General features: G+C 66.6%; 49 protein-coding genes (1 of these 49 cut by a window edge). 21 read left to right on the forward strand and 28 right to left on the reverse strand.

Features of this window, described 5'->3' with window-relative positions:
* Together A9Z05_RS20520 and A9Z05_RS20525 are read right to left on the reverse strand one after the other, a co-directional pair.
* Positions 1 to 389 (reverse strand): biotin/lipoyl-binding protein (locus A9Z05_RS20520; RefSeq protein ID WP_141723468.1); only part of this gene is annotated, 389 nt, incomplete at its 3' end.
* 224 nt (positions 390 to 613) lie between these two features.
* Positions 614 to 1495, reverse strand: coding sequence for a LysR family transcriptional regulator (locus A9Z05_RS20525; protein WP_069619685.1), 882 nt, complete (start codon positions 1493 to 1495; stop codon positions 614 to 616).
* Positions 1496 to 2088: 593 nt separating this feature from the next.
* Here A9Z05_RS20525 and A9Z05_RS20530 point away from each other — a divergent pair.
* Positions 2089 to 3069, forward strand: a complete 981-nt coding sequence (locus tag A9Z05_RS20530; protein WP_069619686.1) for an AraC family transcriptional regulator — start codon at positions 2089 to 2091, stop codon at positions 3067 to 3069.
* A gap of 226 nt (positions 3070 to 3295) precedes the next feature.
* Here the strand turns inward: A9Z05_RS20530 and A9Z05_RS20535 are convergent, their stop codons facing one another.
* Together A9Z05_RS20535 and A9Z05_RS20540 are read right to left on the reverse strand one after the other, a co-directional pair.
* Entirely contained in the window at positions 3296 to 4246 is a 951-nt protein-coding gene (locus tag A9Z05_RS20535; RefSeq protein WP_069619687.1) for a LysR family transcriptional regulator, read from the reverse strand.
* Positions 4247 to 4555: 309 nt separating this feature from the next.
* Positions 4556 to 5854 (reverse strand): adenylosuccinate synthase, encoded by a 1299-nt coding sequence (locus tag A9Z05_RS20540; protein WP_069619688.1) that lies wholly within the window; start codon positions 5852 to 5854, stop codon positions 4556 to 4558.
* A 140-nt stretch (positions 5855 to 5994) separates the two neighbouring features.
* Here A9Z05_RS20540 and gcvA point away from each other — a divergent pair, with 140 nt between their 5' ends.
* Positions 5995 to 6900 (forward strand): transcriptional regulator GcvA, encoded by a 906-nt coding sequence (gene gcvA, locus A9Z05_RS20545; protein WP_069619689.1) that lies wholly within the window; start codon positions 5995 to 5997, stop codon positions 6898 to 6900.
* Between the two features lie 153 nt (positions 6901 to 7053).
* On the opposite strand, the gene A9Z05_RS20550 is transcribed toward gcvA, so the two are convergent.
* A complete protein-coding gene (locus A9Z05_RS20550; RefSeq protein ID WP_069619690.1) occupies positions 7054 to 7362 on the reverse strand; it encodes a hypothetical protein in 309 nt (102 codons plus the stop codon).
* Between the two features lie 2345 nt (positions 7363 to 9707).
* Between A9Z05_RS20550 and A9Z05_RS20555 the strand changes: the two genes are divergently transcribed.
* Entirely contained in the window at positions 9708 to 11024 is a 1317-nt protein-coding gene (locus A9Z05_RS20555) for a replication initiation protein (protein ID WP_069619691.1), read from the forward strand.
* 86 nt (positions 11025 to 11110) lie between these two features.
* On the opposite strand, the gene A9Z05_RS20560 is transcribed toward A9Z05_RS20555, so the two are convergent.
* The 4 genes from A9Z05_RS20560 to A9Z05_RS20575 all read right to left on the reverse strand — a co-directional run bounded on the left by A9Z05_RS20560 (position 11111) and on the right by A9Z05_RS20575 (position 16742).
* Entirely contained in the window at positions 11111 to 12142 is a 1032-nt protein-coding gene (locus A9Z05_RS20560) for a ParB/RepB/Spo0J family partition protein (RefSeq protein ID WP_069619692.1), read from the reverse strand.
* A complete protein-coding gene (locus tag A9Z05_RS20565; RefSeq protein ID WP_069619693.1) occupies positions 12135 to 12830 on the reverse strand; it encodes a ParA family protein in 696 nt (231 codons plus the stop codon). Before A9Z05_RS20565 ends, A9Z05_RS20560 begins: the two co-directional genes overlap by 8 nt.
* A gap of 1642 nt (positions 12831 to 14472) precedes the next feature.
* A complete protein-coding gene (locus A9Z05_RS20570; RefSeq protein WP_069619694.1) occupies positions 14473 to 15489 on the reverse strand; it encodes an AraC family transcriptional regulator in 1017 nt (338 codons plus the stop codon).
* Positions 15490 to 15617: 128 nt separating this feature from the next.
* Positions 15618 to 16742 (reverse strand): MBL fold metallo-hydrolase, encoded by a 1125-nt coding sequence (locus A9Z05_RS20575; RefSeq protein ID WP_069619695.1) that lies wholly within the window; start codon positions 16740 to 16742, stop codon positions 15618 to 15620.
* Between the two features lie 83 nt (positions 16743 to 16825).
* Between A9Z05_RS20575 and A9Z05_RS20580 the strand changes: the two genes are divergently transcribed.
* Positions 16826 to 17479 (forward strand): TetR/AcrR family transcriptional regulator, encoded by a 654-nt coding sequence (locus A9Z05_RS20580; protein WP_069619696.1) that lies wholly within the window; start codon positions 16826 to 16828, stop codon positions 17477 to 17479.
* Positions 17480 to 17645: 166 nt separating this feature from the next.
* Positions 17646 to 18137: a flavodoxin family protein gene (locus tag A9Z05_RS20585; RefSeq protein ID WP_069619697.1), complete on the forward strand. Its 492-nt coding sequence runs from the start codon at positions 17646 to 17648 to the stop codon at positions 18135 to 18137.
* Positions 18138 to 18244: 107 nt separating this feature from the next.
* Here the strand turns inward: A9Z05_RS20585 and A9Z05_RS20590 are convergent, their stop codons facing one another.
* Positions 18245 to 18829, reverse strand: a complete 585-nt coding sequence (locus tag A9Z05_RS20590) for a DUF2889 domain-containing protein (RefSeq protein ID WP_069619698.1) — start codon at positions 18827 to 18829, stop codon at positions 18245 to 18247.
* Positions 18830 to 19469: 640 nt separating this feature from the next.
* Between A9Z05_RS20590 and A9Z05_RS20595 the strand changes: the two genes are divergently transcribed.
* The gene (locus tag A9Z05_RS20595; RefSeq protein ID WP_069619699.1) at positions 19470 to 20144 is read left to right on the forward strand and encodes a ProQ/FinO family protein; all 675 of its coding nucleotides are present in this window, start codon (positions 19470 to 19472) and stop codon (positions 20142 to 20144) included.
* Between the two features lie 473 nt (positions 20145 to 20617).
* The gene (locus tag A9Z05_RS20600; RefSeq protein WP_069619700.1) at positions 20618 to 21679 is read left to right on the forward strand and encodes a DMT family transporter; all 1062 of its coding nucleotides are present in this window, start codon (positions 20618 to 20620) and stop codon (positions 21677 to 21679) included.
* 182 nt (positions 21680 to 21861) lie between these two features.
* Here the strand turns inward: A9Z05_RS20600 and A9Z05_RS37925 are convergent, their stop codons facing one another.
* The 8 genes from A9Z05_RS37925 to A9Z05_RS20635 form a co-directional block, all read right to left on the reverse strand.
* Positions 21862 to 22020, reverse strand: a complete 159-nt coding sequence (locus A9Z05_RS37925) for a hypothetical protein (RefSeq protein WP_256122046.1) — start codon at positions 22018 to 22020, stop codon at positions 21862 to 21864.
* A gap of 5 nt (positions 22021 to 22025) precedes the next feature.
* Positions 22026 to 22616, reverse strand: coding sequence for a nitrogen fixation protein NifQ (locus tag A9Z05_RS20605; protein WP_069619701.1), 591 nt, complete (start codon positions 22614 to 22616; stop codon positions 22026 to 22028).
* Between the two features lie 75 nt (positions 22617 to 22691).
* Positions 22692 to 23117, reverse strand: coding sequence for a molybdopterin-binding protein (locus A9Z05_RS20610; protein WP_069619702.1), 426 nt, complete (start codon positions 23115 to 23117; stop codon positions 22692 to 22694).
* Positions 23118 to 23284: 167 nt separating this feature from the next.
* A complete protein-coding gene (locus A9Z05_RS20615) occupies positions 23285 to 24781 on the reverse strand; it encodes an efflux transporter outer membrane subunit (RefSeq protein WP_069619703.1) in 1497 nt (498 codons plus the stop codon).
* Positions 24778 to 25755: an HlyD family secretion protein gene (locus A9Z05_RS20620; RefSeq protein WP_069619704.1), complete on the reverse strand. Its 978-nt coding sequence runs from the start codon at positions 25753 to 25755 to the stop codon at positions 24778 to 24780. Before A9Z05_RS20620 ends, A9Z05_RS20615 begins: the two co-directional genes overlap by 4 nt.
* Before the next feature lies 1 nt (position 25756).
* Entirely contained in the window at positions 25757 to 25969 is a 213-nt protein-coding gene (locus A9Z05_RS20625) for a DUF1656 domain-containing protein (RefSeq protein ID WP_006481008.1), read from the reverse strand.
* A 34-nt stretch (positions 25970 to 26003) separates the two neighbouring features.
* Entirely contained in the window at positions 26004 to 28127 is a 2124-nt protein-coding gene (locus A9Z05_RS20630; protein WP_069619705.1) for an FUSC family protein, read from the reverse strand.
* Positions 28124 to 28603, reverse strand: a complete 480-nt coding sequence (locus A9Z05_RS20635; protein ID WP_069619706.1) for a MarR family winged helix-turn-helix transcriptional regulator — start codon at positions 28601 to 28603, stop codon at positions 28124 to 28126. Before A9Z05_RS20635 ends, A9Z05_RS20630 begins: the two co-directional genes overlap by 4 nt.
* Before the next feature lie 357 nt (positions 28604 to 28960).
* Here A9Z05_RS20635 and A9Z05_RS20640 point away from each other — a divergent pair, with 357 nt between their 5' ends.
* The 8 genes from A9Z05_RS20640 (at position 28961) to A9Z05_RS20675 (ending at position 38206) form a co-directional block, all read left to right on the forward strand.
* A complete protein-coding gene (locus A9Z05_RS20640) occupies positions 28961 to 30373 on the forward strand; it encodes a PLP-dependent aminotransferase family protein (protein WP_069619707.1) in 1413 nt (470 codons plus the stop codon).
* A 107-nt stretch (positions 30374 to 30480) separates the two neighbouring features.
* Positions 30481 to 31452 carry a hydroxyectoine utilization dehydratase EutB gene (gene eutB / locus A9Z05_RS20645; RefSeq protein WP_069619708.1) on the forward strand — a complete coding sequence of 324 codons (972 nt, stop codon included), beginning with the start codon at positions 30481 to 30483 and terminating at the stop codon, positions 31450 to 31452.
* A gap of 1 nt (position 31453) precedes the next feature.
* Complete coding sequence (locus tag A9Z05_RS20650) at positions 31454 to 32458, forward strand: cyclodeaminase (RefSeq protein ID WP_069619709.1); 1005 nt, start codon at positions 31454 to 31456, stop codon at positions 32456 to 32458.
* Between the two features lie 10 nt (positions 32459 to 32468).
* Positions 32469 to 33677 (forward strand): ectoine hydrolase DoeA, encoded by a 1209-nt coding sequence (doeA, locus tag A9Z05_RS20655; protein ID WP_069619710.1) that lies wholly within the window; start codon positions 32469 to 32471, stop codon positions 33675 to 33677.
* 4 nt (positions 33678 to 33681) lie between these two features.
* Complete coding sequence (gene doeB, locus A9Z05_RS20660; RefSeq protein WP_069619711.1) at positions 33682 to 34707, forward strand: N(2)-acetyl-L-2,4-diaminobutanoate deacetylase DoeB; 1026 nt, start codon at positions 33682 to 33684, stop codon at positions 34705 to 34707.
* 13 nt (positions 34708 to 34720) lie between these two features.
* Positions 34721 to 35191, forward strand: a complete 471-nt coding sequence (locus A9Z05_RS20665) for an Lrp/AsnC family transcriptional regulator (protein ID WP_006489640.1) — start codon at positions 34721 to 34723, stop codon at positions 35189 to 35191.
* Positions 35192 to 35312: 121 nt separating this feature from the next.
* Positions 35313 to 36791 (forward strand): NAD-dependent succinate-semialdehyde dehydrogenase, encoded by a 1479-nt coding sequence (locus tag A9Z05_RS20670; RefSeq protein ID WP_069619712.1) that lies wholly within the window; start codon positions 35313 to 35315, stop codon positions 36789 to 36791.
* Between the two features lie 20 nt (positions 36792 to 36811).
* Complete coding sequence (locus A9Z05_RS20675; protein ID WP_069619713.1) at positions 36812 to 38206, forward strand: aspartate aminotransferase family protein; 1395 nt, start codon at positions 36812 to 36814, stop codon at positions 38204 to 38206.
* Positions 38207 to 38345: 139 nt separating this feature from the next.
* On the opposite strand, the gene A9Z05_RS20680 is transcribed toward A9Z05_RS20675, so the two are convergent.
* Together A9Z05_RS20680 and A9Z05_RS20685 are read right to left on the reverse strand one after the other, a co-directional pair.
* Positions 38346 to 39278 carry an MBL fold metallo-hydrolase gene (locus A9Z05_RS20680; protein ID WP_069619714.1) on the reverse strand — a complete coding sequence of 311 codons (933 nt, stop codon included), beginning with the start codon at positions 39276 to 39278 and terminating at the stop codon, positions 38346 to 38348.
* 304 nt (positions 39279 to 39582) lie between these two features.
* Entirely contained in the window at positions 39583 to 40965 is a 1383-nt protein-coding gene (locus tag A9Z05_RS20685) for an MFS transporter (protein ID WP_069619715.1), read from the reverse strand.
* 263 nt (positions 40966 to 41228) lie between these two features.
* Between A9Z05_RS20685 and A9Z05_RS20690 the strand changes: the two genes are divergently transcribed.
* Entirely contained in the window at positions 41229 to 41516 is a 288-nt protein-coding gene (locus A9Z05_RS20690) for a DUF1330 domain-containing protein (protein WP_069619716.1), read from the forward strand.
* A gap of 19 nt (positions 41517 to 41535) precedes the next feature.
* On the opposite strand, the gene dhaL is transcribed toward A9Z05_RS20690, so the two are convergent.
* From dhaL to A9Z05_RS37000, 3 genes are all read right to left on the reverse strand, one after another.
* Positions 41536 to 43236, reverse strand: a complete 1701-nt coding sequence (dhaL, locus tag A9Z05_RS20695; RefSeq protein ID WP_069619717.1) for a dihydroxyacetone kinase subunit DhaL — start codon at positions 43234 to 43236, stop codon at positions 41536 to 41538.
* A 249-nt stretch (positions 43237 to 43485) separates the two neighbouring features.
* Positions 43486 to 44613, reverse strand: coding sequence for a sigma-54-dependent Fis family transcriptional regulator (locus A9Z05_RS20700; RefSeq protein ID WP_084044365.1), 1128 nt, complete (start codon positions 44611 to 44613; stop codon positions 43486 to 43488).
* Entirely contained in the window at positions 44610 to 44828 is a 219-nt protein-coding gene (locus tag A9Z05_RS37000; protein WP_069619718.1) for a hypothetical protein, read from the reverse strand. Before A9Z05_RS37000 ends, A9Z05_RS20700 begins: the two co-directional genes overlap by 4 nt.
* 238 nt (positions 44829 to 45066) lie before the next feature.
* On the opposite strand from A9Z05_RS37000, the gene msuE reads away from it, so the two are divergent.
* Entirely contained in the window at positions 45067 to 45627 is a 561-nt protein-coding gene (gene msuE / locus A9Z05_RS20710; RefSeq protein WP_069619719.1) for an FMN reductase, read from the forward strand.
* Between the two features lie 37 nt (positions 45628 to 45664).
* Positions 45665 to 46768, forward strand: a complete 1104-nt coding sequence (sfnG, locus tag A9Z05_RS20715; protein WP_069619720.1) for a dimethylsulfone monooxygenase SfnG — start codon at positions 45665 to 45667, stop codon at positions 46766 to 46768.
* Positions 46769 to 46828: 60 nt separating this feature from the next.
* On the opposite strand, the gene A9Z05_RS20720 is transcribed toward sfnG, so the two are convergent.
* A complete protein-coding gene (locus tag A9Z05_RS20720) occupies positions 46829 to 47476 on the reverse strand; it encodes a LysE family translocator (protein WP_069620095.1) in 648 nt (215 codons plus the stop codon).
* A 111-nt stretch (positions 47477 to 47587) separates the two neighbouring features.
* Between A9Z05_RS20720 and A9Z05_RS20725 the strand changes: the two genes are divergently transcribed.
* Positions 47588 to 48436 carry a LysR substrate-binding domain-containing protein gene (locus A9Z05_RS20725; protein ID WP_069619721.1) on the forward strand — a complete coding sequence of 283 codons (849 nt, stop codon included), beginning with the start codon at positions 47588 to 47590 and terminating at the stop codon, positions 48434 to 48436.
* Between the two features lie 21 nt (positions 48437 to 48457).
* On the opposite strand, the gene A9Z05_RS20730 is transcribed toward A9Z05_RS20725, so the two are convergent.
* Entirely contained in the window at positions 48458 to 49348 is an 891-nt protein-coding gene (locus A9Z05_RS20730; protein ID WP_069619722.1) for a LysR substrate-binding domain-containing protein, read from the reverse strand.
* A gap of 153 nt (positions 49349 to 49501) precedes the next feature.
* Here A9Z05_RS20730 and A9Z05_RS20735 point away from each other — a divergent pair, with 153 nt between their 5' ends.
* The gene (locus A9Z05_RS20735; protein ID WP_069619723.1) at positions 49502 to 52549 is read left to right on the forward strand and encodes an FAD-binding and (Fe-S)-binding domain-containing protein; all 3048 of its coding nucleotides are present in this window, start codon (positions 49502 to 49504) and stop codon (positions 52547 to 52549) included.
* Positions 52550 to 52643: 94 nt separating this feature from the next.
* Here A9Z05_RS20735 and A9Z05_RS20740 read toward each other — a convergent pair whose 3' ends face one another.
* From A9Z05_RS20740 to A9Z05_RS20750, 3 genes are all read right to left on the reverse strand, one after another.
* Entirely contained in the window at positions 52644 to 52946 is a 303-nt protein-coding gene (locus A9Z05_RS20740) for a DNA-binding protein (protein WP_069619724.1), read from the reverse strand.
* A gap of 87 nt (positions 52947 to 53033) precedes the next feature.
* Positions 53034 to 54188 carry a branched-chain amino acid ABC transporter substrate-binding protein gene (locus A9Z05_RS20745; RefSeq protein ID WP_069619725.1) on the reverse strand — a complete coding sequence of 385 codons (1155 nt, stop codon included), beginning with the start codon at positions 54186 to 54188 and terminating at the stop codon, positions 53034 to 53036.
* 565 nt (positions 54189 to 54753) lie between these two features.
* On the reverse strand, positions 54754 to 55653 hold the full coding sequence (locus A9Z05_RS20750) for a DMT family transporter (RefSeq protein ID WP_069619726.1): 900 nt from the start codon (positions 55651 to 55653) through the stop codon (positions 54754 to 54756).
* Positions 55654 to 55710: 57 nt separating this feature from the next.
* Here A9Z05_RS20750 and A9Z05_RS20755 point away from each other — a divergent pair, with 57 nt between their 5' ends.
* Positions 55711 to 56572 carry the 5' portion of a LysR substrate-binding domain-containing protein gene (locus tag A9Z05_RS20755; RefSeq protein ID WP_069619727.1) on the forward strand. Its footprint extends 101 nt past the window's final position, so 862 of the gene's 963 nt are visible here — the first part of the coding sequence; the start codon lies at positions 55711 to 55713; its stop codon lies off the right edge, out of view.

Here is a 56572-nt window from a genome sequence, read left to right on the forward strand (position 1 = left end):
ACCAGCACCTTGTAGCGCGCGACCAGTGCGTTCTGCGTGACGAGGTTCGCCTGCGCCCTCGCGAGCGTCGCCTTCGCACTGTTCAGGGCCGCGACGTACGGCGCCGGATCGATCTTGTAGAGGCGCTGACCGGCCTTGACGTCGGTGCCTTCGGTGAATTCACGGCGCAGCACGATGCCGTCGACCCGCGCGCGCACTTGGGCGACCAGGAACGCGCTGGTGCGGCCCGGCAGTTCGGTCACCGCCGGCACGGCTTGCGGCTGCACGGTGACGACGCCGACTTCCGGCGTTTGCGGCGGCGGCGCCGATTCTTTCTTCCCGCACGCGGCCAGGAAAACGGCAGCCGTTGCGGCAGTGATTAAGCGGTATGGAACCCGTTCGACGCGCATGGAGCGACCTCTCACAATTAGACGACCTTCAATGGGAATCACCAGATCTCCTCATGGCCCTGACGCGCGGCGGACCTGCAGCTTCCTGTCCGCCGCGGATGCGGACACGTGTTGCGGGTGTGCGTTGCACCCGGCGGAGCGTTCGTTCGCCGAACTGCTTCCGAACAAGAATGGCGAGCCCGCTGCCTCGGCGGGATCGCGTTGCCGTGCGTTCTGCCAGACTGCTAGCGCGCGGGCCGGAATGCGGCGCCGGCGAATTCGATGAACGCGCGCGCGGCGGCCGGCAGACGGGCGGCACGCGCATGCGCGAGCTTCAGCGTGACGGGCGCGAGCGGGTGGAGCGGCGCCACGCGCACGAGCGTGCCGGCCGCCAGATCGGCGTCGACGAGATACGCGGGCAACACCGCCGCGCCCATGCCGGCCACGGCCAGCCGTCGCGCCATCTCGAGATGGCCGACGCCCGTATTGCCGGGCGCGACGCCGGATCGAATCCCGGCCGCGTGGTCGTCGTCGGCCGCCGGCAACTCGAGCCGCACGGTCGCGATGTCCGGCCAGTCGCCGGACGCAGCCGCGCCGCCGTGCGCGGCAACATAATCGGGTGCCGCGACGCGCACGGATTCGTACGCGGCCAGCGTATGCAATGCGTGCGCGCCGGACACCGGCATGCCGTCGGTCAGGAACGCGACGTCGATGTCCTCGGTAGTCAGGTCGACGTGGGCATCGGTCAGCGTCACGGTCGGCCGCACGTCCGGAAACCGGTGCACGAAACGATCGAGCAGTGCGCTCAACTGGCTGAGCCCGAACGCCACCGGCGCGGCCACGCGCAATACGCCTTCCGGCTTGCTGCCCATCGCGACGAAACGGCCGTCGATCTCGTCGATCGCACCGAGAATCCGCTCGACGCGCGCGAGATACAGCTCGCCGATTTCCGTCAGCGACTGGTGGCTCGTGCTGCGTTGAAGCAGGCGCGCGCCGAGGCGCGTCTCGAGCGCATCGACCAGCCGGCTCGCCATCGCCGTCGACACGCGCAACCGCGTCGCCGCCCGGCGAAACCCACCTTCCCTTGCCACCGTCACGAATGCCCGAATCGATTGAAGTTGGTCCATTTGTCCGGATTTCCCTGCACGGACGACTGCCCGTCTATCTGCACCCGACGCCGCGCCATAGCCCGCCCGCATCGGCCCGGCCAATGCGGCGGCCCCGACACCGGCTCACCGGGTCGGTCGACACGTTCGCGACGGGGATGCGTCGGCTTGCAACGGACGCAAGCCGGCCTCGGCAAGCCCGATGCATGATCGTTTAATCGCAGTCCTGATTCTTTCCCGGCGATTCGCGGCGGCGACACGCGGGCAAGGCCGGCGGTGTCCGCGCATCACGCGGACGGTGTTGCCCGTATCGTCCGGGCGCGCTGAATCGCATTTCCTTCAGCAGGTGCAATGGTAGGGAAACCGCCGGAAAATGGCTTGCCCGATCCTGCGATTGTTTTGCCTTAATTTCCGAATTTGTGCGCCGCACACCCCGCCACGACAGGCGACGCGGCCGCCGACCATGCAGGTCCGGATGATCGGGCTAATTTCGGACAGGTTTAGGCAATCCCGCGCACGCAACTGGCCGTACGATGTGACCGCCGTGCCTGCGCCCCGGCAGCGGATCGCAACGCGCGCATCACACCGCCCACTCCGCCAACCGCTCACGTAACATGGAAATCGACGCCCGAACGCCGCCGCAACCGCGCCACCCACCGGATCACGATGCTCGGTCGCCAGCCCGATCGCCCGCGGCCCGGCTCGCGGCGCTGATCGCCGCGTACGCGCCGCACGACGGCATGTTCGACCTTCCGTTGCGCGGCATGCGCGTCGCGCGCGCCTCCGCGCCGCCACCGCAGTGGAACCACGGCGTGCACCACGCGTGCCTGAGCATCGTCGGGCAGGGCGCGAAGTCGATGCGGGTCGGCGACGATACCTACACGATCGACGAGTCGCGGATGCAGGTCGCCACCGCCGACCTGCCAGCGACCGGACGCGTGACGCGCGCGAACCCGGCCGAGCCGTTCCTTTACGTGCAACTCGAACTCGATCCACGCCGCATCGCGGCGCTCACGCCCGTCGTCTTTCCGCGCGGGTTGCCGAAAGCCGTCGACTATCGCGCACTCGACACGCTCGACGCGACGCCCGAAATCGTCGACGCCGTCGCGCGGCTGATGCAACTGATCGCACAACCGGACGACCTCGACCTCCTCGCACCGCTGATCGTCGACGAAATCCTCATCCGGCTGCTGCGCGGCCCGTCGGGCGCGCGCGTCGCGCAGATCGGCGACGCCGATTCGACGACCCAGCGCATCTCGCGCGCCGTCGCATGGATTCGCGATCACTATCTCGATCCAATGGCGGTCGACGCGCTCGCGCGACAGGTGGAGATGAGCCCGTCGACCTTCCACCATCACTTCCGTGCGGTCACGTCGATGAGTCCGTTGCAATGCCAGAAGGTGCTGCGGCTGCAGGAGGCCCGCCGCCTGATGTGCCTGTCGGCGATGGATGCGCGGCAGGCATGCCGCAGTGTCGGCTATGTGAGCGCGTCGCAGTTCAGCCGCGAATACGCACGGCTGTTCGGCGACGCGCCGGGCCGCGACGTCGCGCGGCTGCGCGGCGAAGCGGTGCCGCTGTCGCGCGTCGCACCATGAACGCGTATCGCATGCGGTTCGCTGCTCACCGCGAACCCGATCGTCGGGCCGGCTACTCGCTCACGGGAGCGAAGGCGCCGCCGCCAGGCTGACGTCGACGCGTTTCGGCAGGATGCCGGCTTGATAGAACACATCCGCGATGCGCTGCTCTTTAACGCAGGACTCCACATTATTTATATTGAACCGAAAGACAGTGCGCGGTACTCACGTACCGATCATGCATGAATCAGGCATGACGGGACACGCAGCAAGCGTTCAACGCAGCCTCGTCGGCGGACAGCATCTCCGGCACGCATTCCCGCAGGAAATCGACGAACGTGCGGATCTTCGCATCGAGATACTGACGCGACGCATACAGCGTATAGACCGTCAGCTTCTGCAACCGGTAATCGGGCAGCACGCGCACCAACGCGCCGCTCGCGAGCGCGGGCAGCGCAGCCGACATCGGCAGCGGGCCGATCCCGAGCCCCGCGCGTAACGCGGCCCCGAGCGCATCGGCGATATTCACCTGGAAATCGGGCACCGCCAGTTCGAACGTTTCGCGTCCGTTCGGGCCGTCGAGATGCCAGCGGTCGCGCGGAAAGAGCGACGTGACGAGCCGCAGGCACGCATGCCCGGCGAGATCGCTCACCGTGCGCGGCGTGCCGCGTGCCTTCAGGTAGGCAGGCGACGCGCACAACACGCTGCCCACGTCGCCGAGCCGCTGCGATACCAGCCCGGAATCGGGCAGCTCCGTCGTGCTCAACTGCAGCGACACGTCGTAGCCTTCGTCGATGATGTCGGGCACGTGCTGCGACAGCGTCAGCTCGACCGCGACCGACGGATAGCGTTCGCGGTAGCGCACGACCGCGGGCACCACGTAGGACTGGCCGAAACTCGTCGTCGCGTGGACGTGCAGCCGTCCGGACGGCTTCACCTGTGCATCGGCCGCCTCGGCTTCCGCTTCGTCGATATAGCCGAGGATACGCTGGCAGCGATCGAGATAGCGCTGCCCGGCGTCGGTCAGCGCGATGCGGCGCGTGCTGCGGTTGAGCAGGCGCGTGCGCAGATGCGTTTCGAGTTGCGCGACCGAACGCGACGCGTAGGCCGTCGTGATGTCCAGGCGCTGGGCCGCGCTCGTGAAGCTGCCCTCTTCCGCGACCCGGACAAAAATGCGCATCATCTGTAACGTGTCCATCGACCTGTCCCCGGGGATTGTCACGTCGCGCCGCCGTGCGGCCAGGGTGCCGGCAGCGCGGGCACACGCCGGTCTGGCGCGAATTGTGCGGAACAGTACAGCAGCGTTGCAGGCGTGTCCAGTTCACCGTTGGCGGTGTGATCCGGAGGCCGAATCGTGCTGCGGAGCCGCTCGCCGCGCGGCATCCTGGCCGGGCGGGCATGCGTATCGGAGGGACCTGCAGGCCCACCGCTGCGGTCGGCAAAAACTACCCGCCGGCCATGATCCCGCTCTCGATCGACGCCCTGCGCATCTAGCGCATCTCACGCATTACGCGGCCGCGGCAGCATCGAACGGATTGCGCAACACGATCGTGTCGTCACGCTCCGCGCCGGTCGTGATCATCGAAACCGGCGCGCCCGCCACGGCCTCGATGCGCGAGATGAACGCCTGCGCGGCCCGCGGCAGCGCCGTACGTTCGCGTACGCCCTTCACGGAACCTTGCCAGCCTTCGAACCGTTCGTAGAGCGGCTTCGCGCGCGATTGCGCATCGAGGCTCGCGGGCAAATGATCGACGCGCGCGCCGTCGAATTCGTAACCGACGCACAGCTCGATCGACTCGAAACCATCGAGCACGTCGAGCTTGGTCAGCGCCAGCGAATCGATGCCCGAGATCCTGACGGCCTGACGCAGTTGCGCGGCGTCGAGCCATCCGCAGCGTCGCGGCCGGCCGGTGTTGACGCCGAATTCCTGTCCGCGCGCACGCAGCGTTTCGCCAGTCGCGCCAGTCAGCTCGGTGAGGAACGGTCCGCCGCCGACCCGCGTAGCATACGCCTTCGTCACACCCAGCACGTGGCCGAGCTTCGACGCACCAAGCCCGGTGCCGGCCGCCGCGGCCGATGCCACGGTGCCCGACGACGTCACGAACGGATAGGTGCCCCAGTCGATGTCCAGCATCACGGCCTGAGAGCCCTCGAACAGGATGCGCTCGCCGCGATCGGTCGCGTCGTTGAGATCGGCCCAGACCGGACGCACGAACGGCAGGATCTTCGGTGCAAGCGCGACCAGCACCGCCAGCATCGCGTCGCGATCGTATTCGTCGAGCCCCAGGCCGCGAAACCACGCGTTGTGATGGTCGACGAGCACGTCGAGTTTGGCCGCGAGCCCGCCCGGTTCCGCGAGATCGCCGACACGCAGCCCGCGACGCCCGACCTTGTCCTCGTAGGCCGGCCCGATCCCGCGCAGCGTGGTGCCGATGGGTTCGCGGCGCACACGCTCCTGCGCCTGGTCGATTGCACGATGGATCGGCAGCACCAGCGTCGCGTTCTCGGCGATCGACAGGTTGCCCGGCGTCACCGACAGCCCGAGTTCGGCCATCCGCCCGATTTCCGCGAGCAGCGCTTCCGGGTCGAGCGCCACGCCGTTGCCGATCACGCCGCGCTTGCCGCGCACGATGCCGCTGGGCAGCAGCGCGAGCTTGTACGTGTTGCCGCCGACGACCAGCGTGTGGCCCGCGTTGTGGCCGCCGTTGTAGCGTGCGACGAGATCGGCCTGCGCCGCCAGCCAGTCCACGACGCGCCCCTTGCCCTCATCGCCCCATTGGGCGCCCACCACCACCACGTTCGGCATGCTCCGTACTCCATGTGAGAAATTCAGACATTCGCTCGGCCAGGTCGGCCGTTTGTGTGCCATATTGGCGGAGCCGGATCACTCGATCAAACGATTAAACCTGAAACCTCGCGTGAGTAAATATCACGCGAAACGATGCAATGGCCCGACGACTCCCTCCGTTGAATTCGCTGCGCGCGTTCGAAGCCGCCGCGCGGCTCGGCAGTTTCACGCTGGCCGCCGACGAGCTGTGCGTCACGCACGGCGCGATCAGCCGGCACGTGCAACAACTGGAAGCGTGGCTCGGGCGACCGCTGTTCGAACGCCACAACCGGCGCGTCGAACTGACCGCGGCCGGCCGCGCGTACCTCGCCGAGGTCGGTGCTTCGTTCGACCGGATCGCTCTTGCCACCGCGCAGCATTTCGGCCACGCGCAGCAGCGCGTGCTGCGCGTCGCCGCGCCCGCGACGTTCTCGCTGCGCTGGCTCGTCCCGAAACTGTCGTCGTTCCAGGTCGCGCATCCGGCCATCGAAGTGCGGCTGTCGACGTCGAACGAGCCGATCGACAAGCTGCGCGACAAGGTCGACCTGATCGTTCGCGGCGGCCCGCAGGCCATCGACGGGTACGTTGCGGAAGAATTCCTTTCCGAGGTCCGGCTGCCGGTGTGCGCGCCGAAGTTGCTGGAGGGCCGGTCGCTCGAGACGCCTGCCGATCTCGCCGGCTTCACGCTGCTGCACGCGGCGACCTATCCGGGCATGTGGCCGGAGTGGCTCGCGGCGGCCGGGCACCCGAATCTCGTACCGCGGCACTCGCTCACGCTCGAGCATTTCTACCTGACGCTGCAAGGCGCGCTCGACGGGCTCGGCGTCGCGATGGGGCCGATCGCGCTCGTCGCCGACGACATCGCCGAAGGCCGGCTCGTGCAGCCGTTCAGCGAACCGGCGCTGCCGCCGTGGCGCTACTTTACGTATGTGGCGTTAGCGCGGGCCGACGACGACGCCGTACGCGCGTTCAAGGACTGGCTGAAGGCAACGGGAAGCGCGACTGCGTCGGGCGGGCGGCGCTGAGCGCCCGTGCCTGTGTGTCGTGCATCTTCACGACGTGCAGGATTCCGAATCGAATTGAATAAATGTGCGGAACGTGTTTGCCTTCGTGCATCGCGCAATCGCGACACACGCGGCAAGCCGCGGATCGAACCGTGGCTTGCCGCCGGACGACGCTTACTGGCTTGCAGCGCCGGCCTTCTTCTCCGCGTTCTGCAGGTTCTGCGGATAGTTCGGATCATTGGCCGCGGGCTTGTACCCAGCGTCTTCGAGTTTCTTCAGCTCGGCGGTGTTCTTCGCACGCGCAGCCTTGCGCTCGGCTTTGCGTTTGGCCCTGGCCGCCTTGCGCGCTTCGCTCTTCGCGGCCTTGGCGTCCTGTGCAACCGGCGCGCTTGCGGTTTCCTGCGCAAAGGCCGGAACGGCCGAGCCGAACAGGAAAGCGGCTGCGGTAGCAGCCAGCGTGAGTTTTCTGATCTGGATTCGCATCGCTGAACTCTCTTTTTTGATGACCATCACGGTTTGAAAAACCATCGAGATACCGCCCCTGTCCTGACCAGTCGTCATGTCGCGGTCAGGACTTGAGCATCATAACCGTGTCGCAAAAATTGTGGCGTCAACGTGCTGGCGGAATTGGGGATACACGTATGGGAGACAACGCGGTTGGTGCGCTCGATGACCGCAACCGCAGGACTCGACCGGGCGTGAGACGCCGACGGGTGTTTCACTGGTGGAGATATCGATACGCTCATGCGCGACGTGAGGATCGTTGTGCTTGCCCGATCACTGCAGCAGCAGTCGATCCGTCCGTCACGTTATCGTTCGAAGCGGCTTGAGCGACGGTTCCTCCCATAAACGACCACGATTCGTTTCGTCGGCGGTTCAGACGGTTACGTTGCATCGTTGCGGCGTGCGGTGATCTATCCGATACCGCCTGCCGCACCGTGATGCAGAAGGTTGCCTGTGTATGGAGACAAAGCGGGTTGTCGACCCGCACGTCTGACGAAAAAGGCGAGGGCTGCGCGAGCGGTGAAGAAGCAGGCCCGACGGGCTGCACGGATGCGCCTGACACCCATCATGAGCGAGCAGCGTTCGCCGGGTGGATATGCCTGTGGCCCGTGAGGTTGTCCGTCTGTGCAATCGTGCTCGCCGACTCTCAGGCGTCACACAGGGAGGTCGATCCTTTTCTGTTTGCTCCCCATCGATGGTTCCTTATGTGGATGAGGGCTGCGATCTACACGGCTTGCTTATACCGGTGCCACCGCCTATCGGTGAGCTTTTACGGGACTCCGGTTTTTTGGCAGGTGAGCATGTTCGGGAGCATCGGGGAATTCGATTGCGGTGAGCTTCGGTACCGCCGGCGCCCTCACGTTGATTCGAAACGATGTCGACGGACACGGCAATGACTTCCCGGGTGGAGCTCGAAAGGTAGAAAAACGGACGGGACGCTGGACGGAAAACAACCAGGGATCGGATCCTCCGGGCACAGTCCACGGGCTAAATTTGACGAGTAGCACCACAGGCGAGCGACAAAAACTTGTCCCTAGGCGAGGCAGCGCGAGCACAAAAAACCATTCGCGGGCAGTCCAAGATGATTTCGAACTGCTGCGGGGGAAAGCGACGGGATCCGCTGCGCTCGTCAGTCGATGGTGCGGAAGGTGCCACGGGACATATTTTTGGGTCCCATAAACGGGAACCTCTACGTCGAATCTGCGGATTTCCTCCCATAAGTTTCTACGTTTCGGCGCTTGTGAGTGGGTACTTACCTCTTTGGGAGGCCTTGTCAGGCCTGGAGCTTTCCGGGAACAGCGTGTCAAAGAGGGCCGAGTCGGTCTGTATTGAGGCCCCTGGCGATGGATGTCCCATAGACGACTCCCATTGGTAGCGGTTTATGGGGTTCGTCTTTCTGTGCAAGCACACGTGTGTTTACATCTTTGGTAAACCACGTTTACTTCTTTAACTACTTTTAGACGGCTCAGAGCCTTGTCTGGCGAGGGTTTGAGGGGTGTTCGGTACCCATTTATGGGAGCACAGGTGGAAGGGTTTGGGGTTTCAGGTCTGTGGATTTGGGGGTTGGGGTACCGTGTTGTGGGGAATCCGGGTTGTGGATATGGGGCGAACGTATCCGGTTATGGGAAATCGACCGTAAATCGTGCTGGGTAGTCGTCTATGGGAACACATGAAGGTAGCTCTTTATGGGGTGCTTTTCCGGGTGGGGTAATCGGAGGTAGGCACAGCGATTTTCTTTGGGTAGCCGGTTATGGGGGATCTCGAAGGTAGCTGTTTATGGGCGATTGTCTTAGTCGATTCGCTACTCGTCGCTCGAGGGCTCAATGAAGCCTTCCCATAGATAGGGCCGAGGCCACGGACAGGTTACCGTCTATGGGGAAAACGAATGGTTGCCGTTTATGGGAGCGATTTCCACCTTCAAGCCGGAAAGCAGCTGTGCCGACCCCGCTGACAGGTACCCTCCTATGGGAAATGACAAAGGTAGCCAGTTATGGGAGAAAAAGGCGACCGTGTTGCGGGGCACCACGAATCTTCCCGGCGATCTCGATTCCGCTCGTTTGCCCCCATGGATGGGTACCTTCGTGTGGCAAATCTTGTGCCGGGTTGCGCTGTCGAGCCAGGAAAGGTAGCGGCTTTTGGGAAGTATTTTGATCAAAAGGTAGACGGATATGGGGCTCTGAAAAAATCGCGAAACACGGATTTCCCATTACATATCTGATAGTTAGCTCAGATAGTGAAAGTGATGCTGGAGCAAGGGCGTTGCTCCGTCGCACGAAAAGGTATAAAGTCCGCTCTCAATAAGGCAACCTTACCCGGACACCACGATGCCGCGCAAGCCCGCAAGCAAAGGCTCAGACAAACAGGTTTCGCTGTTTCAGACACCCGAGCCGCCCGACTTGCTGCGCAAGGCGGTCCAGGCGATTCATATCGCACCGAAGTCGGGAAAGATCGGTCTGCAGCAGCGCAAGATGTTCAGCTCGTTGATCAAGAACGCGCTTCGACAGGAGGCGTTCGAACCGGGCCGGACGAGCTTCTCGATCTCGATCGCGTCGCTGTCGCACGAGAGCGGGCTGAACAGCAACAATACGAAGTACGTGAAGGATACGGTCAACTCGTTGATCAGTACCGTCGTCAACTGGGACTACCTGGCCGCCGACCGTTCGACGGTCTGGAAAGCGTCGGGCCTGCTCGCCGGCGCGGAACTCGAGCAATCGGTGCTGAAGTACAGCTTCTCCGACCAGATTCGCAGCGAACTGCTCAATCCCGAAATCTATGCGTTGATCGATATGCGGATCGCCCGCGAGTTCCGGCGATCGCACTCGCTCGCGCTGTGGGAAAACACGGTGCGCTACGAAGGGATCGGCATCACCGCGAAGATTCCGCTGCCGAAATTCCGCGACCTCATTCTCGGCCAGGACAAGGCATCGCAGTCGTACAAGGAATACAAGCTGTTCAAGAGCAAGGTCCTGGTGCCATGCATTCAGGAGGTGAACGAAGTATCGGACCACACGCTCGAGTTGATCGAACACAAGTCCGGCCGCAGCGTGGAAGCCGTGCAGTTCAAGGTGACGCGCAAGCAGAGCACCGATACGGTCGAAGACGGCGACGTCAAGAACGAAGCGTTGGTCGAGGAGGTGGCGAAGTTCGGCATTCCGCGTTCGGAGGCGCGCCGGCTGATCACGCAATACGGCGTGCAGCGTATCAAGGCGGCGATCGCCTATACGCTCAATCGGACGACGAAGAAAAATGCGGCGCCGGTCGACAACGTTGCCGCGTACTTCCGCAAGGCGCTGACGCACGGTTACACGCTGGCCGACGGGCAGGGAACCGAAGCGGCCGCGCCGGCGAAGGAATCCGCGCAGAGCAAGCAGGAACAGATTCGCGACAAATATCTGGCGGCGAAGGTCGAGGAAGCCGGCGCGTATTTCCGCGAACTGGAGATCGACGACCAGACCAAGCTGATCGAGCGTTACAACGAGACGGTGGCGGGTTCGAAGGACCTGACGCTGTCACCGAAGAAGAAGGCGAGCAAGCTCGCGCAGACCAGCTTCTTCCGATGGCTGGCGCTTGATACGTGGGGCGAGCCAACCTCGGACGACCTGCTGGAATTCCTGCTGAAAAGCAGTCTCGCAGGCAACTGAACGCAGCCTCGCCGTCGTGCGGCGGACGGTGTTGCAGTCCGCCTTCGCGACGCAGCGCGAAGGCGAGGCCTTTTGCCCGTGGCGCGTTACTTTGGCGTGGCCGCCGCCAGATCGGCGACGTACGCGTCGATGACGGTCTTGAGCTTGTCGGCAAGCGCTTCCTGGTGGGATGCGTCGACGCCCTTGAGCTGCAGATCCAGACGTCCGTCCGGATAAGTCTTCAACTGGCCGATCGCGCGCGATTCGAGCGCGAAGTCATGACGGACGCTATAGCGCGTGCGTCCGGCCTTCTTGGCGCCGTCGCTTTGTGCTCGCAGGAAATTCTCGAGATCGCGGACGGATTTTTTCCGGTCGATCACGGCCGTCAGCAGCCGGTCGGCCGTCGGCTCGCCCAGGCGTTCGAAGATCAGCTTCAGGAAGTACGCGGCCTGCAGACCGACCACGTCGTTCGCACTCGCCATCCGCTCCAGCAACGTGTTCGGCAGCGCGTTCAGCGACAGCGTCTTGCTGATCGATGCCTTGTCCTTGCCGATTTTCTCCGCCAGCGTGTTCTGGTCGGCAAAGACTTTCTCGTCGAGGAGACGTTTCCACGCGACCGCATCGTCGAAGATCGTCTGGCGTTCGTGATCGTGGTTCGCCCGATACGCGATCGTATAGAGCTGCTCGGGCGTGTGATCGGTGCGGAACGTCGCATTGATCGTCTCGTCACCGTTGATGCTCGTTGCACGCAGCCGGCGTTGCCCGTCGATCACGACGAGCTTGCCGGGAAATTCTGGGAGCCGCGTGACCTTGATCGGCTCGATCTGCCCTTCCCGTTTCAGCGTCAGTGCGAGTTCGTGCAGGCTCGACTCCGAGTAGAACACGCGCGGATTGAACGGGTTCGGGATGCAGTCCTTGACCAGCACTTTCTGCGGCGCGCCCAGATCGGGCGTACCGGCGGGCGCGGTTGCGGCCGGCGCACTGGCGGGCGCCGCTTCGACGACGGCAGCCGGTGCGGCCGCCGGCTCGGGCAGCCGTGTTTCGAGCGCCGCGTTTTCCTGCGCGAGTCCGCGCAGCAGGCCGGCTGCCAGATGCAGGTTGCCGGTCGGTTTCTTGTCTTTCGAGGTGTCCTTAGCCATGGGCGGCTCCGGTAGCGCGCGTCGACGCGATGTATTGGGCCATTTCCGTGACCAGCTTTTCGATTTCCGCCCGGGCTTCCTTCAGCCCCTTCAGGTATCGATTGTGGTGATGGATCGTGGTGCCGAGCGCGAACGTCTGACGATAGACCTCGCGTTGCGCGATCTGGCTATCGAGCAGATGCTCCCCTATTTCTTCAGCCCGTAAAATTTTTAAAATTTCTTCACGCATTTTAGTTTTTCCATTGACGCTATTCAGCATTAATGCGGAAGAAAGTTGAGGATTTCGAACGGCACGCATCGATTCGATCATGCGGATCATCGCAACCGTGCTGTACAAATCGGCGGGCGACGGCGAAAGCGGCACCAGGCAGAAGTCCGCCACTTCGAGGACGGAGGCAATACGTGGATCTTCCAGGTTGCCGGGGCAGTCGACGACGATCACGTCGTAGTTCGCGTCCTGCTTCTTGATCTCACCGCCGATACCGCGGCCGGCCGGCGCGAGCGACAGGACAGTCATCGGGAGTGTGTTCTCGCCGCTTGTGACCCACCGGACGGAAGTGCCTTGAGGGTCGGCATCGATCAGCGCGACCTTGTTGCCGCCGGCTTCGAACGCAGCTGCGATGTTGACGGAGATGGTTGTCTTTCCAGTCCCACCTTTTTGATTACTGACGGCGATCTTGAAAGCCATTAAATTCCTCCAAGGAGTTTTGCGTAATATATGCAGTTATTCAAGAAATGTCCAGAAAGGCGTTCCATGACGTGGATTTTTTATTGATTGTTGTGGTTGTTACGTGACAAATAGGCCGAATGGCCGAGCGGTGGTCGAACGTAGCGACGCGATAAAAAATCACCGATACGGTTGCAAAGAACTAACGAAAGGTTGCAAAGAACTAACGAAAAAATGGAAGTAACCCGACCGCCTTTGGTTTCCATAACGAGATCTTTAGCAGAGACTTGGCGTTTCGTCGTGCGCACACCTCATCCGAAATCCGGTACGAATCCATGGCGGTGATGGTGTCGGTCGCCTGAAGCAGACGGTTGTCACGTGACAAAATCGTTGGATTCCCGATTTCTCCCGGGCCGACGCCCGCAGGAAATCTTCGATTCGCTTGCGACTGGGGCTCAGGAGAAATCTCTTCGCTTCAATTCCCTAGGTCGCACCGCCCATGACCATGTACGCCTATTCGGCAATGAGGTGGAGTTGTCACGTGACAAATGGATTCAAGCATGAGTAGTAACAGCGACTTCGCGATCGTCAAGGGACGTCGTGGTGGGCCGGCGCTCGCGGCGTAGGTGGCATGTTGCTCGGAAGAAAAGGTATCACCGATACCGAGAGCGTTGGTCCACCCGGCTCCTCGGTGATCGACAGGCGAGTTGTCACGTGACAACAGGAAGCCGATGTCTGGAAGCTCGGCAGCGCGAGGCTATATAAAAAATGGAACGTCCCACGGGGTGTTGCCGCGGAACGCCGGGTAGTGAGGTCCGGACATCGTCGGGAGTGTTCCCCCATCGTTGCGCGTACGCTCACGCGCTGAGGCTATGCTGCTGAGCGCTTGCGGAGACATGCCCCAAATGCGATATCGTGAGATCATTGATATGTCCCCATTTAATGAGGGTGAAGTCGGGTGTTCCCACTCGTTTCAGTTAGCAGGGGCAGGGCGGCCCTCTAGCGGCACATATCAACTCTCCCGAACTGGAAAAGGCTCGACATGCGCGGGAACCCCGCATATTGACGGCAATGGGCGGGGATTCCGCATGCCAGCGGCATGTGACAACCAAAAACGGGCGGGTCGTGAAACATTCGCCCAAAATCGAAGCTTGCCGGAAATCCTTGTCTGGCAATGGGTTGCGCCATATTCTTCATCCTGTTTCACGCAAAATGCGCCCGATCAGGCTCAGAAATGGGGGCGTATACTATTTCAGTTCACCGACGGTGCGGAATGCGGCAATCCCAGAGGGAATTGTCTCAATTGATACGTAATTTGTAGTTTATGAAATGATTTCGGTGGGCGCTCCCGGAGGTCGTCGACGTGTCGGAGGGACAGTCCATCGCTGAGTCACCTCGAGCCACCAATTCAGCACAAGCTAGGCCGATATTGAGCGCCAGTTGTCACGTGACAACGCATGCGCCACGCCTCCGATTCGTGAAATCGCGGAGTATGGACAGAAGAAGGCTGCCGGGAATGGGCGGGAAGGCCTCTGGAGCACGGCCGGTACAATGTTGTCTTCGGGAGGGAACGCGAATCCCCTTGACCTGCCTGCGAAAATCCAGCCCCGCACTTTGCGGATCCCGTCAAAGCCTGTACAGCGTCACTGTCCGTCGATCGCGATCAATAACTCGCCACGATCGACAGAGCGACGTCCGCGCCACCCCGCAGGCTATCGATATCCCTTCGCGGAGAATTACCGAACAGCCGACTATATTCCCGGTTGAACTGGGTCGGGCTCGCATACCCGACCCTGAACGCCGCCGACGCAGCGTCGAGGCGCTCCGTCAGCATCAGGCGCCGCGCCTCGTTGAGCCGTATCCATTTCTGATATTGCAACGGACTCATGCCGGTGAGCTGACGGAAGTGGTGATGGAAGGTTGAACTGCTCATCTGAACCTGCGCCGCGAGATCATCGACGCGCAACGACTCGTCGTAGTGGGCGCGCAACCACCGGATCGCGCGCGACACGCGGTTGCACTGACTGCCGGTAGACGCAATCTGGCGCAGGCGGGCGCCCTGGTCGCTCGTCAGCAGCCGATAGTAGATTTCCCGCTCGATGTACGGGGCGAGAACGGCAATCGCGTTCGGGTCGTCCAGCAGCGCGAGTAACCGGTTCAGCGCGTCGTACAGCGGTTCCGTCATGTCGCCGACGACGAGTCCGCGGCCTGCCGGCGCCTCGTCGTGATCCGGCGCGACTTGCACCATCAGTTCGGCCATGACGCGGAAATCGAGCTTGAGGCCGAGCCCGAGAAACGGTTTGTCGGGACTTGCCTCGATGATCTGCGTCGAACCGGGCAGATCGAGCGACGTAATCAGAAAGCGGTCGACGTCGTAGATGTAAGCATCCCCGCTCTGCATGACCCGCTTCGCGCCCTGAACGACGAGACCGAAGCTCGGCTCGACCATGCATTCCATCGGTAGCGTGGGCGCTTCCCGTCGATGAAAGCTCAGGTTGGGAATGGCCGTATTGAGGTGATCGATGCCTTCGGTCCATCTCGCGACGCGCTCCACGAGTGTCTGTCGCAATTCATTCTCGCGGCTGCGGCGGGTCGAACGGTGGCCTGCCTGGTCGAATGCCGCGATGGCGACGTCATCGTCTCGTCGGCCGGGTATGTATCGGACGGGTACCGGATGCATGACTTCTCTACTCAGGTAATCGGATCGACAGGCAGGCCGTCGACGTGCAGGGGACGCCGGCAATACGCTCACTATCCGGAATCGCGGGACGGCCATCTTCCGGGAAGGCGCATGCAGCGACTGGCGGACTACTTCGTCGCCTGCGATGCGCAAAGCTGCCAGCGCCGCGATTTCGCCGCCGGCGCTGCCGCGCGCTCGTCGACCGCGTGCCACCAGCGCTCGCCACGATGCGGCGCGTCGAGATCGAGGCGTTCGCCCATCCTCGGTGTCGAGAGCTCGATGCCGCGTACGAGCGCCAATGCCGTGACACGCTCGAACGGCTCCTGCCAGCGATGCATGGCGAGGTCGAACGTGCCGTTGTGAATCGGGACCAGCCAGCGCCCACGCAAATCGATGTGCGCCTGAACGGTTTCTTCCGGTTGCATGTGCACGTACGGCCATTGAGCATCATAGGCGCCAGTTTCGATCAGCGTGACGTCGAACGGCCCGAGGCGCTCGCCAATCTCCCGGAAGCCGTCGAAATAGCCCGTATCGCCACTGAAGAACAGGCGCAGGTCGTCGTCGACGATCACCCACGATGCCCACAGCGTACTGTTGCCGTCGAACAGGCTACGCCCTGAGAAGTGTTGTGCGGGCGTCGCCGTCAGCGTCAGCCCGGCCAAGTCCACGCTTTGCCACCAGTCGAGCTGGCGGACCTTGTCCGCATCGATCCCCCATTCGATCAGCCGATCGCCGACGCCCAGCGTCGTCACGAACACGCCGGTGGTGGCGGCCAGCGCGAGCACCGTGTCGCGATCGAGGTGATCGTAATGATCGTGCGACAGGATTACGCCGCGCAGCGGCGGAAGATCTTTCAGCGCAATCGGCGGAGCATGAAAGCGCTTGGGGCCGATGCGCCGGAACGGCGACGCGCGCTCGGCAAACACCGGATCGGTCAACCAGAATTCGCCGCGCAGCTTCAGCAACAGCGTCGAATGCCCGAGCCGGTACAGGCTGCGATCGGGCGCCGCGTCGAGTTCATCGCGGGTCAGCGATTCGACGGGAAGCGCGCCGGCCGGCACGGTATGACGCGGCTTGTTGACCAGCATGTTCCAAGCAATGCCCAGCGTCTTGCCCAATCCTTCGGCGGGCCGCGGCGCGACATTGGCAAAGCGCTCGCCATTGTGCTGCGGCGAACTGCCGGACAGCGTCCGGCCGCGACGGGCGGCCGCAAAGCCAAGAATGCGATGAATCAAAACGAGAGGCGATGCCATGTCGGTTCGTCCGAAAAATAAAGTACACTAAACAGTGTAGTTTATTTTTGGGATAAGTAAACTGCCCGGTGTAAAATTTCTGAATGGATACCAGCACTCCTCCTCAGCGCCTCACTGACCGAAAGCGCGCGGCCATCGTCGATGCGGCAATCGAGGAATTTCTCGCGGCCGGCTACGATGCGACGAGCATGGATCGCATCGCCGCGCGGGCGGGCGTGTCGAAGCGAACCGTCTACAACCATTTCCCGGGGAAGGAGACGCTGTTCGCCGCGATCCTGAACAAGCTGTGGGATGCGACCCGAACCGGCAACTCGCCGACCTATCGCGCCGAGGTGCCGCTGCGCGAGCAACTGCTCGCGCTGCTCGACCGCAAATTGCGATTGATGAACGACGACGCGTTTCTCGCACTGGCGCGCGTCGCGATCGGCGCGGCCATCCACTCGCCGGAACGAGCGCGCGACATGGTCGAACGTCTCGGCGAGCGTGAGGAAGACGTCACGGTCTGGGTGCGTGCGGCTGCGGCGGCCGGCCGTCTGGCGGTTACCGATCCGGTGTTCGCCGCGCACCAGTTGCATGGCGCCGTGAAGGCATTCGCATTCTGGCCGCAGATCACGATGGGCCAGCCGCCGCTGACGGCGCAGGAGCAGCAAAAAGTGGCGGAATCGGCCGCCGACATGTTCCTCGCGTACTACGCGCGACCGGACGACGGCGCCGCGTCGCATCGCACGCAGGACTGACCGCGCATCCGCAAGCGTGGGCCGATCGAAATCGTTGCGATGCGCGCAACCTACCGATCCGGAGAAAACGAACGCACAATCGCACCTACCCGCGTCGACCGGCCCGCCGGCCCAAACCCGGCGATACCGTCCGCGCACCCCCGAAGCCGACTGCGAGCAACGACCCATGAAGACGCTGTTGATCGTCTATCACACGATGACCGGAGGCACGCAGCAGATGGCCGAAGCGGCTGCCGGTGCGGCTCGCGAGCAGCCCGGCGTCGAGGTCAGGTTGCAGCGCGCGGACGCGACGAGCGCCGACGACGTGCTGGCAGCCGACGCGTACCTGTTCGCGACGCCGGAGAATCTTGCGGCGATGTCCGGGTTGATGAAGGATTTCTTCGATCGCTGCTACTACGCGGCGCTCGATCGCGTGAACGGCCGTCCGTATGCGGCGATGGTCTGCGCGGGCAGCGACGGACAGAACGCATTGCGGCAGATCGACCGGATCGCGACCGGATGGCGGCTGAAGAACGTCGCGCCCGGGTTGATCGTCTGCACGCATGCGCAGACTCAGGAACGTATTCTCGCGGCGAAGACGATCGACGGTGACGCGCTCGCGCGCTGCGCCGAACTGGGTGCGGGGCTTGCCGCGGGGCTGGCACTGGGCGTGTTCTGAGGACGGAGCCGGGGGCGCCGATCTGACGAAGCGATACAGGCGGGATCTGCGGCCGTTCGCGCAATACCGATTTCGCAAACAACGCCGAACCGCCGAGGGCCGGGGCTTCAGTTGCCCTTTGCAGTGCCCGACGGCCGGTAGTATTCGGGCCAAAGACGTTTCACGAGATCGCGCGATGCGCCGTATGCATAGCAACTGTCGATCTTGAGCGGCTTGCCTTCACTGTCTCGGTAATCGAGCGACGATCGCCGCATGCCGACCATCGTCTGATAGGCCGTCGTGGCGATCGGGCCGAGCAATTCCTTCAGGTGCGTGCACGTATCGCAAGACGGCAGGCGCTTGCGCACCTCGCTGTTCCAGCCCGTGCCGATATTCAACCCGACGAGCGCCTGCAGCGAGTCGCCGCCGCCCGGACATTGCGCATACGGATGCGAACGGATGAACGTGGATACGGCGCGCACGACCATGTCGACGTCGAAGACTAGCGTCACGCCGAGATCGTGGAGCGGGGTCAGCGCCGCGACCGTCCGTGCACCGCCGGGCGGCGTGAAATCGGTGGTCTTGCGGTCCGCGAGGCAGGCCGTTACTTCGAACAGGCCATCGCTGCGCCGATAGCCGCGCATGTCGATCTGCCGATGGTGGATCTCCTCGCGCGTAATGCCGTCGTGCGGGGTGTCGTCTTGGGAAACCATGCATCCGCTCCATCTCGTGTAACCGGGTCTTTTCGCAGGCAACGGGATCGCGCGCGCCGATCGGGCGTGCGGTGAAAAGCCGACGGGACGTGCTGCCAACGAAGTCGATTCGGCCATACTACGCACTTTCCGATATTTTCGTCCGCGACGCGATCGATGCGGACGCAACGAATCGGACGCCGATGCCGGCGCAAGCGAGGGTCGGGCGGGCGTGTCGTGCGACGTCGGGGGCACGCAACGCATCGCGGATGCGACACGACACTGTTCAACGGCTGTCGCGCGGAAGATGCGTATTCAGTTGAGCGTCCGCACAGCCGATTTCCGGCCGGGCCGCGAATGGCGTGACATCCGGAAACGTATCCATATAATGCGCAACACGACCACGCGGACGCATTTTCGGCGCCGCGGCTCGGGCAAATGCAGACCGGCGAGTCAACCGGCCGTCCCGCGTACCGGTATACTTCCACTCCTGTCTTGTCCGGCATCGAGGCCGGGTGCCTGAAAACAGAGTGGCGTGCGCGATGCGGCCCCGTCGTGTTCCGCACCGGCGGCAGGCCGGCCCCACGCATGGCGGCGATGCTTTTGTGCCGCGCGGCATGGCCGCACGAACCACACCTTATATTCCTGGTGGATTGAATTTATGGGTTTTGAACAACTTGCCGAATTGCGGGCGCAGCTCGCAGCGAAGGCCAAGCAGGAGCGCAACGCGAAGCGGCCGGCGGCGCCGACGGACGCCGGCGCGAAGCCGAAGTCCGGCGACCAGCCGTCCCGCGGCGCCAAGCCGGGCGCCGGCGCGAAGGCGCAGCATCGGGCGAAGCCTGCTTCGGCGAAGCCGTCGGCGCCGGTCGATCCGGTCATCGTCGCAATCGGCAAACTGCAGCGAAAGTTTCCGCGCGCGTTCCCGAAGAATCCGGCCCCTAAAGTGCCGCTCAAGGTTGGCATCTGGGACGATCTCGCACGCGAAGCGCAGGCCGTGGGCCTCAACGAAGCGGAACTGCGCGAAGCAATGTCGACGTGGTGCCGCGGCAATCGCTACTGGTCCTGCCTCGTCGAAGACGCGGTGCGCGTCGATCTGCAGGGCAACGAAGCCGGGCGCGTGACGCACGACGACGCGGCGCGTGCGCGCCGTCTGAAGGCTCGCCGCCCTGGCGGCAAGGGCGCGGCACAATCGGCCAAGGGTGCGCAGCAGCAGCCGAAGGCCGAGCAGCCGGCCGAGGCCGCTGCCGCACAGCAACCGGCGCAAGCCGAAGCGGAAGCGAAGGTGCAGACCGACGCCGCGCAGCAGGTCGAACAGCAAGCAGCCGGCAACGAGTGATCCGCACCGCGCGCCGCGCACCCGCTGCAAGCCGCGGCGACGCATGACACGACAGACCGACCTGCCTCGACAGAGGCAGGTCGGGACTGCCTCCACCGGCGCTGAATCGGCCGGTACATCTTCTCCCTGTCGAACAGACACAGCGACCGGACGACTCACATTCGTCGATCAGCCTCGGCATGCATGATGTTTCGACGGCTTCGTTTTCGTTCCAATGCTTCGTATTGCAGAATAATGAAGAGGCCCGCCCCGATAATTCGCGTTCCGAAATGACGAAGCGAAACGCGTCGACCGACACGCGAGCGATCCCGCTTGCTCGTCGCGACAAAAATGGCGAGCGATAATCACGACTGGATCATCAGCCCGCGGGCAAGCCGATTGTCGCGATACAACCAGTCTTTCGAAAAGTAAGGCAAGCCCCGGTTCGATCCAAAGCCACGCCCAGCGTCGTCAACGTCAATTCAACCCGGACCATGAACCCGAGACATTCCGCGATTTTCGTCGCGCTCGCCGCTGCCGCGCTGTTTGGCGCCGCGACACCGCTCGCCAAGGCGCTGATCGGCGCGATGTCGCCGTTCATGGTCGCCGGCCTTTTCTATCTCGGCAGTGGCATCGGGCTAGGCATCGGGATGCTGCTGCGCGGCTGGCACGGCCGTCGTGCACCGGCCGCGGACGCCGCGCCGTTGCAGCGCGCCGATCTGCCGTGGCTGGCCGGGACGATCGCGGCGGGCGGCGTGGCCGGCCCGGCTCTGTTGATGCTCGGGCTGTCGAGCACGCCGGCGGCCACGAGCGCGTTGCTCCTCAATCTCGAGGGCGTGCTGACGGCCGTGATCGCGTGGGTCGTGTTTCGCGAGAACGTGGATACGCAGGTATTTGTCGGCATGATGGCGATCGTCGCCGGCGGCGCGCTGTTGTCGTGGACACCGGGCCGGGCCGGCGTGCCGGTCGGTGCGCTGCTGATCGTCGGCGCATGCCTGTGCTGGGCGATCGACAACAACCTGACCCGCAAGGTGGCCGCCAACGACGCGATGGTGATCGCGTGCGTGAAAGGGCTGATCGCGGGGCCGGTGAACATCGGCATCGCGCTGGCGACCGGCGCGACGCCGCCTGCGATACCGGTCACGGCTGCGGCAATGCTGACGGGGCTCGGCGGCTACGGGATCAGCCTCGTGCTGTTCGTCGTCGCGCTGCGTCATCTCGGCAGCGCGCGCACCGGTGCGTACTTTTCGATTGCCCCGCTGTTCGGGGTCGTGCTGTCGCTGCTGATCTGGCCCGCGCTGCCGCCCGCGACGTTCTGGATCGCGACCGCGCTGATGGCGCTCGGCATCTGGCTGCACGTGCGCGAACGGCACGAACACACACATGCGCACGAGCGGCTCGAGCATACGCATCGGCATCGGCACGAGGACCATCACCAGCATGCGCACGACTTCCCGTATGACGGCGATGAACCGCACACGCATCCGCACGTGCATCTGCCGATCACGCATAGTCACGCGCATTTTCCGGATATTCATCACCGGCATCGACACTGACCGTGTCGTGAGCGACGGGCGCTGCGGATCGCGAGGTTCCCATTTATGGGAAGCGCGAGCGGCCGTTCATCGGTCCGCCGCCGCCGGTTGCCGGCATTCGCGTGCCGGAAGCCGCGCGTTGCCGCCTCGGGGTGTGACGCGCGGAACACGCGCGGGCAACCGGTCAGCGATTTGACGATCATTCAGCTGTTGCCGCGTGAGATGCGGGCTATCCGCGCTCTTTCGTCGAAGTGGGATGCGGCGTCGAAGTTGCGTAACGGCAGGTTCGCGCTTGCCATGCCGGTCAACGCGGCTTTTCCGGCTGACGATGCGACGAAACAGGCGGCGTCACGCGTCGCCATGGCAACTATCGCGCTCGAGGAAAGCAGAAACCGAAATCCTCGCAACCGGGGCATCCGGGCGCGGGCCCGGGCGGTACGCCGCGCGATGCGGCCACTTCCTGCGCGAGGAATTTCTTCCAGCGCAGATGAGCGATGTTGCGCGCGGCGAGCGCGGGGAAAAAGCGCTCGAGCATCGCGGATACCGCATCGCGCCCGTCGAGCCCGAGGTCGCGCCACAGATGGTCGGGGCGCAGGCACGCATGCGCGATGATCGACGCAAGGCAGTCGGCATCGTCGCGGGCGACGTCGGGATTCGCGTCGTCCATCAGCCGTGCATGCAGCGTCGCAACGAATGCCGAGTGAGTGGCGGACAACGGCGACGGCGCGGCCGTCGGCACGAGTGCGGCGGCATCGACTGATCGCAGGTGCGGAAACTGCCGGGCCAGCAGGCCGGCGAACTGGCCGGGCAACAAGCCGAGCAGCGACAGTTCGTTGCGGCACGCGCGTGCCGTCACGAGCGCACCGAACAGCCGTGCATCGGGCGCGTCGGCGTGGGCCGCAGCGGCTTGCAGCGACTGCAACGCCCGTTCATGCGTGCGATCGGCCGGAGCGATCATCGCGTCGCTCCTGACGAGAACCGGGTCGCACGCATGCGCGGCGTCCAATGAATCGCCGTCGCGATCGTCACGCGATCACTCGACGCCGACGATCACGCTCGATGCCTTGAAGATCGCGGCTGCGGCGGTGCCGCTCGCGAGCCCGAGACGATCGACGCTGTCGTTGGTGACGATCGCGATGATTTCGGCACCGCCCGCGGCCTTGATCACGACCTCCGAATTGACCGCGCCCTTCGCGACCGACACGACGGTGCCCGCGACGCAGTTGCGGGCCGATACCTTGCTGCTGTCGACGTCGACCATCACGATCACCGACGACGCCTTGACGAGCGCGAATGCCTTCGTGCCGGCCGCGAGGCCGAGCGACGCTGCGCTGCCGTGGGTGATCACGGCGACGATCTCGAGGCCGTCCTGCGTGCGCAGCGTGATTTCGTCGTTGACGGCACCGGGCTTGACGGCGCTGATCTCGCCGGCAAATTGGTTGCGGGCGCTCGTTCGCATGATGACTCTCCGGGTAGGTGCCGCGGCCGGGCCGGCCGCGGTAGCGGGTGACTGGAAATGCATCGGCCAGTGTACCGTCAACTCCGCCCCTGCGAATGCTGCGCGTGAATCAGTAAAACCGGTCGCCGCGGGGTGTTTCGTCACGCAGGCGACATATGCCGATGTCGCTACGGCGCCGACGGGCCGGCCGCAGGTGCGGTGGCCGCAGAGCCGGCGTCCACGGCGGCCGTTGCGCCGTCGCCGTCCCATCCGCCGCCGAGCGCGAGGAAGAGCCGCACCTGGTCGGCCGCGACCTGACCCTCGGCCGCCGCGACCTGCGCCCGCACGCTCGTCAATGTGCGCGTCGCATCGAGATCGGCGATGAACGATTCCCGGCCGGCCGCATAGAGACGATGCGTTTCGGCGGCGGAGTTGCGGGCCGATTCGTACGCGGTGCGCAGCGCATCCGTGCGCTGCACGTCGGCCGCGTAGGTCGCGAGGCTCGACTGCGTTTCGCGCAGCGCATTCAGCACGACGCCGTCGAAGTGCGCGAGCGCGCCGCCGGTTGCGGCTTCGGCTTCGCGTACGCGCGCACGCTGGCCGTTGACGGGGAACGACCAGCTGATCAGCGGGCCGAACGACCAGCGATTCGTGGTGGACGAGAACAGGTCGGCGGCGACGCCGACCGAGCCGGCCGACGCACCGATGCTGACCGACGGGTACAGCGCGGCGGTCGCCACACCGATCCGCGCGGTCGCGGCGGCGAGCTGCCGCTCGGCTTCGCGCACGTCGGGCCGGCGGCGCAGCAGCGCGGCGCCGTCGCCGATCGGAATCGGTTGACGCAGCTTCGGCAGGCGTTCGCATTCGGCGGCGGCTTTCGGCAGGTCGGCCGGGGCGCGCGCGAGCAGCGCGGCGAGCTGGTACTGCGCGATCTTGCGGCGGCCTTCGAAGCGCGGAATGTCGGCGGAGAGCGTGCGCACCTGCGTTACGCCGCGCGTCACGTCGGTCTGGTTGCCGCGCCCGGCATCGCGCAGCCGCTGCGACAACGCGACGCGCTGCTGCTGCAGCGCGAGCGACTGCTTCGCGATCGCCAGTTCGTCGCCGGCCGAGCACGCTTCGACGTATGCACGCACGACGTCGGCCACGACCGTGATGCGCGCGAGATCGCCGGCCGCCTTGACGGCCTCGCTGTCCGCGCGCGCGGCTTCGACGCCGCGCCGCAGCTTGCCGAACAGATCGAGTTCGTACGACACGTTGATGCCGACCGCCCCTTCGTTGACGACCGGCAGCTTGTTTTCGAGCAGGTATTGCTCGGCGGATTCCTGCGCGCGCTGCACGGCCGCTTCCGCTTTGCCCGAAAAGCCACCCTGTTCGTTCGCGACCACCAGCGCCGCGCGCGAGCGCGCGAGGTTCGCCGCGGCGACGCGCAGGTCGGTGTTCGACTTCAGCGCATCGCGCACGAGAGCGTCGAGTACCGGGTCGTCGTACAGCTGCCACCAGTTGCCGGGCACCGCGTCGCGCGACACCAGCGCGCCGTTCGCATCGTCGAGCGCATGGTTCGCGAGTGGTGCGTTGACGTACGCCTGTTGCGGCAGCGTGTAGTTGGGGCCGACCGACTTGCACGCACCGAGTGCGAGCGCGAGCGGGGCGAGCGTCGCCGCGACGCGCAGACCGTGTCGCTTCATTGCGATGCTCCCGCGGCGCTGGCGGCCGTACCTGACGTAGCCGAAACCGGCGCGGCCGCCGACGCGGTGCCGGCGCCTGCCGGTTTCGCGTCGTCGTTGCGACGCGCGTCGGCGCCGCGCATCGACACGGTCGCGGTACGGCCCGCGATCATCCGGAAATCGTCAGGCACCTCGTCGAGCACGACGCGCACCGGCACGCGCTGCGCGAGCCGCACCCAGCTGAACGCCGGGTTCACGTTCGGCAGCAGGTTTGCGCCCTGCGTGCGGTCGCGATCCTCGATCGCGGCGACGATGCTCTGCACGTGGCCGCGCAGCGCATGCGGCTCGCCCATCACGATGATGTCGACCGGCTGGCCGATATGGATGCCGCGCAGCTTGGTTTCCTCGAAGTAGCCGTCGACGCGGAACGAGTTGCGGTCGACGACCGACAGCACCGCGCGGCCGGCCGGCACGTATTCGCCGACGCGCGGTGCGCGGTCGTTCAGGTAGCCGTCCACGGGACTGACGATCGTCGTGCGCTGCAGGTTCAGCTTCGCGGTGTCGAGCGACACCTGCGCATCGGCGACGCTGGCTTCGCCCTGCTCGACGCGCGTGCGGCTTTCCTCGACCTGTTCGCTCGCGACCAGGTTGCCGAGTTGCAGGTTGCGCGCGTATTCGCGCTTCGCCTGCGCCAGCGTCGCACGGCGCTGCGCGAGCGTCGCTTCGGCGAGCCGTTCCGCGAGCGCGTAGCGCGCCTGGTCGATCACGAACAGCACCTGACCACGCTTGACCGCCTGGTTGTCGGCGACCTGCACCGAGGTGATGAGGCCCGACACGTCCGGCGCGACCTGGATCACGTCGGCGCGCACGTGCCCGTCGCGCGTCCACGGCGAGAACATGTAGTAGTTGATGATGCGCCACAGCACGAGGCCGGCCACGACGACGACGATCAGGGTGAGCAGGACTTGCCCTGCCGAGAGCCAGGTTTTTTTCACGTTAGGTAGCCACGAGTTGGTGGGACACGATCACGACGGCGGCCAGCACGAACACGTAGATGCCGAGGTCGAAGATCGAACGGTGCCAGACGAGGCGGTAGAAGCCGACGCGTTCGAGCACCGCGCGCACGACGATGTTGATCAGGTACGCGATCAGCATCAGCACGAGCGGGGCCGGCACGAACACGCCGAAGATATCGATTTCGCCGATCATGGTCGCGCTCGGAAGGACAAAGTGGAAAGCAGGCTCATGCGCGTGCTCCGTCCGGCGCCTGTGGCGCTTGCGCAGCCGCGGCCGGATACAGCGACAGGCGCATGCCGACGAGCGCATGCAGCGTGTCGCGCAGGCGGCGGTGCGTGGCCGGTACCGCGGGCGTGGGCACGCCGTCGGCCTGCGCGGCGCCCGGCAGGTTGCGGCTGGCCACGCGCTGCAGCGCGTCGTCGATCGTCGCGAGCAGCTCGGGCGGCACGGGCTGGCGCGCGTTCGCGGCCGCGCAGCGCGCGTAGTGATCGGTGACGCCGGCCAGCACGCGATCGATCGCGTCGGGCACGTCGCCCGACAGCCTGCGACGCGAGCGGCGCAGATCGAGCGCGTTCAGCGCGATGCGCAGGTCGCGGAAGCTCTCGATCGACGGGTGGCGGTGGTCGTCGGACGCGCCGAGGCGCGGCAGCAGCTGCGTGACGCGATCGAGCATCCGCGATGCGTGGTTGCGCTGATCGTCGAGCGGTTGCGTCGACGCGGAGCGCGCGACGTCCTCCCAGCCCGAGCGCAGCAGGCGCCGCACCGCGAGCTCCGCGCCGAACGGCCGCGTCGCGCGTGTCCACACGTACGCGAACAGCAGCCCGGCGACACCCGCGAGGTTGCTGTTCAGGAACACGAAGAAATCGGCTTCGTACGCGCTCTGGATGCTGATGAAGGTGGCCGTGTTCACCGCGACGAGCATCGTCACCATGTTGAACTGCGGGCGGGGCAGCAGCGTGCCGATCAGGATGAACGGGCCCGCGAACATCAGCACGAGCATCGCGAAATCGTGTACGTGCGGCAGCACGACGAACAGGTACAGGCCGGCGAACACGACGCTCGCGGCGGTCGACAGGAAGAACTTGAACACCAGCGGCGCGGGCTCGTCGAGCGCGGCGAAGAAGCTGCACGACACGGCCACGAGCGTGACGGCGGCCGCGCCGTCGTGCCAGCCGGACGAGATCCACAGCCAGCACGCGAACACGATCGCGAACACGACGGTCAGAGTCGAGAACAGCATCATCCCGCGGTCGAAGAAGCGCTCGGTGCCGCCGAGCCGCCAGTGCCGGTAGCGCGGCTGCCACACGCCGGACTCGTTCGCGATCAGCGCGCGCAGCGAGCGGCAGTCCTGCCAGATGTCGATGACCTGGCGCAGCCGCCACAGCGCATTCGAGAGCAACGCGCCGTCCCAGCTCGCCAGCGCGCTGTCGGGCGGCTGCAGCGCGGCGATGCGCTCGCGCAGGTCGTCCGCGACAGGATCGTGCGCCATGTCGCCGTCGGAGCCGGTCTTCACGGCCGGCAGTGGCGCGTCGAACCATTTCGCGGCGTCGGCCAGCAGCGCGTCGAGCGCGGGCGGCCGCACGTGCAGGTCGCGCATCAGCGCGATCAGCGGATCGGCGAGCGACGACATCAGCGGCAGGAACAGTTGCATCCGACCGGCGAGCGCCTGCGCGCGCGCGAGGATACGCGGATGCGCATGGTCGTAGCCCAGCTGGCTCAGCAGGAATTCGAGGCCGGTGATCGTCGCGGCGAGCCGCTGCCGGCATGCGGACAGCGCCTTGCCGGCCAGGTGCCCGGACAGCGTTTCTCGGCCGTAGAACGCGGCGTCCTTGAACCACGCGTCGGTGCGCTCGATCAGCGTCGGCGCGAGCCGGTTCGGGAACACGGCGCTGCCCACCACGCTCGCGCACACGATGCCGAGCACGATTTCCTCGGTGCGCGCGATCGCGACGTCGAATATCGTGGACGGATCGGTGACGGTCGGCAGCGCGACCAGCGGCATCGTATAGCCGGCGAGCATGAAGACGTAGCTGCGCGCGGTGCGGTCGGAGATCGCGAGGTACAGCAGCGTGCCGCACCAGGTCGCGACGATGATGCTGAACAGGAGCGGCGTCTCGACGAACGGCGGCACGAAGAAGATCGCGGCGGCCGCGCCGAGCGCGGTGCCGAGCGCGCGGTACAGCGCCTTCGAGCGCGTCGCGCCGACGAACGGGTTCGACACGATGTAGACGCTCGCCATCGCCCAGTACGGGCGCGGCAACTGGAAATACAGGCCGAGGTACAGCGCCAGCATCGACGCGGCGAACGTCTTGCCCGAGAACAGCCAGTCGCGAAGGCTCGGATAGGTCATGACGCGGAATCGGCGGGGCGGGACGGGTGCGACGCCGGAGGATGCGGATCGGCTGCGTTGAACGCGTTCAGCACGCGCAGCGTCGCTTCGAGATCGGCGCGCGACACGCCCTTGAGCACCTGGGCGCGCAGCGCGCGCAGGTCTTCCTCCATCTTTGCGGTGACCGCGCGGCCGGCGGCCGTCAGCGAGATCGTCTTCGCGCGGCGATCGTGCGGATCCTCGTCGCGGCGCGCCAGGCCGGCCGCGCACAGCTGGTCGAGCAGGCGCACGAGCGACGGCCCTTCGATGCCCACGTGCTCGGCGAGCGTGCCTTGCCGCACGCCTTCGCCGAGGCGCCCGGCGATCAGCAGCGGCGTCGCGCAGGCTTCGGATACGTTGTATGCGGTCAGCGCGCCGTCGCTGGTGCGGCGCCACTTGCGCGCGGTGAGCACGAGCAGGCTGCTGACGGCGAGGCGGAGGTCGTGCAGATTGGTCATGGGCGAGATGATAGGGGCAAAAACATTCGATAGCAAACTATCGTTTTCTTTACCCGGACGGCACGTCCCAAGAGGCGCGGCGGCTATATTGGATCGTCGGACGACCACTGTCCGGCCACACGAGCACGACCGCACATGTAAAGCAAATTCCAAGCCCGCGCGTCGCACGCTGCGCGGGTAGGCAGTCCGCGACTTTCGATCGACCGAAAAAGGTGTGGGCCGCAGTCGTCCGGGCACGCCGATTGCCTCGTCCGATTCGACCCGCAGCGTCCTGCTTCCGCACGCGATTGCACTAGGACAATATTTTCGGGGTGTCTTTCTGAGCGACCATGCGGAAGCCACGACGGAGACATCGAGATGGGACGGACCGAGGTATCGGCAGGCTGGCGCGACGCGATCGGCGCCGTGCACGGCATCGAGTCGAAATACAAGCGGCTCGTGAAGGCGATCGCCAGCGACATCGAGAACGGCGCGCTCGCGCCGGGCGCGCGGCTCGCGCCGCAGCGCGACGTCGCGTCGAGCCTCGGCGTCAGCGTGCAGACCGTGACCAACGCGTACAAGGAACTCGAGCGTCAGGGACTGATCCGCTGCGAGGTCGGCCGCGGCAGCTTCGTGGCCGCGCGCGTGACCGAATCGATGTCGAACTATATCCTCGATACGACCGAGCGCGAGCTCGTCGACTTCTCGATCGCCCGCATCGTGCACACGCCGGAGCACGACGCGGCGTGGCGCAGCGTGTGCACGGCGCTGGCTGGCACCGACGATCAGCCGTGGATCCGCTCGTTCCGGCCGATCGCCGGCCTCGATGCGCATCGCGACGCCGGCGCCGCGTGGCTCGCGTCGCTGAACATGCCGGTGCACCGCGAAGCGCTGCTGGTCACGAACGGCGCGGCGCACGGAATCTTTCTCGCGCTCGCGTCGATCGTCGGGCCGGGCGACACCGTGTTGTGCGAGAGCCTGACCGATCACGGCGTGATCGGCTCCGCGAACGTGCTCGGGTTTACGCTGAAAGGGCTCGAGATGGACGAGCACGGCATCCGTCCCGAACATTTCGAGGAGATGTGCGACGGCGAGCGGATCAGCGCGCTCGTCTGCACGCCGACCCTCAATAACCCGACCGTGTCGATGATGACCGAGTCGCGGCGGCGCTCGATCGCGCGCATCGCGACGCGCTACGGCGTATACGTGATCGAGGACGACGTGTACGGCCCGCTGCCCGAGAAGACGGGCACGCCGATTGCCAGCCTGATTCCGGAGCTCGGCTTCTACTGCACGAGCATGACGAAATCGGTGTTGACGGGGTTGCGCACCGGCTATCTCGCGATGCCGCGGCGGCTCGCGTTGCGCGTCGAGAGCGTGTTGCGCGTGAGCAGCTGGATGGCGACGTCGCCGATCGCCGAGATCGCGACGCGCTGGATCGCCGACGGCACCGCGCGGCGGCTCGTCGAACTGCAGCGCCAGCGGCTCGCCGTGCGTCAGGAGATGGTGCGGGCCGCACTGGGGCCGTATGTGCTCGGTGCGCACCCGAACGCACTTTCCGCATGGCTGCGCGTGCCCGATTACTGGCAGGCCGAGCGGATCGTGCGCGAATTGCGCACCCGCAAGATTGCGGTGACGTCGCCCGATCCGTTTCTCGTCGGCGGCACGGAGCGGCCGAACGCGGTGCGCGTGTGCATCGGCGCCGAAACCTCCGATGCGGCGTGCAATGCAGCGCTCGAGACGATCGCGGGCGTGTTCGAACAGTATCCGCATCTGAACGATTTCCACTGAACCGGCGGTGTCGCCGCGACATCGCGCGCAATGTATCAGGACATTCGAAAGCGCGATTTGGAACATTAGACTGGATCGCATCACATTCGTCGCGAGGCGTGCGTTCCATGTCTTTCCTGTCGCTGTCCGACGTCTACCGCGCGCGCCGCCGCCTCGCCGGGCGCGCCGACGGTACGCCGCTCGTCGCGTCCGCCGCGCTGTCCGCGCGCGTCGGCGCACCCGTCTACCTGAAGCTCGAAACGCTGCAGCCGACCGGCAGCTTCAAGCTGCGCGGCGCGACCAACGCGCTCGCGGAACTCGCCGCGCAACGCGTGACGCGCGTGGTCACCGCATCGACCGGGAATCATGGCCGCGCGGTCGCGCATGGGGCACGCGCGCTCGGCATCGACGCGGCCGTCTGCATGTCGTCGCTCGTGCCGGCCAACAAGGTCGAGGCGGTCGCGGCGCTCGGCGCGCGCGTGGTGATCGTCGGCGACAGCCAGGACGACGCGCAGGTGGAAGCGCGGCGGCTGGTGCGCGACGAAGGCTATGCGTACGTGCCGCCGTTCGACGATCCGCGCATCATCGCGGGCCAGGCGACGATCGGCGTCGAGATACTCGAAGCGCTGCCGGATACGGCGACGCTCGTCGTGCCGCTGTCGGGCGGCGGCCTGTTCAGCGGCGTCGCGTTTGCCGCGAAGGCGATCCGGCCGGCGATCGACGTGATCGGCGTATCGATGGCGCGCGGCGCCGCGATGCACGCGAGCCTCGCGGCCGGCCGCCCGGTCGACGTCGACGAGCAGCCGACGCTGGCCGATTCGCTCGGCGGCGGCATCGGCCTCGACAACCGCTACACGTTCGACATGACGCGCGCACTGGCCGACGACGTCGTGCTGCTCGATGAGCCGTCGATCGCGCGCGGCATCGCGCATGCGTATCGGGAAGAGAGGCTCGTCGTCGAAGGCGCCGGCGCGGTCGGCCTCGCCGCCCTGCTGGATGAGCGGATCGCACGCCGCGATCGCCGCGGCCCGGTCGTCGTCGTCGTGAGCGGCGCGAACATCGACATGGCCGTGCATCGCCGGCTCGTTTCGGAGAACTGACATGGCCCATCCCGTCACGTTGCTCGGCCACGCGCAACTGCGTGCGCTGGTGCCGCTCGATCTCGTCGCGATCGACCAGGTCGAGGCCGCGTTCGCGTCGCTCGCGACCGACGCCGTCGTGATGCCGCCGATCCTGAATCTGGCGCTGCCGGAGCGCCACGCCGAAGTGGACGTGAAGACGGCGTATCTGCCGCGCTTCGACAGCTTCGCGATCAAGGTCAGCCCCGGCTTCTTCGACAACCCGTCGCTCGGGCTGCCGAGCCTGAACGGGCTGATGCTCGTGCTGTCGGCGCGTACCGGCCTGACCGAAGCCGTGCTGCTCGACAACGGTTACCTGACGGCCGTACGCACCGCGGCGGCCGGCGCCGTGGCCGCGCGCCGGCTCGCGCGCGCCGATGCGCATCGCGCGGCGATCGTCGGCGCGGGCGAGCAGGCCCGGCTGCAACTGGCCGCGCTGATGCTGGTGCGCGACATCACCCATGTGACGGTGTGGGCGCGTGATGCCGAACGCGCCGCGCGATTCGCGGCCGACGTGCGTGCCGCGCACGGGATCGACGCGCTCGTCGCGCGCTCGGTGCACGCGGCGCTGGCCGACGCGGACATCGCGGTGACGACCACGCCGAGCCGTGCGCCGCTCGTGCACGCGGAAGACCTGCATCCTGGGTTGCACGTGACGGCGATGGGTTCGGACGCCGACTACAAGACCGAACTCGCGCCGTCGGTGTTCGGCGCCGCGCGCTATTTCTGTGACCGACTGCAGCAGACCCGCGTGGCCGGCGAGCTCGCGCATGCGATCGCGGCCGGTGCCGTTGCAGCCGACGCGGTGTTTCCCGAACTCGGCGAAGTGATCGCCGGCCGCCGCGACGGCCGTACGCATCGCGACGACATCACGATCTGCGACCTGACCGGCACCGGCGCGCAGGACACCGCGATTGCCGTGCTCGCGCTGCAACGCGCCCGCGCGGCGGAAGTGGGCACGATTTTTCACAACGACCTCACGACTTGAGAGGAGACAGATGTCCGCAGTCATCGAAACCCAGACAGCCGCGCCGCGTCTCGCGTTCGCGCGCAGCGAATATGCCGCGCGGATCGCGAAGACGCGCGCGGCGATGGAGCGGGTCGGCATCGACCTGCTGATCGTCACCGATCCGACCAACATGGGCTGGCTCACCGGCTATGACGGCTGGTCGTTCTACGTGCACCAGTGCGTGCTGCTCGCGCTGGACGGCGAACCCGTGTGGTTCGGGCGCGGCCAGGACGCGAACGGCGCGAAGCGCACCGCGTTCATGGCGCACGAGAACATCGTTGGCTATCCCGATCATTACGTGCAGTCGCCCGCGCGCCACCCGATGGATTACCTGTCCACCGAAGTCATCGCCGCGCGCGGCTGGAACACGCTGCGTATCGGCGTCGAGCTCGACAACTACTACTTCAGCGCGGCGGCATACGCGTCGTTGCAGAGGCACCTGCCGGCCGCGCGCTGGGTCGACGCGACCGCGCTCGTCAACTGGCAGCGCGCGGTGAAGTCGCCGCGCGAGATCGAGTACATGCGCGTGGCGGCGCGCATCGTCGAGCGGATGCATGCGCACATCGTCGAGACGATCGAGCCGGGCATGAAGAAAAGCGACCTGGTCGCGCAGATCTATGCGACCGGGATCGGCGGCGCGGATGGTTTCGGCGGCGACTACCCGGCGATCGTGCCGCTGCTGCCGACCGGCGCCGACGCGGCCGCGCCGCACCTGACCTGGGACGACTCGACGTTCGCGCGCGGCGCCGGCACGTTCTTCGAGATCGCCGGCTGCTACCGCCGCTATCACTGCCCGCTGTCGCGCACCGTCTATCTCGGCAAACCGCCCGCGCACTTCATCGAAGGCGAGCGCGCGGTGGTCGAAGGGATCGAGGCCGGGCTCGCGGCCGCGAAGCCGGGCAACGTGTGCGAGGACATCGCGAACGCGTTCTTCGCGGTCCTGCGCCGCGCGGGCATCGACAAGGACAGCCGCTGCGGCTACCCGATCGGCGCGAGCTATCCGCCCGACTGGGGCGAGCGCACGATGAGCCTGCGTCCGGGCGACCGGACGGTGCTCGAACCCGGCATGACGTTCCATTTCATGCCCGGGCTGTGGCTCGACGACTGGGGGCTGGAGATCACCGAGAGCATCCTGATCACCGAGACCGGCGTCGAGACGTTCTGCAACGTGCCGCGCAAGCTGTTCGTGAAGGAGTAGGGCGATGCGTGCTTCCCCGATTACGCCGACCGTCGATTTCGACGCGGACGGCGAACAGCACGGCTTCCTGAAGCTGCCTTACTCGCGCGACGATTCCGCGTGGGGCGCGATCATGATTCCGGTGACCGTCGTGAAGCGCGGCGACGGGCCGACGGTGTTGCTGACCGGCGGTAATCACGGCGACGAGTACGAAGGGCCGGTCGCGCTGTCGAAGCTCGCCGGTTCGCTGAAGGCGGCCGACGTGACCGGCCGCGTGATCGTCGTGCCGTTCATGAACTACCCGGCGTTTCGTGCCGGTTGCCGCACGTCGCCGATCGATGCGGGCAACCTCAATCGCAGCTTCCCGGGCCGGCCGGACGGCACGGTGACCCAGAAGATCGCCGATTACTTCCAGCGGCATTTGCTGCCGCTTGCGACGCACGTGCTCGACATTCACGCGGGTGGCCGCACGCTCGACTTCGTGCCGTTCGCGGCGATTCACGTGCTGGAAGATCGCGACCAGGAGGCACGCTGCGAGCGCGCGATGCGCGCGTTCGGCGCGCCGTATTCGATGCGCATGCTGGAACTCGACAGCGTCGGCCTGTACGACAGCGCAGCCGAGGAAGCCGGCAAGGTGTTCGTGTCGACCGAACTGGGCGGCGGCGGCACGTCGACGGCGGCGAGCGTCGCGATCGCCGAGCGCGGCGTGTATGGATTTCTCGCGCATGCGGGCGTGATAGCGAAGGACGTCATCGATGGCAACGCACCGCGCACGACGACGCTGCTCGACATGCCGGACGGCTCGTGCTTCACGACGAGCGAGCATCGCGGGCTGCTCGAGATGTGCCGCGATCTCGGCAGCGAGGTCGAGGCCGGCGACGTGCTCGCGCGCGTGCACGACATCGACCGCACGGGCGTCACGGCGGTCGAGTACGTCGCGCGGCGGCGCGGGCTGCTCGCGGCGCGGCATTTTCCGGGCATCGTGCAGACCGGCGACACGATCGCGGTGGTGGCCGACATCGTCGAGCGCAACATTCCGGTGGCCGTATGAGGACGCGCACGACGTGATCAAGCTCGACCGATACGACCTCGCGATCCTGCGCCTGCTCGAGCGCGACGGGCGCATCACGAAGTCGAAGCTCGCGGAGGCCGTGAACCTGTCGATTTCGCCGGCATGGGAGCGCGTGCGCAAGCTCGAGGAAAGCGGCGTGATCCGCGGCTATCGCGCGGACGTCGACTGGATCGGCGCGTTCTCCGGCAGCCGCATCGTCGTCGAGGTGACGCTGTCGCGGCACACTGCACCCGACATGCGGCGCTTCGAGGACCGCGTGGCCGCCGCGCCCGAGGTCGCGCAGTGCTATGCGACGGGAGGCGGCGTCGACTACGTGCTGCACGTGGTCGCGCGCGACATCGACCATTACCAGCGCTTCATCGATGCGTTGTTGATGGAAGACCTCGGCATCGAGCGCTACTTCACGTACATCGTGACGAAGGTCGTGAAGTGCGCATCCGGCGGCGCGCCCGACTGGCTGTAAAAGTTCGCGCCGGCGCGCGGCAATACGGAAAAAACCGGCATTTCCGGCCGTGCAAACCGAAATTTCCGCATGCGCCGGCGCGACACAATGAAGCTCGTGCCCACCAACGAGGAGACGCAGCATGCTGCCCGGACACCCCGTTCTGTTCAAGTCGACCTGCTATGTCGACGGTCGCTGGATCCACAGCGACAGTGCCGCGACGGTCGCCGTCGTGAACCCCGCCGATCAGGCCGTGATCGGCCACGTGCCGATGCTCGAGCGCGCGCAGATCGTCGCGGCCGTCGACGCCGCGCAGCGCGCGTACGACACCTGGCGCTGGACGTCGCAAGCGGTGCGCAGCGCGGCGTTGCTGCGCTGGCATGCGCTGATCTTGCGTCACGTCGACGATCTGGCCGCGCTGCTGTCGCTGGAACAGGGCAAGCCGCTGGCCGAAGCGCGCGGCGAGATCCGCTATGCGGCGAGCTTCGTCGAATGGTTCGCGAACGAGGCGAAGCGCTTCGCGGGACGCACGATTCCGACCCACATCGACGGCGCGCATCTGGGCACCGTGATGGAGCCGGTCGGCGTCGCGGCGCTGATCACGCCGTGGAATTTCCCGGCCGCGATGATCACGCGCAAGGCGGCGGCCGCGATCGCGGTCGGTTGTACCGTGGTCGTGAAGCCCGCGCATGAAACGCCGTTCTCGGCGCTCGCGCTCGCGCAGCTCGCCGACGAGGCCGGCTTCCCGGCCGGCGTGTTCAACGTCGTGCTCGGCGAGCCGCAGATGGCCATGGAAACGCTGGTCGGCGATGCGCGCGTGCGCGCGGTGAGCTTCACCGGCTCGACGCGCGTCGGGCGGCTCGTGACCGAGACCGCCGCGAAGGCCGGCATCCGCAAGGTCGCGCTCGAACTGGGCGGCAATGCGCCGTTCATCGTGACCGAGGATGCAGATCTCGAGCAGGCGGTGCGGATTGCCGTCGGCGCGAAGTTCCAGACGTCCGGCCAGGACTGCTGCGCGGCGAACCGGATTCTCGTCGCGCGCCCGCTGTACGACGCATTCGTCGAACGGTATGCGAACGCGGTGCGCGCGCTCAAGACGGGGCCCGCATTCGAGCCAGGCGTCGACGTTGGCCCGCTGATGCACCAGGCCGCGTTCGACGCGACCGTGGCGCGTGTCGAGGACGCACGGACACGCGGCGCGCGCATCGTCGCGGGCGGCCGGCCGCATGCGCTCGGCGGATGGTTCTACGAGCCGACCGTGATTGCGGATGCCGCGCCGGGCATGCGGGTGGTCGACGAGGAAAACTTCGCGCCGATCTCGGCCGTTTGCGCGTTCGACACGCTCGACGAAGCGGTCGAAACGGCCAACGACACCGAATACGGACTCGCCGCGTACGTGTGCGCGACGCGCATCGACACGATCTTCCAGCTGGTGCGGCGGCTCGACTTCGCGATGGTGTCGGTCAACGGCGTGAAATTCACCGGCGCGCCGATCCCGTTCGGCGGGATGAAGGCGTCGGGACTCGGGCGCGAAGGCGGCGCCGAAGGCTTCGAGCCGTTCACCGAAACCAAGTACTTCTGCCTCGGCAATCTCGGCCTGCCTGTCGCGGCGACGGCCTGACCCATTCAAAGGAGCACATCATGCAAAAATCCATCGACGCACTGCTGCGCGAGGACCGCGCCCACTTCATGCACCCGTCGACGCACGCGTACGACCACGAGACCGGCGCGCTGCCGGGCAAGATCGTGCGCGGCGGCGAAGGCATCCGCATCGAGGATCACCAGGGCAAGCGCTATATCGACGCGTTCGCCGGACTCTACTGCGTGAACATCGGCTACGGCCGCACCGAGGTGGCCGACGCGATGTACGAGCAGGCGAAGCAGCTTGCGTACTACCACACGTACGTCGGCCACGCGTCGGACGCGACCATCGAGCTGTCGTCGCGCATCATCGACTGGTCGCCGGCGGGGATGAAGAAGGTCTATTACGGGATGTCGGGTTCCGATGCGAACGAGACGCAGGTCAAGATCGTCTGGTACTACAACAACGTGCTCGGCCGCCCGAACAAGAAGAAGATCATCTCGCGCGAGCGCGGCTATCACGGCTCCGGCATCGTGACCGGCAGCCTCACGGGTCTGCCGAGCTTCCACCAGCATTTCGACCTGCCGATCGACCGCGTGAAGCATACGGTGTGTCCGCACTGGTATCGCAAGGCGCCGGCCGGCATGAACGAAGCGCAGTTCGTCGCGTACTGCGTCGACGCACTCGAGCAGCTGATCGCGCGCGAGGGCGCCGACACGGTCGCTGCGTTCATCGCGGAGCCGGTGATGGGCACGGGCGGCATCATCGAACCGCCGGCCGGCTACTGGCCCGCGATCCAGGCCGTGCTGCGCAAGCACGACATCCTGCTGATCTCCGACGAAGTCGTGTGCGGGTTCGGGCGTCTCGGCTCGAAGATGGGCGCGCAGCACTTCGGGATCGAGCCCGACCTGATCACGGTCGCGAAGGGACTGACGAGCGCGTATGCGCCGCTGTCGGGCGTGATCGTCGGCGAGAAGGTGTGGGACGTGATCGCGCGCGGCTCGCAGGAACACGGACCGATGGGGCACGGGTGGACGTACTCCGGGCATCCGGTATGCGCGGCCGCCGCGCTCGCGAACCTCGCGATTCTGGAGCGCGAGAACCTGGTCGGCAACGCTGCGGACGTGGGCGCGTATTTCGGCGCGAAGCTGCGCGATGCATTCGGCGCGCATCCGCTCGTCGGCGAGGTGCGCAGCGTCGGCATGCTGGCCGCGCTCGAGTTCATGGCGGACAAGGATGCGCGCACGCCGTTTGATCCCGCGCTGAAGATCGGCGCGCAGGTGTCGGCTGCCGCGTTGCAGCGTGGCGTGATCGCGCGGGCGATGCCGCACGGCGACATTCTCGGGTTTGCGCCGCCGTTCGTGATGACGCGCGAGGAAGCCGACGAGATCGTCGGCATCGTGAAGGATGCGGTGGATGAGGTCGCGGAGCGGAGTCTTTCGGCTGTCGCGTGATTTTCAAGCGGTCCTGATGCGCGCTTCGGCGCGTGAGGTGACGCCGCCGCATGCAAGTGCGGCGGCGTTTTTTTGCCGGTACGGTTCGGGGAAACCGTCAGGGCATCGCCGACGGCGCGCGTCGGTGATCGGCCGTCACTCAGTAATCCCACACGACCGGAACGAAGCGGAACCCGTCGCCGTGCCGCGCAACATGCCCGATGGACGGGAACGCGACATGGGCCGCGGCCAGCAGCGCGCCGGTGTCGGCGGCTTCGTTGAACAGTGCGATACGCACGTCGACCGCCGCGTCCGGATCGTGCTCGAAGCCGTTTTGCCAGTCGGGATTGTCGAAGTTGACTTCGAAAATCGCGTCGCCCGCGAACGTCAGCTTTTCCCCGTTCGATGCGATGTCGACCACGCAGTGGCCCGGCGTATGGCCGCCCGTGACCCGCGCCGACACGCCCGCGGCGACTTCCACGGTCCGGTCGAACGGCACGATGTTTTCGCCATAGAGTTCCACGAATTTCGCGGCCGCCTTGCGCAGCGCGGGCGGAACGGTTTCCGGCATCACCGTCTTGCTGAAGTCCGGATTTTTCCAGAACGCCACTTCGGCGGCCGATACGTGAATGCGTACGTCCGGGCGTAGCTTCGCCTTGACGCCGTCGACGTTCAGCCCGCCCACGTGATCCATGTGCATGTGCGTGATCACGATATCGGTGATCGCAGCCAGGTCGATGCCGGCCGATTCCAGGCGCATCACCGAGCGCCCGGCACGCGTGAAGTATTCGAAGCCGTCGCCCACGCCCGAGTCGATCAGGATCAGGCGATCGGCGCTGCGCACGAGCGCGATGTTGAGCGCCCAGTCGAACATGTCGCGTTGCAGGAAACGGCCGTCGAACCATGCGTTGCGATCCGCTTCGCTTACATTGGTGGACATGGTGGAAGTCGGCAGCGGCAGCACGCCGTCGCTGATCAGCACGACATCGACATCGCCGATGCGTACGGCGTAGCGGGACGGAACGAGCTCGCCCGAAGCTTCGTTGCCCAGGGGTTCGATGACCGGCTGGACGTTGCGGATGGGTGCGTTCATGTTCAGTAATCCTGTTCGTCGAGTGAGGTAATCCGCACTGCGCGGCGCAGAGCGGTTCGCGAGCGCGAGCGTGAATGGCGCGCGCTTCGGTTCGTCCGGATTCCGGTCGAGCGTGTCAGCGATTGTAGTGACGGCCGACACATGCCGACAGCGCCGCACGCGCGCACATCGTGTTGCCCGGACGACAACAATCCGGCGGCGGCTTCAGCCGCCCGAAACGCACATCGCCCGCCGTCCGTTGCCGGACGGCGGGCGATGCAAGGGATGCCGTTTATGGGAAGCCGGCGAGCGGCCGGCGCGCAGGTCAGCCCGGCTGGCCGGGAAGGGTGTCGCCGCGCAGCGAACACCCGCGCGTCTCGATCACCGCCAGCAGCGCGACCAACCCGACCGCGCACGCGGCCATCATGTAGTAGGCGGGAATCAGCGCGTTGCCGGTCTTGCCGATCAGCCAGTCGTTGACGATCGGCGCGGTGCCGCCGAACAGCGACGTCGACACGTTGTACGCGATCGCCATGCCCGCATACCGGACGTGGGTCGGGAACATCGCCGGGAACATCGCGGAAATGGTGGCAAGCTGCGGCACGTACAGCACGCCGAGCACCGCGAAGCCGATGAACGCGCCGAGCGGACCGTGCGTCATCAGCGTGAACATCGGCACGGCCGCGACGAACAGCCCGACGAGCGAGAACCACCACATCGTCTTGCGACCGACGCGGTCCGACAGCCAGCCGGCGAACGGCAGCAGCACCATCATCGCGAGCATGCCGATCAGCGGAATCAGCAGCGACATGTTCTCGCTGACGCCGAGTTCCTTGTGCATGTAGGTCGGCATGTACGCGAGCAGCACGTAGTTGACGACGTTCAATGCGACGACGAGCCCGCCGAGGAGCAGCAGCGGCTTCGCATAGCGCACCAGCAGCAGCCGGATCGGCAGCGCGGCGACGACGCTTTTCTCGCGGCGGTGCGCCTGTTCCTCGAGCTCGCGGAACACCGGCGTTTCCTCGAGGCGCGAGCGCAGGTAGAAGCCGATCAGGCCGAGCGGCGCGGCGACCAGGAACGGCAGACGCCAGCCCCACGCATGCATCGCCGAATCGCCGAGCAGCAGCGCGAAGCCGAGCATCAGGAACGCGCCGAGCGAGAAGCCGGCGAGCGTCGCGAATTCGAGGAAGCTGCCGCACAGGCCGCGCCGCGAATCGGGCGCGTATTCGGCAATGAAGGTGGCCGCACCGCCGTATTCGCCGCCGGTCGAGAAACCCTGCACCATGCGCAGCACGATCAGTGCGGCCGGGGCGAGCCAGCCGGCCGTCGCATAGCTCGGCAGCACGCCGACGAGCAGCGTGGCGCCCGACATCGTCAGGACGGTCAGCGCGAGCACGCGCTTGCGGCCGAGCCGGTCGCCGAGCGGCCCCCAGAACAGGCCGCCGAGCGGGCGGATCAGGAACGAAATCGCGAACGTGCCGAGCGCGAACAGCGTCGCGCTGGCCGTGTTGCCCGGAAACAGCGCGGCGGAAATGTACGCGAGGCCGTACGCGTAAATGCCGTAATCGAACCATTCGGTCGCATTGCCGAGGGCGGCGGCCGCGATCGCGACCCGCGGCAGGCTGTGCGGCTCGTCGCCGCGGGAAGCCGTCTCGTCCGGAACGGACGCGGCGGCGGAAACGGAAGTCCACGATGGCACGTATCGCATGAGGGGTCCTCGCTATCAGCGTGCGCCCGGGCGGGCGCCGACGAGGATCAAAGTAATCCCGCCAATTAGCGACACCCGATGTCATAGGACGATGTGGAGATCGGGGTTTTCCCGCGCCGTGGCGGGCGGCCCGCGGAGGCCGTGGCCGGCTCGGCGCGGCGCCGGCCGGCGATCGGCGGTAAGCTGCGCGCTGCCACGCGGGATTTCTCGGACTGTGCCGCGCGTGGCGTCCCTTTTTTCAACCTTGATCAGGAGCGCATATCGTGGCGACCTACATCGTCTTTACACGGGAAAGCACGCAGGACCAGCATGAGCTCGACCTCTACTCGAGCCAGGTCGGCGCGACCCTTGCCGGCCATCCGGTGAAGGTGCTTGCCGCATATGGGCAGCAGGAAATCCTCGAGGGTGAAGGCCCGGAAGGTGTCGTGATCGTCGAGTTCCCGTCGAAGGAGGCCGCGCACGCGTGGTATCACGGCCCCGAATACCAGGCGGTCGTCCAGCACCGGTTCAAGGGCGCGCGCTATCGCGCGGTGCTGGTCGAAGGCGTCTGAACGCGGCCGCGCGCGTCCGTTACCGCACGTGCGGCAGCAGCGCGCGCAGCCAGTACGACACGGCCACCGCACCGCCATCCGGCGTGCCGATCGCGCGCTCGCCAAGATAGCTGGCCCGTCCCGCGCGCGGCGTCATGCGCGCCGTGTCCTCCGCGCCTCGCTCTGCCGCGTCGACGGCCGCTGCCCATGCGCTCGCGGGATCGCGATCGCCGTCGAGCGCGCGGCCGAATGCGTCGACGGCCGGCACCAGCGCATCGAGCATCGTCCGGTCGCCCGCCTGCGCGCCGCCGAGTTCGCCGATCGAATCCACCGCGGCGCGGAACGCCGCGGCCCAGTCGCGCGGCGACGGCTCGGCGATATCGGCCAGCCGGCGCGACGCGCGCAGCAGCGCGGTCGCATAGAACGGCCCGGAACTGCCGGCGATCGCGCGGCGCAATGCGGCGCCGAGCGCCGCGAGCGCACCGGACGCCGTGCCGTACGCGGTGTCGGGTAGTTCGAGGATCGCCTGCGCGGCGCGGCGCATACTCGCGCCGAGATCGCCGTCGCCCGCTGCCGCATCGAGATCCGTCAACGTCTGCTCGTGTTCGATCAGCGTCTGCGCCACTGCGTGCAGCGCCGGTTGCAGGCGCGCGGCCCATGCGCGGCCGGCCGCATCGAGCGGCGGCGGCGGCGCGTCCTGCGACGCGGCCGCGGCCACGCGAATCTGCGTGTTGACGATGCCGCCGCCGGGCCATGCGCGCGCCTGCGTTGGCGCGTCGAGCAGCGCCGCACGTTCGTCGTTCAGCCGCAGCACCGAGATCGAGCAGCCCGGCATGTTCAGCGCGGACAGGAACGTGCCGGCCCACGCGCGCGCGACGACGATGCCGCGCCGGCTCAGGTTGTCGAACGCGGCGCGCAGCACGATCGCGAGTTCCATCTCCGGCGTCGCGCCGAGGCCGTTGACGAACAGCGCGACGCGTTCGTCGCGGTCGAGCACGAGATCGGCGACGATGCTCGACAGCAGCGTGTCCGCCAGCGCGTCGGCCGGCAACGGCGCGCGGCGCTCGACGCCTTTCTCGCCGTGGATGCCGAGGCCGAGCTCGATTTCGTGATCGGCGAGGCTGAATCCCGACTTGTCGGCGCCCGGGATCGTGCAGCCGTCGAGCGCGACGCCCATCGTGCCGAGCTCGGCCGCCGCGTCGCGCGCGATGCTCGCGACGCGGGCAAGCGGCAGCCCGCGCGCGGCGGCAGCGCCCGCGAGCTTGTGGATCAGCACGGTGCCGGCGATCCCCCGCCGCTGGCCGCGCTCGACGCGGCCGCGCAGCGATACGTCGTCGGCGACGATGACGGTTTCGACCGGAATGCCTTCCGCGCGCGCGAGCTCGGCGGCGAGCCCGAAATTGAGCCGGTCGCCGGTGTAGTTCTTCACGATCAGCAGCGCGCCGTTCGGGCCGGCGCTCGCGCGGATCGCGGCGAGTATGGCGTCGGTCGGCGGCGACGTGAACACTTCGCCGCACACGGCCGCGCTCAGCATCCCTTCGCCGACATAGCCGCCGTGCGCGGGCTCGTGGCCGCTGCCGCCGCCGGACAGGATCGCGACCGGCCGCTGCGACGGCTCGGGTAGCGGCTGGCGGACGAGCACGTGCTCGTCGCCGAGGATCGCGAGATGCGGCGATTGCCGCGCGATGCCTTCCAGCATTTCTCGCACGACGTCGGACGGGCGGTTCACAAGCTTTTTCATGGCGACGGATTCCGGACGGGTGAACGGGGCTCGGCCGGACGCGCACGGGCGCCGGACGGCTTTCGTGTTGCGGAGGATCGTGCGTGAGCTGTTGCCGGTCGCGGGAGGTCGCGTCACGGGCGACCGGATGCGGGGCGGGCAACGAAGCGTACGCTTCGCGCCACGATACATCAGGTTCGGATGTTGCGGCGCGGATCGCGGCGCGATGGCGTCATGGTGCCGGGGCGCAGCGACGGTGCTCGCGTGCCGCTATTTCAGCGCGGTAATGACCTTCGCGCGAATCAGCCGCGCACGCAGCACGTTGCGGCTGATGCCGAGCAACTGCGCGGCCCGGATCTGGTTGCGATGGCTGAATTCGAATGCGACACGTATGACCGTGTCCTCGATACGTTCGAACAGGTTGCCGTGCCCGTCGTCGAACAGATCCCGCAGCGCGTGTTCGAGCGCCGCCTGTGCGTCGGCGGACGACGCCGCTGCGGGCGCGACAACGGCCGGCAGGCATGGCGACGCGATGTGCAGGTCGGTGTCCTGCAGCGCATCGTGGCGGCTCACGAGCAGCGCGTGATGGATCATGTTCTCCAGTTCGCGGATATTGCCGGGCCAGCCGTGCGCCTCGAGCCGGCGCTCGGCGCGCGGATCGATGCGGCGCGGGCCGCCGCCGAGCCGGTCGCGGTAAATGTCGAAGAAATGGCGCGCGAGCGGCAGGATGTCGCCCGGGCGGTCGCGCAGCGGCGGGACCGCGAGCTGCACGACGTTGAGCCGGTAGAACAGGTCGCCGCGAAAATGGCCGGCCGCGACCGCCTGCTGCAAGTCGACGTTGGTCGCCGCGACCACGCGCACGTCGACCGGAATCCCCGTGCGCGAACCGAGCCGCACGACCTCGCGCTCCTGCAGCACGCGCAGCAGCTTGACCTGCATCGCGAGCGGCAGGTCGCCGATTTCGTCGAGAAACAGCGTGCCGCCGTGCGCGGCTTCGAACCAGCCGGGCTTCGCGCTGAATGCGCCGGTAAACGCGCCTTTCTCGTGACCGAACAATTCGCTGTCGACGAGCGTTTCGGAGAATGCGCCGCAGTTCACCGCGACGAACGGCCCGTCGCGCCGGGCGCCGAGCTCATGCACGTGGCGCGCGATCAGTTCCTTGCCGGTGCCCGTCTCGCCGACGATCAGCACGTTCGCGTCGCTCGGCGCGACGCGGCGAACCTGTTCGAGCAACGCAAGCGAGCGCGGATCGGCGAACACGTGCGCGTGCGCGCGGGACGGCATGTGACGCTCGGGCCGCGCGGGCACGGGTGCCGCGGCCTGAAGCCGGGCCGGGTTGCGGGAAGCGGTGATGACTCGAAGATTGAGCGGGCGCGGCGATGCGGAAATGGAGGTCATGGCGATGAACCGTTGGATGGCCGGGCGATACGGGCCGGCTGCTGCGTGGTCAGCAGAGTGTTGAACGTTTCGCCGCGCGCGAAAAGCATCGATTTCTGATAACCAAAGCGCGATTGCTGCGGAACCCGCAACGGCGCGGACGAGCGGCGGTGTCGTGACGCCTTGTCGTCGAATTCGGCGCTATCGCGTGCGATGCGCTGCTGCCTGATCAGCAACGCATCAGCAGGCCTGCTGCACGGTGTTCATCGCGTGGCGGAATATCGATGTGACGCGCGGGACGGAACACTTGCCACTGTCGCGCATTAGGCCGAACACCATTTCCGGCGGTGGATGGCGAGAAACTTCGTGATGCAGACGACCTTTCCACGACGCCCCCGTCCCGATGGCACGCTCCTTGCTGACCCGAACCGGTATTGCCGCGTTGCACGCGGCTCCACCACGGGAACGCATCGCATGAGCCACACCCTCAACATCGTCGCGATATCGGGCAGCCTGCAGCGGCCGTCGCGCACGCTGGCGCTGACCGACGCGATCGTCACGGCGCTCGGCGCCGCGCTGCCGATCGATACGCGGCTGATCGAACTCGGCGAGATCGGCAGCCGGCTGGCCGGCGCGCTCACGCGCGCGCAGGTGCCGTCCGATCTCGATGCGCTGATCCGCGCGATCGAGACGGCAGACGCGCTCGTCGTCGCGAGCCCGGTATATCGCGCGTCGTACACGGGCCTCTTCAAGCACCTGTTCGACCTCGTGCGCCACGACGCGCTCGTCGACGTGCCCGTGCTGCTCGCCGCGACCGGCGGCAGCGAGCGTCATGCGCTCGTAATCGATCATCAACTGCGCCCGCTGTTCAGCTTCTTCCAGGCACGCACGCTGCCGATCGGCGTGTACGCGTCCGAAAGCGATTTCGATCAGTACCAGATCGCGAACCCGGCGTTGCGCGAGCGCATCGCGCTCGCCGTGGCGCGTGCGGTGCCGCAACTGCGCCCGCACGCGCTCTCCGCCGCGGCCGCGTAAGCCGCGTTTTCATTTCCCCTTCGACCAGGACACCTTCATGAGCCTTCCCGACCCTTCCGCCGACGGCGTCAAATTCGCGTACTGGGTGCCGAACGTCAGCGGCGGCCTCGTCGTCAGCACGATCGAGCAGCGCACCGACTGGAGCCTCGAATACAACCAGACACTCGCGCGCACGGCCGAGGCGGCCGGCTTCGACTACGCGCTGAGCCAGATCCGCTTCACGGCCGGCTACGGCGCCGAATACCAGCACGAGTCGGTGTCGTTCAGCCAGGCGCTGCTGCATGCGACGACGAAGCTCAAGGTGCTCGCCGCGATCCTGCCGGGGCCGTGGCATCCGGCCGTGGTCGCGAAGCAACTCGCGACGATCGACCACATCTCGAACGGGCGCATCGCGATCAACGTCGTGAGCGGCTGGTTCAAGGGCGAATTCACCGCGATCGGCGAGCCGTGGCTCGAGCACGACGAGCGCTATCGGCGCTCGAAGGAATTCATCCAGGCGCTGAAGGGCATCTGGACGCAGGACAACTTCACGTTCAAGGGGGACTTCTACCGCTTCAACGATTACACGCTGAGCCCGAAGCCGGTGCAAAAGCCGCATCCGGAAATCTTCCAGGGCGGCAGCTCGCGCGCGGCGCGCGACAACGCGGCGAGCGTGTCGGACTGGTATTTCACGAACGGCAATACGCCGGAGAACCTGAAGGCGCAGATCGACGACATCCGCGCGAAGGCGGCCGCGAACAACCATCGCGTGCGGATCGGCGTCAATGCGTTCGTGATCGCGCGCGACACCGAGGAAGAGGCGAAGGCCGTGCTCGACGACATCATCCGGCATGCGCACGTCGAGGCCGTTCACGCGTTCGGCGATGCGGTGAAGCAGGCCGGCAAGGCGTCGCCCGAAGGTGAGGGCAACTGGGCGAAATCGACGTTCGAGGATCTCGTGCAGTATAACGACGGCTTCCGCACGAACCTGATCGGCACGCCCCGGCAGATCGCCGAGCGGATCGTCGCGCTGAAGGCGATCGGCGTCGATCTCGTGCTCGCGGGATTCCTGCATTTCATCGAGGAGGTCGAGTACTTCGGCAAACGGGTGCTGCCGCTCGTGCGCGAACTCGAGGCGCAGCGGCAGGCCATCGCCGCGTGACACCGACTCGCGCCCGGCGCGCCGCCCGCGATCGTGCGGGCCCGCGCGGCGGCACAACGCTTACGCGATGCCCGCCGACTTCGACGCCTCGATCATCATCTCCACGCCGAGGCCGCCGAGCACCGCGCCCATCGCCCAGCGCTGCGCGAGCAGCAACATCGGGCGGCCGTGCAGGAATTTCGCGAGGCTGCTCGAACAAATCGCGACCATCCCGTTGGCCGACGCGAACGCGGCAATCAGCAGCGAGCCGAGAAACAGCGACTGGCCGAACACGCTGCCTTGCCCGTAGTCGATGAACTGCGGCAGCAGCGACACGAACAGCATCGCGAGCTTCGGGTTCAGCACGCTGGTCGTCGCGCCCATCGCGAGCAGCCGCAGCGGCTGCTCGTTCGGCAGCGTCTTCACCTCGAACGGCGAGCGGCCGCCCGGCCGCACAGCCTGCCAGGCGAGGTACAGCAGATAGGTCGCCCCGACCGCGCCCAGCACGCTGCCTGCGTAGGGCACGCTCATGAACAGCGTCGTGATGCCGAACGCCGCGGCGAACATGTAGAACAGGTAGCCGAGCATCACGCCGGCGAGCGAAACGAGGCCGGCCGCCCGCCCTTGCGCGATCGAGCGCGACATCACGTAGACCATGTTCGGCCCCGGCGTGACCGCGAGCATGCCGCCGATGACGAGAAACCCGTAGAGCGATCCGGACGTGTGCATGTTTTCCGCTTCCTGCATCGAGTGAGTGCTGACGAGGTTCATTGTCCGGCGCTGGAGGCGAACAGTAAAACGGGATAAACTGAATAGATTGATCAGTTTTTCTGAATCGACATGAAGAAGCTCGACCTCGATGTGCTCGCGATGGTGGTGGCCGTCGCGGAATCCGGATCGTTCGCGCAGGGCGCGCAGATCGTGCACCGGTCGCCGTCGGCGGTGAGCATGCAGATCAAGACGCTGGAAGACGCGCTCGGCAAGCCGCTGTTCATCCGCGACACGCGCAACGTGACGGCGACCGACGACGGCAGGATGCTGGCCGACTACGGCCGCCGGATGCTCGCGATGCGCGACGAGGCATGGGCGTCGGTCGTGCGCCCGGAGATCCGCGGCCGCGTGACGATCGGCGTGCCCGACGATTACATCTCGTCGCTGTTGCCCCAGGTGCTCGGCAAGTTCGCCGCGATGCATCCGCGCGTGGAAGTGCGCGTGATCGGCCAGCCGAGCAGCGCGCTCGTGCCGATGCTGAAGGACAACACGGTCGACCTCGCGTGCCTGACCCGCGTCAAGGGCGTGTCCGGCGAGCTGATCCGGCTCGAGCCGATCGTATGGACGGGATCGGCGAAACGGAACGTGTGGGAAGAGCGGCCGCTGCCGGTCGCGCTGTTCTCGCACGGCAGCATGGCGCGCGATCATGCGATCAAGGCGCTGAACCGGCGGAAGATTCCGTTCCGGATGTCGTATGAAAGCCCGAGCTTTCTCGGGCTGCTCAGCATGGTCGAGGCCGGCCTCGCCATCGCGCCGCTTGCGCGCTGCTGCGTGCCCGATCACCTGTTGCAGCTGTCGGAGAGCCACGGGCTGCCGTCGCTCGGCGAACTCGAGGTCGTGCTCGCGCGCAGCGCGCACTCCGCGCGGCCGCCGTGCGACTACCTCGCCGAGCAGATTTTGGGCGAATGGCGAGCCTGAGGCCCGCCTACGGTCTGCGCGTCAGCACGACGTCAACAGCCATTCGCGAAAGGCGACCAGCGACGGCAGCGTGTCGTTGCCCGGCGGGTAGACGAGGTAATAGCTGCGCTGGCTGGTAATCGCGTCGCCGATCGACACGAGCTCGCCGCGGCTCAATTCATCTTCCACGAGCACCTTCGGCACCAGCCCGATCCCCATTCCCGCTCGCACGGCCTGGATCAGGTGCGACGTCAGCTCGAAGCTCGGGCCGACGCGCATCTGGCGATGGTCGAGCCGATAGTGCGAGAACCACTCGGCCCAGGCCTGCTGATTGCTCGTCACGCCCAGCAGCGTCTGCTTCGCGGCCCAGGCCGGCGTGCGCGCGTCGGCCTTGCGGCCGCGGCCGGTATCGGGCGGCGCGATCGCGACCAGGAATTCGTTGTACAGCCGGTGCGCGTGCAGGCCCGGCCAGTCGCCCGCGCCGACGGTGATCGCCGCATCGAGGTCGTCATTGAGGAAATCGATCGCGCCGATCCGTGAATGCAGGTGCACGGTCACGCCCGGATGTGCGGCGTAGAAGCCGTGCAGGTGCGGCAGCAGCCATTTCGAGCCGAAGGTCGGCAGGGTGGCCAGCCGCAGCGAGCCGGCGCCCGCCTGGTGCGACATCGCCTGCAGCGTCGCGCCGCGAATGCGCCCGAGCGCGCCGCTCAGCTCGGCGAAGTAGCGGCGGCCGACTTCGGTCAGCTTGACCGAGCGGCCCTCGCGCCGGAACAGCGGCACGCCGAGCTGATCCTCGAGCGTCTGCACCTGCCGGCTGATCGCGCTCTGGCTCAGCGACAGCTCGTCGGCCGCGCGCGTATAGCTTTCATGCCGCGCGGCGGCCTCGAATACGAGCAACAGCGACATCGACGGGGTGAGGCGGCGGTAATTCATGAGTTTTATGCAAGTTTCGCCGGATGAGAATTCGTTTGTTTCTGGCGGGATATCCAAAGATACTGGAATTCCCGGTTGTGCGGAAACTTGCCAAAAAATCATGTTTTGGCGCGCGCGAACCGGTCGGCTCCACCCACATTGCGTTTTTACCCCATGTCGATCGTCCCGTTGCCCCGTCCCGCCAGCCCGTCCGTGAACGTTTACCGCGACTTTCTCGCCGCGCTGCGGGCGGCCGGCTTCGCCGGGGAAATCCATGCGGACCACGCGAACCGGACCGTGCAGGCGACCGACAACTCGATCTATCAGCGCCTGCCGCAGGCGGTGGTCTGCCCCGCGCATGCGGAAGACGTCCAGCTGCTGGCCCGGCTGCTGGCCGAGCCCGCGCACCGCGACGTCGCGGTCGCCGCGCGCGGCGGCGGCACCGGCACCAACGGGCAGTCGCTGACCAATGGCATCATCGTCGACCTGTCGCGGAACATGAACCGGATCCTCGAAATCGACGTCGCGCGGCGTCGGGTGCGCGTCGAGGCGGGCGTCGTCAAGGATCAGCTCAATGCGGCGCTGAAGCCGCACGGGCTCTTCTTCGCGCCGGAGCTGTCGACGTCGAACCGCGCGACCGTCGGCGGGATGATCAACACCGACGCGAGCGGGCAGGGCAGCTGCACGTACGGCAAGACGCGCGATCACGTGCTCGAACTCGATTTCGTGCTGATGGGCGGCGAGCGGCTGCACAGCGACGCGCTCGACGATGAAGAACTGGAACGCCGCTGCGCGCGGCAGGACCGCGTCGGCAAGGTGTATCGCACCGCGCGGCGGATCAGCGACGACAAGGCCGCGCTGATCGACGCGAAGTTTCCGAAGCTCAACCGCTGCCTGACCGGCTACGACCTCGCGCACCTGCGCGAAGCGGACGGCCGCTTCAACCTGAACAGCGTGCTGTGCGGTGCGGAAGGCTCGCTCGGCTTCGTCGTCGAGGCGAAGCTCAACGTGTTGCCGATCCCGAAGTTCTCGGTACTGGTCAACGTGCGTTACGCGGGCTTCATGGACGCGCTGCGCGACGCACGCGCGCTGCTCGAACTCAAGCCGCTGTCGATCGAGACGGTCGACTCGAAGGTGCTGATGCTCGCGATGAAGGACTTCGTGTGGAGCAGCGTGGCCGAGTATTTCCCGCAGGACGACGCGCGTCCGACGCTCGGCATCAACCTGATCGAATTCAGCGGCGACGACGAACACGACGTCGATGCGCGCGTGCGTGCGTTCGTCGAACATCTGCGCACCGATACGAGCGTGGCGCGTCTCGGCCACACGCTCGCGGCCGGCGACGATGCGGTGAAGCGCGTGTATGCGATGCGCAAGCGTGCGGTCGGGCTGCTCGGCAACGTGCAGGGCGAGGCGCGTCCGCAGCCGTTCGTCGAGGATACCGCGGTGCCGCCCGAGAACCTCGCCGCGTACATCGCCGAATTCCGCGCGCTGCTCGACGGCCACGGGCTGCAGTACGGGATGTTCGGCCACGTCGACGCGGGCGTGCTGCACGTGCGTCCGGCGCTCGACATGAAGGACCCGAAGCAGGCGGCGCTGGTGCGGCCCGTGTCGGACGCGGTGGCCGAACTCACGCAGCGGCATGGTGGCCTTTTATGGGGCGAGCACGGCAAGGGCGTGCGCTCCGAATATGCGCCGGCGTTTTTCGGCGAGCTGTATCCGTCGCTGCAGCAACTGAAGGCCGCGTTCGATCCGCACAACCAGTTCAACCCGGGCAAGATCGCGACGCCGCCGGACTCGACGCTGCGACTGCTGAAGATCGACGAGGTGCCGACGCGCGGCGATCACGACCGTCAGATCGACGAGCGCGTGTGGCAAAGCTACGGCACCGCGATGCATTGCAACGGCAACGGCGCGTGCTACAACTTCGATCCGGACGACGCGATGTGCCCGTCGTGGAAGGCCACGCGCGAACGCGTGCAGTCGCCGAAGGGGCGTGCGTCGCTGATGCGGGAATGGTTGCGTCTGCAAGGGCAGGCCGGTGTCGACGTCGCTGCGGCGGCGCGCACGCGGCAGCCGTTCCTGCGCGGGTTGGCCGAGCGCTGGCGCAACAGCCGCAACGCCCGCGACGGCGACGCGGATTTCTCGCACGAGGTGTACGACGCGATGGCCGGGTGCCTCGCATGCAAGTCGTGCGCGGGGCAGTGCCCGGTCAAGGTCAACGTGCCCGAGTTTCGCTCGCGCTTTCTCGAGCTGTATCACCAGCGTTACCTGCGGCCGCTGCGCGACTACCTGATCGGCTCGCTCGAATACACGATGCCGTGGATGGCGCGCGTGCCGGCGCTGTACAACGGGCTGATGGGCGCCGGCTGGGTGCGGACGCTGCTCGAGCGCCACGTCGGCATGGTCGACAGCCCGCTGCTGAGCCGCTTCGATCTCGCGGCCGTGATCCGCGCGTGGCGCGTGAAGCCGGCCGATGCGCATGCGCTCGCCGCGCTGAGCGATGCGCAGCGCGCGCGCAGTGTCGTCGTCGTGCAGGACACGTTCACGCGCTATTTCGATACCGAGCAACTGGCGACGCTGATCGAGCTGGCGGCGCGCCTGGGCTTTCAGGTGTGGCTCGCGCCGCTCGCGCCGAACGGCAAGGCGCTGCACGTGCAGGGGTTTCTTCGCGCATTCGAACAGGCCGCGATCCGCAACGCGACGCAACTGGCCGCGCTGGCGCGCTCGGGTGTCGCGCTGGTCGGCCTCGATCCGGCGATGACGCTCACGTATCGGCAGGAATACCTGAAGGTGACGGGGCTCGCCGATGTGCCGAAGGTCGCGCTGCCGCAGGAATGGCTGCTGGATGCGCTGCCGGAAGCCGGTGCGGGCGGGGCGACGGTTTCGTATCGGTTGCTGCCGCACTGCACCGAGAGGACCAATGCGCCGGACAGCGGCAAGCAATGGGCGCAGGTGTTCGCGCGTCGTGGGCTGCGCTTGCAGGTTCAGGCGGCCGGGTGCTGCGGGATGTCAGGTACGTACGGACACGAGGCGCGCAATCTCGCGACGTCGAAGACGATTTATGCGCAGTCGTGGGCCGCGCACGTCGATGGGGCGGACACGGAAGGCGAGGCGCTGGCGACCGGGTATTCGTGTCGCAGCCAGGTGAAGCGCCTGTCGGCGAAGCAGGTGCGCCACCCGTTGCAGGCGCTGCTCGATCACGTGCGGGCGGTGGGATGAAGACAGGGCGGTGCGGGGCGCACGGCCGGTAACGGGGCGTCGATCGCGTGTCGAGCGGCCATCCCCGTGCCGCTGTCTACCTTCGCCGGCGCGGTCAGGCGTCGGCTTTCGCCGCTTTCCGCGAACGCGGTTTTTCAGCCGCGGGAAACACGCCGCCGCCGCGCGGCCGTTTCGGCTCGATCCGCATTTGCCGGATCACGCGCCGGAAATCGATCTCGTGCGCGGCCAGCGTGCCGATCAGTTTCGCGATGACCGCGAGGTGGGAAGGGACGGTGCCCTTGCTCGAATAGTTGGTGATCGAACTTTCGTTCATCCGGATCAGGCGGGCGAACTCGCGCGCCGTCAACTGCGCCTTCTTCAACTCCTGTTGGAATTCCGCATACGCCATTGCACACATGATGCTTCGTCTCCGTGACTCTGAAATCGGCCCGCGCGGCGCCGGTGCCGACGAGTGGCGTTCCCGTCGTGCCGGCGCCGCGTCGAGTTACATCTTCACCTGGTCGAGGAAGGTCTTCTTGCCGCTCTTGTAGCCGTAGATCGAGATGATCCCGTGCGTCAGGTCGCCCTTCGCGTCGAACGTCGTCGTGCCGATCACGCCGTCGTACTTCGTCGCGGGCATCGCCGCGAGGATCTTCGCCGGGTCGGTGGAGTTCGCGCGCTTCATCGCGTCGACCGCGATGTAGACCGCGTCATACGCGAACGGCGCGTCGAACTTGATGCCCTGGTTGAAACGCTTCTGGTACTTCGCGAGGAAATCCGCGCCGCCCGGCATCTTCTCGAGCGCCGCGCCGGCCTGCGAGCAGAGCACGTTGTCGGCCGCCGGGCCGGCCAGTTGGGCCAGCGAGTCGGTGCACACGCCGTCGCCGGAGAGGATCTTCGCGCGCAGGCCGAGCTGCTTCGCCTGCTTCGCGAGCGGGCCGCCGGTGGCGTCCATGCCGCCGTACATGATCGCGTCGGGGTTCTCGCCCTTGATCTTCGTCAGGATCGCGCGGAAGTCGACCGCCTTGTCGTTGGTCGCGTCGTGCGACAGCACCTTCAGGCCGAGCGCCTTCGCCTTCTTCTCGAACTCGTTCGCGAGGCCCTGGCCGTACGCGGTCGAATCGTCGATCACCGCGACGCTCTTCACGCCCTTCGATTGCGCATAGCTCGCGAGCGCCGGACCCTGCTGCGCGTCGGTCGCGACCACGCGGTAGGTCGTCTTGAAGCCTTGCTGCGTGTAGGTCGGGTTCGTGGCCGACGGCGAGATCTGCACGATGCCCGCGTCGCTGTAGATCTTCGACGCCGGAATCGACGTGCCCGAGTTCAGGTGGCCGATGACGGCGACGACCTTGTCGTCGACGAGCTTCTGCGCCACCTGCGTCGCCTGGCGCGGGTCGGCCGCGTCATCCTGCGCGTCGAGTTGCAGCGTGATCTTCTTGCCGCCGATCGTCAGGCCCTTCGCATTGATTTCCTCGACCGCGAGGCGTGCGCCGTTTTCATTGTCCTTGCCGAGGTGCGAAATGCCACCCGTCGTCGGTTCGACGCTGCCGATCTTCACGACCTGGTCGGCCATCGCGCTCGACGCGGCCGCGAACGCGGCGGCAGCCAGTGCAACGGTGATCAGGGGTTTGCAGCGCATGCCGACAGTGCTTCGTTCCATCTGCCATCTCCGAATTGAATGTCTTTCTATTGACGTCTCGACCGGCCGGCTGGGGGCCGGGCGCGATCCGACGATTTTTGCCACCCGTCACGGGCGTCGCTTGCATGGCGTCCGGCCGGATGACCGGCCGCCCGGGCGAGCGGACGGGCACCCCGACGCCATGCAATTCGTATGAATATATCGGAACCCGCTTCTGTGTGCTGCGGCGCACCGTACAGCGGGCCGCCGCGGCCCGCGGATTGCGGTTCGCTGTCGTCAGCCTTACGGCGGCATCCATTATTCGGCCGGTCGCCACGGCGAAGCCATGGACACTGGCTGGCGGTCAATCGGGAACTGTTCGGTCGATTTGTCTGCACAGTTTGGTCGATTGCGCATCGCGTATCCGGTTTCATGGTCATGATTCATCGACGTCGATTGCCGTCGTTATGCAACTAACGGTCAAGTTTGGCGGCATCGATGAATGGGTGCCGATTGCACGGACCGAACCGTCCATCCAGATCGGCAAAGCGCGGGGCGTCTTGGACCCGGCGTCGCGTCGGCCACGCACATCGCTGCATGCTCGCCGCTACGACCGTCCGCGCAATGCGACGACCACGACCCCCGCAATCGCCAGCAGGCCGCCGCACGCCGTCGCGATGCCGGGCCGCTCGCCCGTCAGCACCACCGACAGCAGCGTCGCGACCGCCGGCGTCAGGTAGAGAAAGCTGGCCGCGCGCGCCGCGCCGAAGTAGCCGAGCGCGAAGGTCCAGGTCGCGTAACCGAGCGCGGCGGGAAAGACGCCGAGTACGACGACGGCCAACGCCGTGTCGCGCGACCCGCCGCCGAGCGATACGAGCGCGCCGGGCAGCCACGGCGCGAGCAGCACCGCACCGGCCAGCAGCGTGTACGCGGTGCACGGCAGCGCGCCGTACACGGGAATCAGCCGCCGCTGCAACACGAAATAGCTGGCCGAACACAGCGCCGCGGCGAGGATCAGCGTGCTCCCCGAGCCGAGGACAAGGCCGCCGGGCTGCCCTCGTGCGATCACCGCGATGCCGGCCAGGCTGACCAGCGACCCGAGCCAGCCCCAGCGATTGAAGCGCTCGCGCAGAAACACGGCGGCCAGCAACGCGGTGAAGATCGGCAGCGTGTTCACGATGAAGCTCGCCGCGCCGGCCGACACCGTCTGTTCGCCGGTATTGAGCAGCGCGTTGTAGAGTGCGATGCCGAGCAGGCCGCATGCGAGAAAGCGCCACGCGTCGACTTTCGTCGGCAGCGGCGGCCGCCGCCATGCGAGCCACGCGATCACGAGCAACGCGGCGGTCGCGAAGCGCGCGGCCGCGAGCTGCAGCGGCGCGAGGCCGTGCAGGCCGATCCGGATGAACGGGAACGCGGACGCCCACGAGACGATCGTGAACGCGACCGCCGCTGCCGCGACGAGCGGTTGTCGCGCGCCGCGCGACGTCGATGACGAAAGCGTATTCATGCAGCCATGGTGCGGCGTCGCGAGATGTTAAGCTAGCGCACAGATCAATACCCGGATATGACTATGGCTCACAGCTCGCGGGCACGGCGGGCCGACGGTCCGGCGCCGGTGCGCCCGGTGGCCGCCGCACCGATGCCGGCCCCGCGGCCGCCGCTCGCGAGCCTGGAGACGGTCTGCACGGTGGCGCGCGAGGGTTCGTTTCTCGCGGCCGCCGACGCCTCCGGCGTCACGCACGGCGCGATCAGCCGACGGGTGGCCGCCGTGGAAAACTGGCTCGGGATGGCGCTGTTCGAACGGCATGCGCGCGGCGTGCGCCTGACGCCGGACGGGCAGCGCTTCGTCGGGCGGATCGAGCAGGCGTTCGCGATCATCGACAGCGCGGCCGATCAGTGGCGCTCGCCGCGCACGCCGCGGCTGGTCCGGATGAGCGTGGTGCCTGCGTTCGCGCAGCTCTGGCTGCTGGAGCGGCAGCAGGCGCTGGAGTGTGAAGCGCCCGCGTTGCGCATCGAGCTCGGCATCGAACTGCGCAACGTGGATATCGCCGGCGGCGAAGCCGATCTGTCGATCCGGTACGGGCGCGGCAACTGGCGTCAGCTCGAAACCCGGCCGTTCATGCCGGAACGGCTGTATCCGGTTGCCCATCCGCGGCTCGCCGCGCAACTGGCCAGAATGCGCCGCGCAACGGGCGACGCCGCGCTGCTCGACATGCCGTTGCTGCACGATTCCGACGTGACCGGCTGGCGCACGTGGTTCGATGCGCTCGGCATTCCGTTCAAGCCGCGGGCGCACGATCGCCGGTTCGAGGATTACAACCTCGTGCTCGCGGCGGCCGAAGCGGGGCTGGGCGTGGCGCTTGCGCGCACGCCGCTTGCTGATGCGTATCTGCAGCGTAGCGCGCTCGTGCGCGTGAGCCGTCACG

Source organism: Burkholderia sp. A2, from assembly GCF_001729305.1.
GTDB lineage: Bacteria > Pseudomonadota > Gammaproteobacteria > Burkholderiales > Burkholderiaceae > Burkholderia > Burkholderia sola.

What these genes read in the sequence shown, in the direction of transcription:
- A9Z05_RS20745 (WP_069619725.1), bottom strand. Translation starts at nt 54,188, where the DNA reads ATGGAACGAAGCACTGTCGGCATGCGCTGCAAACCCCTGATCACCGTT.
- A9Z05_RS20610 (WP_069619702.1), bottom strand. Translation starts at nt 23,117, where the DNA reads ATGCGAACGAGCGCCCGCAACCAATTTGCCGGCGAGATCAGCGCCGTC.
- A9Z05_RS20625 (WP_006481008.1), bottom strand. Translation starts at nt 25,969, where the DNA reads ATGATCGGCGAAATCGATATCTTCGGCGTGTTCGTGCCGGCCCCGCTC.
- A9Z05_RS20635 (WP_069619706.1), bottom strand. Translation starts at nt 28,603, where the DNA reads ATGACCAATCTGCACGACCTCCGCCTCGCCGTCAGCAGCCTGCTCGTG.
- A9Z05_RS20670 (WP_069619712.1), top strand. Translation starts at nt 35,313, where the DNA reads ATGCTGCCCGGACACCCCGTTCTGTTCAAGTCGACCTGCTATGTCGAC.
- A9Z05_RS20590 (WP_069619698.1), bottom strand. Translation starts at nt 18,829, where the DNA reads ATGGTTTCCCAAGACGACACCCCGCACGACGGCATTACGCGCGAGGAG.
- A9Z05_RS20535 (WP_069619687.1), bottom strand. Translation starts at nt 4,246, where the DNA reads ATGGACACGTTACAGATGATGCGCATTTTTGTCCGGGTCGCGGAAGAG.
- A9Z05_RS20555 (WP_069619691.1), top strand. Translation starts at nt 9,708, where the DNA reads ATGCCGCGCAAGCCCGCAAGCAAAGGCTCAGACAAACAGGTTTCGCTG.
- msuE (WP_069619719.1), top strand. Translation starts at nt 45,067, where the DNA reads ATGAGCCACACCCTCAACATCGTCGCGATATCGGGCAGCCTGCAGCGG.
- doeB (WP_069619711.1), top strand. Translation starts at nt 33,682, where the DNA reads ATGCGTGCTTCCCCGATTACGCCGACCGTCGATTTCGACGCGGACGGC.
- A9Z05_RS20600 (WP_069619700.1), top strand. Translation starts at nt 20,618, where the DNA reads ATGAACCCGAGACATTCCGCGATTTTCGTCGCGCTCGCCGCTGCCGCG.
- eutB (WP_069619708.1), top strand. Translation starts at nt 30,481, where the DNA reads ATGTCTTTCCTGTCGCTGTCCGACGTCTACCGCGCGCGCCGCCGCCTC.
- A9Z05_RS20700 (WP_084044365.1), bottom strand. Translation starts at nt 44,613, where the DNA reads ATGACCTCCATTTCCGCATCGCCGCGCCCGCTCAATCTTCGAGTCATC.
- A9Z05_RS20615 (WP_069619703.1), bottom strand. Translation starts at nt 24,781, where the DNA reads ATGAAGCGACACGGTCTGCGCGTCGCGGCGACGCTCGCCCCGCTCGCG.
- A9Z05_RS20685 (WP_069619715.1), bottom strand. Translation starts at nt 40,965, where the DNA reads ATGCGATACGTGCCATCGTGGACTTCCGTTTCCGCCGCCGCGTCCGTT.
- A9Z05_RS20550 (WP_069619690.1), bottom strand. Translation starts at nt 7,362, where the DNA reads ATGCGAATCCAGATCAGAAAACTCACGCTGGCTGCTACCGCAGCCGCT.
- A9Z05_RS20525 (WP_069619685.1), bottom strand. Translation starts at nt 1,495, where the DNA reads ATGGACCAACTTCAATCGATTCGGGCATTCGTGACGGTGGCAAGGGAA.
- A9Z05_RS20570 (WP_069619694.1), bottom strand. Translation starts at nt 15,489, where the DNA reads ATGCATCCGGTACCCGTCCGATACATACCCGGCCGACGAGACGATGAC.
- A9Z05_RS37925 (WP_256122046.1), bottom strand. Translation starts at nt 22,020, where the DNA reads ATGGCGACGCGTGACGCCGCCTGTTTCGTCGCATCGTCAGCCGGAAAA.
- A9Z05_RS20725 (WP_069619721.1), top strand. Translation starts at nt 47,588, where the DNA reads ATGAAGAAGCTCGACCTCGATGTGCTCGCGATGGTGGTGGCCGTCGCG.
- A9Z05_RS20740 (WP_069619724.1), bottom strand. Translation starts at nt 52,946, where the DNA reads ATGTGTGCAATGGCGTATGCGGAATTCCAACAGGAGTTGAAGAAGGCG.
- A9Z05_RS20730 (WP_069619722.1), bottom strand. Translation starts at nt 49,348, where the DNA reads ATGAATTACCGCCGCCTCACCCCGTCGATGTCGCTGTTGCTCGTATTC.
- A9Z05_RS20580 (WP_069619696.1), top strand. Translation starts at nt 16,826, where the DNA reads ATGGATACCAGCACTCCTCCTCAGCGCCTCACTGACCGAAAGCGCGCG.
- A9Z05_RS20750 (WP_069619726.1), bottom strand. Translation starts at nt 55,653, where the DNA reads ATGAATACGCTTTCGTCATCGACGTCGCGCGGCGCGCGACAACCGCTC.
- A9Z05_RS20530 (WP_069619686.1), top strand. Translation starts at nt 2,089, where the DNA reads ATGGAAATCGACGCCCGAACGCCGCCGCAACCGCGCCACCCACCGGAT.
- A9Z05_RS20675 (WP_069619713.1), top strand. Translation starts at nt 36,812, where the DNA reads ATGCAAAAATCCATCGACGCACTGCTGCGCGAGGACCGCGCCCACTTC.
- A9Z05_RS20650 (WP_069619709.1), top strand. Translation starts at nt 31,454, where the DNA reads ATGGCCCATCCCGTCACGTTGCTCGGCCACGCGCAACTGCGTGCGCTG.
- A9Z05_RS20575 (WP_069619695.1), bottom strand. Translation starts at nt 16,742, where the DNA reads ATGGCATCGCCTCTCGTTTTGATTCATCGCATTCTTGGCTTTGCGGCC.
- A9Z05_RS20630 (WP_069619705.1), bottom strand. Translation starts at nt 28,127, where the DNA reads ATGACCTATCCGAGCCTTCGCGACTGGCTGTTCTCGGGCAAGACGTTC.
- sfnG (WP_069619720.1), top strand. Translation starts at nt 45,665, where the DNA reads ATGAGCCTTCCCGACCCTTCCGCCGACGGCGTCAAATTCGCGTACTGG.
- A9Z05_RS20605 (WP_069619701.1), bottom strand. Translation starts at nt 22,616, where the DNA reads ATGATCGCTCCGGCCGATCGCACGCATGAACGGGCGTTGCAGTCGCTG.
- A9Z05_RS20585 (WP_069619697.1), top strand. Translation starts at nt 17,646, where the DNA reads ATGAAGACGCTGTTGATCGTCTATCACACGATGACCGGAGGCACGCAG.
- A9Z05_RS20560 (WP_069619692.1), bottom strand. Translation starts at nt 12,142, where the DNA reads ATGGCTAAGGACACCTCGAAAGACAAGAAACCGACCGGCAACCTGCAT.
- A9Z05_RS20540 (WP_069619688.1), bottom strand. Translation starts at nt 5,854, where the DNA reads ATGCCGAACGTGGTGGTGGTGGGCGCCCAATGGGGCGATGAGGGCAAG.
- A9Z05_RS20565 (WP_069619693.1), bottom strand. Translation starts at nt 12,830, where the DNA reads ATGGCTTTCAAGATCGCCGTCAGTAATCAAAAAGGTGGGACTGGAAAG.
- doeA (WP_069619710.1), top strand. Translation starts at nt 32,469, where the DNA reads ATGTCCGCAGTCATCGAAACCCAGACAGCCGCGCCGCGTCTCGCGTTC.
- A9Z05_RS20595 (WP_069619699.1), top strand. Translation starts at nt 19,470, where the DNA reads ATGGGTTTTGAACAACTTGCCGAATTGCGGGCGCAGCTCGCAGCGAAG.
- gcvA (WP_069619689.1), top strand. Translation starts at nt 5,995, where the DNA reads ATGGCCCGACGACTCCCTCCGTTGAATTCGCTGCGCGCGTTCGAAGCC.
- A9Z05_RS20735 (WP_069619723.1), top strand. Translation starts at nt 49,502, where the DNA reads ATGTCGATCGTCCCGTTGCCCCGTCCCGCCAGCCCGTCCGTGAACGTT.
- dhaL (WP_069619717.1), bottom strand. Translation starts at nt 43,236, where the DNA reads ATGAAAAAGCTTGTGAACCGCCCGTCCGACGTCGTGCGAGAAATGCTG.
- A9Z05_RS20680 (WP_069619714.1), bottom strand. Translation starts at nt 39,278, where the DNA reads ATGAACGCACCCATCCGCAACGTCCAGCCGGTCATCGAACCCCTGGGC.
- A9Z05_RS20640 (WP_069619707.1), top strand. Translation starts at nt 28,961, where the DNA reads ATGGGACGGACCGAGGTATCGGCAGGCTGGCGCGACGCGATCGGCGCC.
- A9Z05_RS20720 (WP_069620095.1), bottom strand. Translation starts at nt 47,476, where the DNA reads ATGCACACGTCCGGATCGCTCTACGGGTTTCTCGTCATCGGCGGCATG.